Below are 56,894 nucleotides of genomic sequence, written 5' to 3' on the forward strand. Positions count from 1 at the left end.
GCTGTGCACCATGTCGTCAGCGGTGTGCTGTTCAATGCCGTGGGCGACCGTGCCTTCGACAACCGCTGGGACGAGGGGAGCGCGCAGAAAATCGCCCTGCATGCCCTGGTCGGGGGCAGCGTTGCCGAAGCCATGGGCGGCGACTTCCGCACCGGTGCCCTGGCCGCGGGGGCCAGTGAAGCGCTCGTCCATCACCTCGTCGAGGACGGTCGAGCCAACCCGGTGCTCAGCAATACCATCGCTCAACTGGTAGGCATCGTCGCGGCGGAACTCAGCGGCGGCGACGTCAACGACGGCGCCTTCATCGCCGGCCAGGTGGAGAGCTACAACCGGCAGTTGCACTCCGAAGAGCGCAAGCTGGCAAGGGACTTGGCGGATCAGAGCGAGGGGCGCTAGAGATCGAGCAGGCGATGCGGGGCATGCATAACGATGGCTTGGGTGAAGGCCGGGGCGCCAATACCATCGTTGATCTGCACGATCTTGCCGACATAGACACCAACTATTTCGACTTTGGCGGAGACTGGCGCGCCATACCCGGTCCGGACGGCACGACTCGCTACCTGTTCCAGCAGGTGCCGACTGATGCCCCGCCCGAGCTGATCGCGTATATCATCGAGCAGACCGGTGGGGAAAACTACCCCTATCGTGCTCCTGTCTACCAACTCCCGGCAGAAGAGGCTGCGCCAGGCCAACCGCGTGATCGCCTCACAGGGCGGCCGCTTGACGAAGAAGGGCGGTACACGGTCAGCTATGTCGTGGATGGAAAGATCTTCCACGTCCCGCATTTTTCATGTGGAACGGCGGAATGTAATGCTCAGGGTGCCAACGTCGATTACAGCGACCCGGGAGCTCAGGCATGGGGGAGGGCACTGGATGCCAAGGCAGTAAGTGACGCCGGTCGATTGGCAACAGCGGGTGTTGTAGTAGTTTCAGCGTCAGTTGGCTTGCCTTTATCGATGGGCTCTACTGCGCTTAGCTTACATGAAGGTTATTTGAGTGAAAATACTGCTCATTCGGCATCTAAAGCGGTGTTGATTGCTGGGTTTGAGAAATATGCTCAAGCAAGAGGGTTGCCAGCTCCTGCGGCAAGGAGGTTGGCTGCAGCAATCGATCTTACCGGAAGGTGGGATGCTATATTGAATAATGGTGAGAGCTTTGTGAGGTGAAGTGGTGAGTAATAGTGGCTCTACTTGGCTGAAGGTTAGAAACCGATATCGTATTTATGCGGTTTGGTTATTGGCGGTAGTGCCTGTAGCTTATTCCTTCTGGCATTACTGGGGAGTGTGGTCGACCTTTTTTGGGGCTTTGGCAGGTCATTGGTTATTTTGGCAAGCTATCGTTGCATATTTATATGACAAGACAATCTGGCCCGGAGGAGCTACGCCAGAAGCTGGAAATGTAGTTCGAGGAGGCGTGGTGGCATTTGCTGTGACAGGATATGTTGTAATGTTTTTTTATTTTTTTTGAATTTAATCTATGTGCTGAAGCCCGGTCTGCTGATCAAGCGCATCGACAGCACCGTAGCAAAGCACGGCGCCCACGAGAGCCGTTCCGGTCTTCTGGCCCGGGCAGCGCTGCATGAACTCGAGCGTCACGCCCAGTAAAGCCAAGTCTTCGTCACTCAGTACCGCACAAAAAAGCGGCGACCGAAGTCGCCGCCCTTTGATGAAGCCCAGCCGGCTCAACCCTGCTGCGGCTTGGCCTGTGCCGCGGCCAGTTCCTGCTCTTCGATCATGCGGTCTACCGAGGAGACGTAGTACTCCTCGTCGAACGCGCCTTCCGGCTCCTTCAGCCAGATCAGGCAGATCAGCCAGCTGAGGAAGGCGCCGCCGGCGATGATGTAGAAGAACTGAGTGGGGGTGACGAAGGTGAAGATGGTCAGGTATACCACCGCCCCCACGTTGCCGTAGGCGCCGGCCATGCCCGAGATCTGCCCGGTGATGCGGCGCTTGATCGAGGGGATGATGCCGAAGGTGGCGCCCTCCGCCCCCTGCACGAAGAAGGAGGTGAAGATGGTGATGGCGATGGCGATGATCAGCGGCCAGTTGGAGTTGAGCAGGCCCATCAGCACGAAGCCGATGCCGATGCCGAACATGTAGCTGAGCATGACGAAGCGGCGGTTGCCCATGCGGTCCGATACCAGGCCGCCCATGGGGCGCGCCACCAGGTTGACGAAGGCGAACGAGGCGGCGATCAGGCCTGCGGCGGCGGCGGTCAGCCCCCAGGTTTCCTCGAAGAACATCGGCAGCATCGAGACTACCGCCAGCTCGGCGCCGAAGTTGGCGAAGTAGGTGCTGTTGAGCGCGGCCACGCTGCTGAAGGAGTACTTGTCGTCCTCCGGCACGCCTTTCTTCAGGATCGGCACGTTCACCCGCAGGATCTGCACGATCTGGTAGACCACTACCGCGGCGATCACCACGTAGCAGATCAGCGCGCCGGTACTGGAGAGGTAGCCCATGCCTTCGATGCGCCATACCAGGATCGCCAGACAGCCCACCAGAGGAATGGTCCACAGGATCAGCTTGATCATGTCGCCCCAGGAGCTTACTTCCATGGCCAGCGCCTTGCGCGGCTTGCGGTGGGCGCGAGCGTCGGGGCCGTCGGTGATGGCGAACCAGTAGAACACGCCGTAGGCGGCCATCACGATGGCGCTCATGCCGATGGCGTAACGCCAGCCGTCGGCGCCACCGAACATGGTCAGGGCGATGGTGGGTAGCGTCATGGCGGCAGCGGCCGAGCCGAAGTTACCCCAGCCGGCGTAGAAGCCTTCGGCGAAGCCGATGTCCTTGGGCTTGAACCACAGCGCGGTCATGTGGATGCCGACCACGAAGCTGGCACCGATGGAGCTCAGCACCAGGCGCGAGATGAGCAGCTGCGACATGGTGTTGCCGAAGGCGAACACCAGCGCCGGCACGGCCATGGTGACCATCAGCACCGAGAACACCCGGCGCGGGCCGAAGCGGTCCAGCGCCATGCCGACGATGATGCGTGCCGGGATGGTCAGCGCCACGTTGACGATGGCGAACAGGCGAATGTCGTCGCGGGTCAGCCAGTCGACGCTCTTGAGCATGCTCGATGCCAAGGGCGCCATGTTGAACCACACGTAGAAGGTGATGAAGAACGCGATCCAGGTCAGGTGCAGGGCCCTGATCTCCGGACTGCGGAACTTGAAGACGGCGGACACTTTCATGGTCGTATCATCCTGAAGTGAGAACTTTTGTGGCCACGCATGACGGGATCGCCGTCACGGGCTGGGCAGGATCAAAAGAGGACACTCGACGCGTCGGGCCAGGAATGAGCTGACCTTACCGAAGGTCATGTAGTCGAGTTCGTCGACGAAGTAGCTCAGTGACTGGGCGATGATGCCGCCGTCGGGCTTGCTGCTGTGGCGCGCGATGACCAATACGTCCGGCTGGTGCTTCTGGGTGGCCTGCAGCAGCATCTTGCGGGCGTCGCCCTCGGCCAGCACCCAGTCCACTTCGAAGCCCTCCTGATGGGCGAAGTCGGCACCCTCCTTGAGCGCCGCCTTCCGCTCTTCGTACTCCTGCTGGAAGAGGTCCTCGTTGGCGTCGGTGACGTCGCGGGGGTTCTCCGCCACGCCGACCAGAATCAGCGTGGGGGCGTTGCAGCGAAACAAGCTGACGGTCTGGGCCAAGGCCAGCTTGGCGTTGCGTGAGCCGTCATAAGCGATCATGACTTTCATGACATCCCTCCGAAGAAGGCAAGGTAGTGGGGTGTGCTCCGGTCATTCACCGGAGCACGGACGACGGCATCAGGGGTTTTTGACGTAGGCGTTGGGGCGCAGGTAGAACCACCAGTTGATCACCAGGCACACGGCGTAGAAGATCGCGAAGCCGTACATGGCGAGCTCAGGGGTGCCGGCGCGGATCTGGCCGCCCATCACCACCGGGGCGATGAAGGCGCCGTAGGCGGCCACCGCGGAGGTCCAGCCCAGTACCGGACCCTTCTGCTGGGCATCGAAGATCACACCGATGCTGCGGAAGGTGGAGCCGTTACCGATGCCGCTGGCGGCGAACAGGATCACGAACAGCAGCATGAACAGGGCGAAGTAGCTGTTGGGGTCGGTGGAGTTATAGGCCAGCATCATCACGTAGCCGGTCACCGCCGAGGCCACCACCATGACCACCGAGATCACCTGGGTGACGATGGAGCCGCCCACCTTGTCGGAGATCCAGCCGCCGATGGGGCGAATCAGGGCGCCGACAAAGGGACCGATCCATGCCCAGGTCAGGGCGCTGGGACCGTTGGGGTTGACCACGCGGGCCACGCTGCCGTCAGCGGCGACTTCCATCATGTTGCCGAAGATGACGTTGATCGAGAGCGGCAGCGCCGCGGAGAAGCCGATGAACGAGCCGAAGGTCAGGATGTAGAGCACCGTCATCGACCAGGTGTGCTTGTTCGAGAAGATGGCAAACTGCTTCTGGATGTTGGGCTTGATCTCACCGGGGATCAGGCGCATCAGGGCCAGGGTCAGCAGGATGGTGACCGGCAGGGCCACCCACATGCCCAGCCACTGCAGGGTGAAGACGCCCACCACGGTGGCCACGGCACCCACGCCGTAGAGCCCCAGGATCTTGCCGAAGGCCTGCAGCGGCGTACCCGGGTTGGGCGTGATGGGGCGCAGGTTGTTCATGCCGAACCAGCCGAGGAAGGCCAGTGGCACCAGGAATACCAGCCAGACGAAGCCGGCGTTCTGGATCCAGGTCGGCGTGCCCGCTTCGATGCGGCCGATCAGCGTGCCGCTGGCGCTCTGCAGTTCCATGGAGCCGCCGGCGATGACGCCGAAGATGCCCACGGTCATCACCAGCGGGATCAGGATCTGCATGGTGGTGACGCCGAAGTTACCCAGGCCGGCGTTCATGCCCAGCGCATAGCCCTGCTGCTTCTTGGGGAAGAAGGTCGAGATGTTGCTCATCGAGGCGGCGAAGTTGCCGCCGCCGATGCCCGAGAGCAGCGCGAGGACCTGGAACACCCAGAACGGCGTGCCGGGGTTCATCAGCGCGAACCCGGTGCCGAAGGCGGGGATCATCAGCAGTGCGGTGGTCAAGAACACGGTGTTGCGCCCGCCGGCGATGCGGATCATGAACGAGGCGGGGATGCGCAGGGTGGCACCGGCAAGGCCGGCGATGGCGGTCAGCATGAAGAGCTGGTCGACGGCGAAGGGGAAGCCCAGGTTCTGCATCTGGGTGGTGATCATGCCCCACATCATCCACACCGCGAAGCCCATCAGCAGGCTGGGGATGGAGATCCACAGGTTGCGGGAGGCGATCTTCTTGCCTTCCTGCTCCCAGAACTGCTCGTCTTCTATGTCCCACTGCTCGATGTCGGCATTCTTTGGCCTGCCGGCACCGAGCTTGCCGATATCGGCGCTCGATTTAGCCATGACGTTTCCCCTTGAGTTTCGACTGATCCCGCCTTGCGACATCCGTCCTGACCGGGATCAATTCAGGTTCGGTTGAGGCAAAGATACGCCTGGGAAATGAGCGGCGAAACTGGCCGAAAACGGAGAAAAATCAGCGGAATACCCCTTGAGGGGTAGCAGTGGTATTGAAGTAACTCCTTGTTTTTTCGAGCGCTTGTAAAAGAGAGGGTAAACGAAAAGGCGCCTTGCCGGCGCCTGGGAGTCTTTGGAGGTATCCACACAGAACCGGGGGTATCCCCCGGCGTTCTACCTATCGATGCCTTCCTGCACGGCCCACACCGCCGCCTCTACCCGCGAGCGCAGATTGAGCTTCTTCAGCAGGTGCTTGACGTGAACCTTCACCGTGCCTTCGGAGATGTCGAGCTTGCGGGCGATCAGCTTGTTGGAGAGCCCGGCAGCGAGTTCGCGGAGGATCTCGCGCTCGCGCTGGGTCAGGCTGTGGATGTCCGGCGTGGCCGGCGCCGAGCGCTGGTTGCGCAGCGCCTCGGCGAGCAGGGCGGTGAGGCTTTCGCTGACCACCATGCGGCCGAGTGCCGCCTGGCGCAGCTGGCGTACCATATCCTCGGGCTCCATGTCCTTGAGCAGGTAGCCGTCGGCGCCACCGCGTAGGGCCGCCACTAGGTCCTCTTCGTGATCGGAGACGGTGAACATCACGATGCGCCCGGCATAGCCCGACTCGCGCAGCGCCTTCAGCGTCTGGATGCCGTCCATCCCCGGCATGTTGAGGTCGAGCAGGATCAGGTCCGGGTCGAGCTCGGCGGCCAGGCGCACGCCCTGCTGCGGCTCGCCGGTGTCGGCGATAAGCTGGAGGTCGTCCTCCAGCTCGAGCAGTTGGGCCACGCCGCGGCGCAGCAGCGGATGGTCGTCGATGATCAGGATACTGGCGGGGGTCTCGTTGACTGACTGGCCCATGGGTCTCAGTTTCCTTGGTCGTGAAGGGTGGATTCGGTGGTGGGCTGGCTGGTGATCAGTCGCGCCGTCTGTGGTGTGAAGACCACTTCCACGCAGGTGCCGCCCTCGGCGCGGTTGGAGAGTTTCAGCTCGCCGCTCAGGGTGTGCGCCCGGTCGCGCATGATCACCAGGCCGTAGTGCATGGGCGGCGAGTCGTCGTTCTCCAGCCCCACGCCGTCGTCCTCGATACGCAGCATGATACGCGCATCGAGGAACTTCACCGTGACCGCGGCCCAGTGCGCTTCGGCGTGCTTGTGGATGTTGCTCAGCGCTTCGCGGGCGATCTGCAGAACGTGGATCTCCTCGTTGGGGTTGAGCAGGTGGGGCGGCACGTCGTAGTGCAGCTCCACCGGTGCCCCCATGCGCTCGGAGAACTCTCCGGTGGTCTGCAGCAGGGCGGTCTGCAGGCCCGGACCTTCGAGCTTGAGGCGGAAGGTGGTGAGCAGTTCGCGCAGCTGGCGATAGGCGCTGTTGAGCCCGGTACGCAGCTCGTCGAACACCGCGGCCTGCATCTCCTTGGGAGCGTCCTTGGCCTGCATGCGTTCCAGCCGCGCCACCTGCATCTTCAGGTAGGAGAGCGACTGGGCCAGGGAGTCGTGCAGCTCGCGGGCGATGATGGTGCGTTCGTTCATCAGCGAGACCTGCTGCTCCTCCTCGATGCGCCGCTGCAGGTATACCGCCGTGGCCAGCTGGTCGGCCAGGGCGTTGAGCAGCCGGCGCACGCTGTCGGAGAGGCGCTCCTCCTTGGGATACCACACTTCCAGGGTGCCCAGCATCTCGTCTCCCACGCTCACCGGCAACAGCACGCAGTCGCCGTCCTCGGTATTGCTCAGGCGGATGGGCTGCGGGGCGATCAGGCAGGCGTGGCAGTCATGATCGCGGCAGTAGTCCGGACGGCGCGCCGCGTGGGTGGCCAGTATCGGCACCTGGCGGTCGGCGTGAGGATCGTTGAGCGACAGCCGGATCGGGCCGATCTCCAGCAGTTCGGCCACGCGGCGCAGCATGGGGGCGGCGCTGGTGCACAGGTCGTTGCCGCCGCCGTAGAGTGAGCGGCTGCCGTCATGGAGCACCTGCATGACCTGGTTGCTGCGCTCCAGCTCGGCCTTCTTGCGCGAGACCCGCTCTTCCAGCTCGGCGTAGCTGGCGCCCAGTTCCTCGGACATGGTGTCGAAGGTATGGCCGAGCATGGAGAGCTCGTCGCTGCCCTTGAGCTGGGTGCGCAGAGAGAAGTTGCGCTGGGCGACTTCGCGGGCCAGTACCATCAACTGGCGCAGCGGCGCCACCAGATTGTGGCGGATGTCGTAGAGCGCAATGGCGACCACCACCGCCGTCAGGCCCAGGAACAGGATCTGCAGGGCGCTGAGCAGGCGGATCTTGGCTTCGCTGTTCTGTTCGAGCTGCTTGACCAGGGTGTCGATGTCGGCCACCAGACCATCGAGGGTTCGATTGAGCGGCTCGATGCGCACGTACTGGCTGGCCACCGCCTCGCTCACCTGAGGGGATAGCTCGTTGTGCCAGCGCCCCAGGATCAACCGATACTGGCGGCGCATCTCGTGGGCCTCGGAAACGGGAATGGCGCCGGTCAACGCATCGCTTTGCAGCCGATCCTCGAAGCGGCGTTTGAGCACGTGGACTTCGGCCTGGTGCTCCATGGATGGGATGCGCTCGTAGCGCTGCAGGGCGGCCACGATCTGGTAGGTATTCATGCGCAGCGAGCCGGCGACGTTGATCGCCGCGGCATCGCCGCGACTGCCCCCGGCCACTGCCATGGTCACCACGATGCTGATCAAGGCCAGGGCGCTGATCGCCAGCAGCGAGGCAACGATGCGGGCCACGAGTGAGCGTTGCAGCAGTTTCATCGGCGGTGGGCGTCTCCGGCAGAAATGCGGGGCATGTCGACACTATATACCCTCGCCGACACTATACCCCATGGGGCGGTGGGGCATCCTACCGGCAGTTGCGGCAGGCTGCTACCAAAGAGGTACCTCGGATGCCCTTTTGACGCTGCGAAGGGCGGGAACGAGAATCTCTTCGACCACACCCTGAGACATACCGTTCATGCAGCCTGTACAAGCCCCCGTGCTGGGCCCGCAGGTCGACTATCGTTCGCTGGTGGTCGTGCTGCTGTCGCCGCTGGCCTTTGCCCTGGTCTTCGCCAGTTGGACCATCTTCGCCGTGCTGGGCGTTGAGCTGAAGCGCGTGCTGCTCTTCGGCGAGGTACAGTTTGCCGTGCTGCTGGCGATGCCCATGCTCACCGGCGCGCTGGCCGCACTGCCCATGGCGCTGCTGGCACGCCGCGTGGGCGGTCGGCGGGTGATGATCGGCAGCCTGCTGCTGATTTGCCCCTTGCTGTGGGCCATCGCCTATTCGGATGTCTACCTTGAATTCCTGCTGGCAGGCGCCGGCCTGGGGCTGGGTGCTGGCTCGCTGGCTGCCGGCCTGGTCTATGTGGCCTCGCTGTGCCCGCGGCGCCATGCCGGCCTGGCGCTGGGACTTTATGGCGCCGGCATGCTGGGCGCCGGACTCACCTACTTCCTGTTGCCGTTGGTCAGCCAGGCCTATGGCTGGCCCATGGCACCCAAGCTGTTTCTCTTGCCGGTACTGCTGGTGGCGCTGCTGCTATGGATCTTCGCCGAAGATGCACCGCGAATGCCCCATGCACCCCTCGACTCATTAGCAGAGCCGGATGGCGCAAGGTCAGAAAGCCCCTCGTGGTACTGGCTGCCACCCCCGGCAGTGTGCCGTCTGGCGCTCTACTACAGCTTCTTCTATGGCGCCTTCGTGGCGCTGGCGCTGTGGCTGCCGGGGTACCTCGCCGCCCAGTACGCCCTGCCACTCAAGCAGGCTGCGCTGTGGGCACTGGCTTTCACCCTGCCGGTCGGGATCGGCCAGATCGTCGGCGGCGCCTTGGCCGACCGGCGCGACTTCCGCGACCTGCGCTGGTGGGTCAGCGCCTGCGTGATGGTGTGCCTGTTCCTGCTCTCCTACCCCGACTTCACCATGCAGATTCACGGCGTGCACGGTGACATCGCGCTACGCTTCTCCATGCCGCTCGGTGGCTTCACCGCGTTGCTGGCCGTCATGGGGATGGCCATGGGCATCGGCAAGGGCAGCCTGATGTGCTTGCTGTATCGCGATCACGGTGACGACATGGCTCGCTCGGGTGGGCTGGCACTGGCCCTGGGTGGGCTGTTCGCCGCGGTTTTGCCGCTGATGTTCGTGTTGGGCAACGAATGGATCGGCATTCGCACCGCCGGCTTCATGTTCCTCTACGCCGCGCTGGCGGTGTGCATGCTGCTGATGCTGTGGGATGGTGCCCGCACTCGCTCTTCCCCCCTCACTCGCCATTCCTCCCAACCTCCCTCCCAGGCGGACTAACCCCCTTTCAGCGGGCCTTCTATCACCTTGTAGGTAGAGGGGGTGTATATGGAGGTAACCTGGCAGTAATCCGCTTTTCGATGCTCCAGAATCGCTTCAAGAACCTGCCCCGGCGGTCGTGTGGAACACGTCGCACGACACGGCAGGCGGGGTGGCCCGGGTGCCACGCAATATTTCAAGAAGCCTGGAGACGACCATGAGTCACTTCTTAGATCGGCTGAATTTCTTCCGCAAGGCGCGCGAGCCCTTCGCCAACGACCATGGCGAGACCCGCGAGGAGTCCCGTGGCTGGGAAGACGGCTACCGTCAGCGCTGGCAGCACGACAAGGTCGTGCGTTCCACCCATGGCGTGAACTGCACCGGTTCCTGCAGCTGGAAGATCTACGTCAAGAACGGCCTGGTCACCTGGGAAACCCAGCAGACCGACTATCCGCGTACCCGTCCGGACCTGCCCAACCACGAGCCGCGTGGCTGCCCGCGTGGCGCCAGCTACTCCTGGTACATGTACAGCGCCAACCGCCTCAAGTACCCGCTGATCCGCAAGCCGCTGCTCAGGCTGTGGCGCGAAGCCAAGCAGCAGCACGGCGACCCGGTCGACGCCTGGGCCTCCATCGTTTCCGACCCGGCCAAGACCAAGCAGTACAAACGCGCCCGCGGCATGGGTGGCTTCGTACGTGCCAACTGGGACGAGCTCAACGAGCTGGTCGCAGCGTCCAACGTCTACACCGCCAAGCAGTACGGCCCGGACCGCATCATCGGCTTCTCGCCGATTCCCGCCATGTCCATGGTCAGCTACGCCGCGGGCAGCCGTTACCTGTCGCTGATCGGCGGCGTGTGCATGAGTTTCTACGACTGGTACTGCGACCTGCCGCCGGCCAGCCCGCAGACCTGGGGCGAGCAGACCGACGTACCGGAATCGGCTGACTGGTACAACTCCGGCTATATCATCGCCTGGGGGTCCAACGTGCCCCAGACCCGTACCCCGGATGCCCACTTCTTCACCGAAGTGCGCTACAAGGGCACCAAGACCGTCTCCATCACCCCGGATTATGCCGAGGTCTCCAAGCTCACCGACGAGTGGCTGTCGGTCAAGCAGGGCACCGACGCCGCGCTGGGCATGGCCATGGGCCACGTCATCCTCAAGGAATTCCACCTCGAGAAGCCCAGTGCCTACTTCACCGAGTACGTGCGCAAGTACTCCGACATGCCCTTCCTGGTCGAACTCGAAGCCCGCGAAGACGGCAGCTTCGTGCCCGGCAAGCAGCTGCGCACCAGCGACTTCGAAGGCAACCTGGGCCAGGACAACAACCCCGAGTGGAAGACCGTGGCGTGGGACGAGCTGTCCGACCGCCTCGTGGTGCCGAACGGCTCCATTGGCTTCCGCTGGGGTGAGAAGGAAGAGAACCAAGGCAAGTGGAACCTCGAAGAGCGCAGCGCGGATGGCGAAGAGATCAAGCCGCTGCTGACCCTGGCCGAAAACCACGACGACGTGGCCAAGGTGGCGTTCCCCTACTTCGGCGGCATCGCCCACGAGCACTTCGACCACGTGGCGGGCAATGAGCTGCTGTTCCACAGCCTGCCGGCCAAGCGCCTGACCAAGGCCGACGGCACCGAGATCCTCGCCGTCACCGTATTCGACCTGATGTGCGCCAACTACGGCATCGACCGTGGCTTCGGCAAGGAAGGCGAGGACGACGGCGCGACTTCCTACGACCAGGTTCGCCCCTACACGCCGGCCTGGCAGGAGAAGATCACTGGCGTGCCCGCCGAGCAGGTCGCCCGCATCGCCCGTGAGTTCGCCGACAACGCCGACAAGACCCGGGGACGTTCCATGGTCATCGTGGGTGCCGCGATGAACCACTGGTACCACATGGACATGAACTACCGCGGACTGATCAACATGCTGGTCATGTGCGGCTGTATCGGCCAGAGCGGCGGCGGCTGGGCCCACTATGTCGGCCAGGAGAAGCTGCGCCCGCAGACCGGCTGGACCCCGCTGGCCTTCGGCCTCGACTGGCAGCGTCCGCCGCGCCACATGAACTCCACCTCCTTCTTCTACAACCACTCCTCCCAGTGGCGCTACGAGAAGCTCGAGATCAAGGAGATCCTGTCGCCGCTGGCCAACCCGGCCGACTACAGCGGCAGCCTGATCGACTTCAACGTGCGCTCCGAGCGCATGGGCTGGCTGCCCTCCGCGCCGCAGCTCGGTACCAACCCGCTGCGCCTGGCCAAGGCCGCCGAGGCTGCCGGCATGTCGACCAAGGACTACGCCGTCCAGCAGCTCAAGAGCGGCGAGCTGGCGTTTGCCGCCGAGGATCCGGATAGCCCGCAGAACTTCCCGCGCAACCTCTTCGTGTGGCGCTCCAACCTGCTGGGCAGCTCGGGCAAGGGTCACGAGTACATGCTCAAGTACCTGCTGGGCACCCGTCACGGTATCCAGGGCAAGGACCTGGGCGAGGCCGGTGGCCAGAAGCCGGAAGAGGTGAAGTGGCACGACGAGGCGCCGGAAGGCAAGCTCGACCTGGTGGTCACGCTGGACTTCCGCATGTCCTCTACCTGCCTCTACTCCGACGTGGTGCTGCCGACGGCCACCTGGTACGAGAAGAACGACCTCAACACCTCGGACATGCACCCGTTCATCCACCCGCTGACCGCGGCCACCGACCCGGCGTGGGAGTCGCGCAGCGATTGGGACATCTACAAGGGCATCGCCAAGGCGTTCTCCGAGGTGTGCGTAGGCCATCTGGGCGAGGAGACCGACCTGGTCACCCTGCCGCACCAGCACGACTCCCCGGCTGAGCTGGCCCAGCCCGAAGTGAAGGATTGGAAGAAGGGCGAGTGCGAGCCGATCCCCGGCAAGACCATGCCGGCGCTGATCGAGGTCAAGCGCAACTACCCGGAAACCTACGAGCGCTTCACCTCCGTGGGCCCGCTGCTCGAGACCATCGGCAACGGCGGCAAGGGCATCGCCTGGAACACTGAGTCCGAGGTCGAGCTGCTCGGCAAGCTGAACTATCGCAAGACCGAAGGGCCCGCCAAGGGCCGGCCGAAGATCGAAACCGCGATCGACGCCGCCGAGATGATCCTGACCCTGGCGCCGGAAACCAACGGTGCGGTGGCGGTCAAGGCGTGGGACGCGCTGTCCAAGATCACCGGACGCGACCACACCCACCTGGCCACGCCCAAGCACGAAGAGAAGATTCGCTTCCGCGACATCGTGGCACAGCCGCGCAAGATCATCTCGAGCCCGACCTGGTCCGGCCTGGAAGACGAGCACGTCTCCTACAACGCCGGCTACACCAACGTGCACGAGCTGATTCCGTGGCGCACCGTGAGCGGCCGCCAGCAGTTCTACCAGGATCACCCCTGGATGCGCGCCTTCGGCGAGAGCCTGCTGGTCTACCGTCCGCCGATCAACACCAAGACGATCACCGGCTTCACCATGCCGGAGGACAACGGCAACCCGACCAAGGCGCTGAACTGGATCACGCCGCACCAGAAGTGGGGTATCCACTCTACCTACAGCGACAACCTGCTGATGCTGACCCTAAACCGCGGCGGCCCGGTGGTGTGGATGTCGGAGAACGACGCCCAGGAAATCGGCATCGAGGACAACGACTGGATCGAGCTGTTCAACGCCAACGGCGCGATCACCGCGCGGGCCATCGTCAGCCAGCGGGTCAAGGACGGCATGGTGATGATGTATCACGCCCAGGAGCGCCAGGTGAACGTGCCGGGCTCCGAGGTCACCAAGACCCGCGGCGGCATGCACAACTCCGTGACCCGGGTGTGCCCGAAGCCGACCCACATGATCGGCGGCTACGCGCAGCTCTCATACAGCTTCAACTACTACGGCACCGTTGGCTCCAACCGCGATGAATTCGTCCTGATACGCAAGATGAAGAACATCGACTGGCTGGATGGCGAAGGCAACGACAGCGTGCAGGAGACCGTGAAATGAAGATTCGTTCCCAAGTAGGCATGGTCCTCAACCTCGACAAGTGCATCGGCTGTCACACCTGCTCGGTCACCTGCAAGAACGTCTGGACCAGCCGTGAAGGACTGGAGTACGCCTGGTTCAACAACGTCGAGACCAAGCCCGGTATCGGCTACCCGAAGGAGTGGGAGAACCAGGACAAGTGGAAGGGCGGCTGGATGCGCCGCAAGGATGGCAAGATCGAACCGCGTATCGGCGGCAAGTGGCGGGTGCTGGCGAACATCTTCGCCAACCCCGACCTGCCCGAGATCGACGAGTACTACGAGCCGTTCGACTTCGACTACCAGCACCTGCATACCGCCAAGCAGGGCGATCACCAGCCGGTGGCACGTCCCCGCTCGCTGATTTCCGGCGAGCGCATGAAGAAGATCGAATGGGGCCCCAACTGGGAGGAGATCCTCGGCACCGAGTTCGCCAAGCGCCGCAAGGACAAGAACTTCGAGCAGGTGCAGGCCGACATCTACGGCCAGTTCGAAAACACCTTCATGATGTACCTGCCGCGCCTGTGCGAGCACTGCTTGAATCCGGCGTGCGTGGCCTCGTGCCCCAGCGGCGCGATCTACAAGCGCGAAGAGGACGGCATCGTCCTGATCGACCAGGACAAGTGCCGCGGCTGGCGGATGTGCATCTCCGGCTGCCCGTACAAGAAGATCTACTACAACTGGAAGACCGGCAAGTCCGAGAAGTGCATCTTCTGCTACCCGCGCATCGAAGCGGGCATGCCGACCGTGTGCTCCGAGACCTGCGTGGGCCGCATCCGCTACCTCGGCGTGTTGCTGTATGACGCCGACCGTATCGAGGAAGTGGCGAGCTCGCCGGACGTGCGCGACCTCTACCACCGCCAGCGGGAGATCTTCCTCGACCCCAACGACCCCGAGGTGATCGCCCAGGCCAAGCGTGACGGTATCGCCGACAACGTGATCAAGGCCGCCCAGGAGAGCCCGGTCTACAAGATGGCCATGGATTGGGGCCTGGCGCTGCCGCTGCACCCCGAGTATCGCACCCTGCCGATGGTCTGGTACGTGCCGCCGCTGTCGCCGATCCAGTCGGCCGCCGAGGCCGGCAAGGTCGAGTACGACGGCGTGCTGCCCAAGATCGAGTCGCTGCGTATCCCGGTACGCTACCTGGCCAACATGCTCACCGCCGGTGAGGAAGAGCCCGTGGTACTGGCGCTCAAGCGGCTGATGGCGATGCGCGTCTTCATGCGCAACCGCCACGTCGAAGGCAAGCATGACACCGAGGTGCTCGATGCCGTCGGCCTGAGCGAGGCCCAGGTGGAAGAGATGTATCGCTACCTGGCCATTGCCAACTACGAGGATCGCTTCGTGATTCCCACCAGCCATCGCGAGATGGCCACCGAAGCCTTCCCCGAGCGCGGCGGCTGCGGCTTCAGCTTCGGCGACGGCTGCCACGGCGAGAGCAAGCCGAGCTTGTTCAACGGCCGCAAGCAGACCAGCGCGCTGGTCAAGCCGGTCGACGTCTTCGACCCGAAGACTGACACCAAGGAGACTCACCATGGCTGAGGCAGCGCTGAAAATGACCGACGACGCAGCACTCCAGCCCGAGTTCGGCATGCGCAGCCTGCGCGTGCTGGCCCGCCTGCTGGACTACCCCACCGAGGCACTGCAGGGTGCCGTAGGTGACCTGATCGAGGCGCTCGACGCCGAGCGCCGCCTGCCGGCGGCGCTTAGGGCCGACCTGATGAGCTGGTGCCAGCGCATCGCGGACGGTGACCTGCTCGAGCTGCAGTCCGAGTACGTGGCGCTGTTCGACAAGGGCCGTGCCCACTCGCTGCTGCTGTTCGAACACGTGCACGGCGAATCCCGCGACCGCGGCCAGGCCATGGTCGACCTGATCGACGAGTACAAGGCTGCCGGTTTCGAGCTCGACGCCCGCGAGCTGCCCGACTACCTGCCGCTGTTCCTGGAGTATCTCTCCACCCGCAGCGACGAAGAGATCGGCCGCTGGCTGGGCGAGATCCGCCACATCCTGGCGCTGCTCACCGCACGCCTCGAGGAGCGCGGCGCCGACCAGGCCCTGGTCACCCGCGCGCTGCTGGCGCTGATCGACGCCGAAGAGGATGTCGAGGCGCAGCGCCAGGCGGTGGTCAGCGAGAAGCGCGACGACACCCCCGAGGCGCTGGACGCGGTATGGGAGGAGGAGGCGGTGCGTTTTTCCGCCAAGTCTGACGAGGACTGCGCGCTGCAGTCCGCCGAAGGGCGGCGTCTGGCCGAGCGCAAGCGGCAGGTACAGGGCGAGGCGATTCGTATCCTCGACCCCGTCGATGCCGCCAAGAAACATTAACGGAGACCTGTCATGAACTACATCGATTCCCTACTGTTCGGGCTCTACCCCTACCTGGCCGGCAGCGTCTTCCTGATCGGCAGCCTGATGCGCTACGACCACGGCCAGTACACCTGGAAGACCGGCTCCAGCCAGATGCTGTCGTCGAAGAACATGCGCCTGGCCAGCAACCTGTTCCACATCGGCATCATCACCATCTTCTTCGGCCACCTGGTGGGTCTGCTGACGCCGCACTGGCTCTACGGCCCCTTCATCAGTGCCGGTACCAAGCAGGTGCTGGCGGTGGTGGTCGGCGGTATCGCCGGCGTCATGTGCCTGGTGGGCGGCGCCATGCTGTTCTACCGCCGCCTGACCAACCCGCGGGTGCGCGCCTCGTCCAGCACCATGGATACCGTGATCATCGGCCTGCTGGTGCTGCAGGTAACGCTCGGGCTGCTCACCATCCTGCCCACCCTGGGCCACCTGGACGGCAGCAAGATGCTGCAGTTCTCCGGCTGGGCGCAGTCCATCGTCTACTTCCAGGGCGGTGCCGCCGCTCATCTGGAAGGCGTGAGCTGGATCTACAAGCTGCACATCCTGATCGGTCTGACCATCGTGCTGGTGTTCCCCTTCACCCGCCTGGTTCACGTGTGGAGCGCGCCAATGGGGTATGTCACCAGGCGCTACCAGATCGTCCGTCGCCGGGCTTGAGGTACAAGCTGGCTGCGCTCGCTCGGCTTCACAACCTCGGTGTCAGCGTGAGGGGCGCCGGGGGCAGGACGAAGAGGAGGTCTTTTGCCATGGGTGAGGAGCATTGCTCCGAACGGGCTGGCCATGGATGGCCAGCCCAGGTCCTGCAAGCGGAGCAGGATGCGAGAGCGCAGCAGGGCAAAAGTAGCGCCCAGGGATGGGTTCACAGCGCCTCCTTGAAGGCCTGCCGACGGAACAGCCCCGAGCTTGTATAGCCGCTTATGCCATGTATTAGAGGATCAGCACCATGCAAATGATCGAGATCGCACAGCTGCCGGGCCGCTACGCTCCGCCGCCCATCAAGGTCGGGGCCAAGGCCATCGACGAGGACAGCATCGCCCGCGAGATGCAGTACCACCCGGCAGCGACCGCCGGCGAGGCGCAGCTTTCTGCCGCCCGCGCCCTGGTGGTTCGCGAGCTGCTGCGCCAGCGCGCCGTCGAGCTCGGTCTGGTGGCCGATACCGATGACGAAGGCGACAACGATACCGCCATCGCCACCCTGCTGGAGCAGGAGCTGGAAGTACCGGAGCCGGAGGAAGAGGCTTGCCGCCGCTACTTCGATGCCGACCCCGAGCGCTTCAGCGAGCCGACTCGCATTGCCGTGCGCCATATCCTGCTGGCTGCCGCACCCGACGACGCAGAGGCACGCGATGCCCAGTACCGCCTGGGCGAGACGCTGATCGAAGAGCTCCAGAGCATTCCCGAGCGCTTCACCGAGTTCGCCATGCGCCACTCCGCCTGCCCCTCGAAGAGCGAAGGCGGCGAGCTGGGCTGGCTGGCGCCGGGGCAGACCGTGGCCGAGCTGGACCGCGCCCTGCAGCACCTACCCGAAGGGCTGCACGACCGCCCGCTGGCCTCGCGCTACGGCTGGCACCTGGTGAGCATCGACCAGCGTAGCGGCGGGCAGCGCCTGCCATTCGAACAGGTTGCAGAGCGCGTGCGCTACACCCTGCGCGAGCAGGCCACCCGACGCGCTTTGCGCCACTATCTGCTGGCGCTGGAAGCGGAGATTGGCGTCGAAGGTATCGAGCTCGACGATGACAGCGCCAGCTCGTTGATGCAGTAAGAAATTTTTCATGTCATGGGTACCGACCCTGACGGTCGGTACCGGAGGAGCCGTCATGTCCCATGTTCACGCCAACGCCCGTTTCGTGCCGCTCGGTATCGCCGTGCTGACCGTCTCCGACACCCGCGGCTTCGACCGTGACGGCAGCGGCGACCTGCTCAGCGAACGCCTCTCCGAGGCCGGCCATGTGCTGGTCGACCGGCGTATCGTGCCCGACGACATCTATCGCATCCGCGCGGTGGTTTCCAAGTGGGTGGTGCGCGACGACGTGCAGGTCATCCTGGTCAACGGCGGTACCGGTTTCACCGCCCGCGATACCACGCCCGAGGCGCTCGCGCCGTTGTTCGATCGCTCCGTGGACGGCTACGGCGAGCTGTTCCGCCAGCTCTCCTTCGAAAGCATCGGTACGTCCACCGTTCAGTCGCGGGCGGTGGGCGGGGTGGCCAACCGTACCCTGATCTTCGCCATGCCCGGCTCGCCCAAGGCCTGTGCCACGGCGTGGGACGGCATTCTGGCCAGCCAGCTCGATGCCCGCACCCGGCCGTGCAACTTCGTCGCCATGGTCATGCCCGAGCAGCAGGAATGCGGCAGCCGCGAGTCGCCGAAAGTGCCTGATCATGGTCAAGGAGTGCACGCATGAGCTGTGCCACTCTTGCCAAGGGTTTGTTGGACCTGGAAGTGGCAAGGGCACGCATGATCGCTGCGGCCGAGCCCGTGCAGGGCGAAGAACTCGTGGCCTTGGAACGGGCCGCCGGGCGGGTGCTGGCGCGTGACGTGGTGGCGCGACTCGACATGCCTGGCATCGACAACAGCGCGATGGACGGCTATGCCTTGAGACGGGCGGAGCTCAATGATGCCGGCCTGCCCATCGTCATGCGGGTACCGGCGGGGGCCAAGGTCGAGGTGCTGGCCGAGGGTGGCTGTGCGCGTATCTTCACCGGGGCGCCGGTTCCCGAAGGGGCCGACTGCGTGGTGCCCCAGGAGCGGGTTCGCCTGGACGAGGCGGGGCGCGTGCACATCATTGGCGAAGTGAAGCCTGGGGCCAATATCCGTCGACGCGGTGAAGAATACCGCGAAGGCGACGCGCTGTTGCCGATGGGCTGGACGCTGAACGCCGCGGCATTGGCCATGCTGGCGAGCCAGGGCATTGCCGAGGTGCCGGTGCTGCCGCGCCTCAAGGTGGCGTTGATCTCTACCGGCGACGAGCTGATCGAGCCGGGCGAAGCGTTCTCGCCCGGTCTGGTGTACAACAGCAACCGGGTCATGCTGCAGGCGCTGCTCGAACAGGCCGACTGCGACGTGCTGGACCTCGGTATCATCGCCGACGACCCCGGGGCTCTGCGCGAGGCGTTCAGCGCTGCCCGCGATGGCGCCGACCTGGTGGTGTGCACCGGCGGTGTGTCGGTGGGCGAGGAGGACCATGTGCGGCCCGTGCTCGATGAGCTGGGTGGGCTCTCGTTCCATGGCGTGGCGATCAAGCCGGGCAAGCCCTTTGCTTTCGGCTACCTGGACGACGGCTCGCCCGAAGGCGTGCCGCTGATCGGTTTGCCGGGCAACCCCGTGGCCTCGCTGGTGGGCTGGCACCTGCTGGCCAGACCCTTCGTGCAGGGCTGCCAGGGCCGCACTGTCGGGCCACTACAGCAATATTGCGTTAGCGCCGGCTTCTCGCGGCGGGGCAGCCCAGGGCGGCGCGAGCTGCTGCGCGTCACGCTCGACTGGCAGGGCGGGCGTCCGGTAGCCTTGCTGGCCGGCGGACAGGGCTCCCACATGCTGCAAGCCGCCAGCCAGGCGCACGGTTATCTGATGATGGCCGCCGATACCGATGTGGAGGAAGGTCATGAATACGCCTATTTACCCGCCGGACAGTTCGTCGACTGACCTGCTGTTCAAGCCAAAGCAGCTGCGCGAGCTGGTCCATGGCGTGCCCTGGCTGGGCGAACTGGACGACGACGAGGTCACCGAGCTGCTCGAGGATACCGAGCTCAAGACGCTCAAGACTCGCGAATGGCTGTTTCGCCAGGATGCCCCGGCCCACTGGCTCTACATCGTCATCAACGGTGCGGTACGCCTGGCGCGCAGCGCCGGCGACGGTCGCCTGGCCACCATTCGCTGCGTCGAGCGTGGCGGCACCCTGGGTGAGCTGAGCATGGTCTCCAGCGCCGGCGTCTACCTCTATTCCGCCGAGGCGCTGCGCCGCACCCATGTGCTGGCGATTCCCGCCCAGCGCTGCCGCGAGATCATGGATCGCCAGCCGGCCTGCCGTGCCGAGTTCATGAGCCGCCTGGCACTGGAGCTCACCGAGCGCCTTGAGGACCTGGCGCTGCTGACCCAGGCCGATGCCATGTCGCGGCTGGTCAGCTACATCCTGCGCCAGCTGCCGGCGGGGCGTAGCAAGAGCCCGCGGGTGGTGCGCCTGTCGATCCCCAAGCGCTGGCTCGCCGCCCAACTGGCCATGACGCCGGAGACACTGTCGCGGCTGCTGGCCAAGCTTCGCGACGGCGGCGTGATCGGCATCGACCGCCAGCGCCTGACGGTGCTCGACGAACAGAAGCTGCGCGACGCCATGCTGGCGGACGACTGACGCCGCCAGCACCAGGGCGACGTGCTGCAAGGAGGGGAGGCTCCATGTCCCGAACCGCCAACAAACCTCGCACCCTGGTCTACTCCTGTTCCGGCTGCTCCGACGTGGCGCAGCTGGCCAATGACGTCGCCGTGCGGCTCGACCATACCGGTGTAGCGGAGATGTCGTGTATTTCCGGCGTGGGCGGCGGCGTGCCCGGCCTGGTACGTACCGCGCGCTCCGGCCGGCCCATCGTCGCCATCGACGGCTGCCAGATGCACTGCGTGACCCACTGCCTGGCCCGCGCCGGGGTGAGCGCCACCGAACACGTCAAGCTCTACGAGCAGGGCTTTCGCAAGCGTCGTGGCCAGAGCTACGACGAGGAGATCGTCCATGAAGTGGCCGAGCAGGTCGGCGAACTGATCGCCCGGCTGCCTATGGACGCTACGGCCCATGTCGAAGCAAGAGCCAAGGAGAACGCATGAGCCTTATCGACGGCTTCGGCCGCAGCGTGCGCTACGTGCGCCTCTCCGTCACCGACCGCTGCGACTTCCGCTGCGTCTACTGCATGGCCGAGGAGATGACCTTCCTGCCCCGGGCCAGGCTGCTGACCCTGGAAGAGATCGCCACGCTGTCGCGGGCCTTCGTCGAGCTCGGCGTGGAGAAGATCCGCCTGACCGGCGGCGAGCCGCTGGTGCGCCGCGGCATCGAGTCGCTGGTGGCCGAACTCGGTGCGCTGCCGGGCCTGCGTGACTTCGGCATGACCACCAACGGCGCCGGCCTGGTCAAGCACGCCCGTGCCCTGTATCGGGGCGGGCTCAAGCGGCTCAACGTCAGCCTCGACTCGCTCGATCCCGAGCGCTTCCACGCCCTGACCCGCACCGGCGACCTGGCCAGGGTGATCGATGGCATCCGCGCTGCTCGCGAAGCCGGGTTCGAGCGCATCAAGCTCAACGCGGTGATCCTCAAGGGGCGCAACGACGACGAGGTGCTCGATCTGGTCGAGTTCGCCCGCCAGGAGCAGGTGGACATCAGCTTCATCGAAGAGATGCCGCTGGGCCAGAACATGAGCCACGACCGCGCCGAGACCTTCTGCTCGAGCGATGACGTGCGCGCCGCCATCGAAGCGCGCCACACGCTGCTGCCCACCACCGAGAACACCCTGGGCCCTTCGCGTTACTACCGCATGGCCGACAGCGACTCGCGCATCGGCTTCATCTCGCCCCACAGCCACAACTTCTGTGCCGCCTGCAACCGCGTACGGGTCACTGCCGAGGGCCGCCTGCTGCTGTGCCTGGGCAACGAGCACTCCGTCGACCTGCGCGCCGTGATGCGCCGCCACCCCGGCGACCTCGAACGGCTCAAGGCCGCCATCGTCGCCGCCATGCAGAAGAAGCCAGAGCGGCACCACTTCACTACCGACGGCGACGTCCAAGTCGTTCGCTTCATGAACATGACCGGGGGCTGACGGCGACTGGCCCCGTCGGTTCGTTTTGCTGGCTTGACCAGCACGGGCGTCAAGGGCAATGTCGAGGTAGAGTATCGAGCCCTGCCCAAAGGTCGTTCCCCATGAACCCGGTCGCCCAGCAAGAGCCGCTCTCGGTCGGCTTCGTCCTGCTGCATCGCTTCACCCTGCTGCCTTTCGCCGCCTTCGTCGATTGCCTGCGCCTGGCGGCCGACGAGGGGGATCGCAGCCGCCAGCTGCGCTGCCACTGGACCTTCATGACCAGTACGGGCGAGCCGGCGGCCTCCAGCTGTGGGGCCTCCATCACGCCATGCCAACCTTTCCAGGACCCGCAGGAGTTCGACTACATCGTGGTGATCGGAGGCGTGCTGGACGATGCCGACCGGGCCGATACCACGGCGCTGGCCTACCTGCGCCGGGCGGCAAGCGCCCAGGTGCCGCTGGTCGGGCTGTGCACCGGGGTCTTCGCCCTGATCCAGGCCGGCCTGATGAACGGGCGGCGCTGCTGCGTCAGCTGGTACCACCATCGCGACATGATCCAGCGCTTTCCCACCATTGAGCCGGTGGCCGACCGGCTATTCGTCGATGATGGCGACCGCCTGACCTGCGCGGGCGGTTCGGCGGGTGCGGACCTGGCCGCCTATCTGGTCGAGCGGCACCTGGGCAAGGCCTGGGCGATGAAGAGCCTGCGCATCATGCTGCTCGATGAGGCCCGTATCGGCGCCCACCCCCAGCCGCAGCCGGTGGTGTTCGGCAAGATCGAGGATCGCCTGGTGCGCCGTTCCATCGCCGTGCTGGAGCAGCATCTCGGCGAGCCGATTTCCATGGAGACGCTGGCGGAGCGGGTCGGCACCTCGCGGCGTAACCTGGAGCGGCGGTTCCGCGAAACCCTGGGCGTCGGGCCGCAGAAGTTCGCGCGCGATCTGCGGCTGCGCTATGGGCTGTGGCTGCTGCACTACACCGGCAAGAGTGTCACCGAGATAGGCGAGCGCTGCGGCTTCGCCGATACGGCCCATTTCTCGCGTCATTTTCGTACGGCCTTCGGCATGCCCCCGTCGGAGATGCGCAAGCGTGCCGAGGAGCCTGGCAGCGACCGGGTCGATCCTTTCTTCCTGCATATCGAATCCCGTCCGGTGGCCTGACCGCTGCATCGCTATCTCCCGCCTCACGCGTGCTCTAGGCGTATGAGTGTCACCTGCAGGGTGGCGTTCGCCTAAAGTGGTAGGCCAACCCCGGCGGTGCCTGTCGTTCAGCAAAGCTGTCGCATTTATTCAATCTTTCTCTCTCTTGTGGGCCTTTAATCGGAGCATGAGCCGAAACTCTCCGCGCCCCCTGCGGGTAGCCAATAGATTCAACAGCCAGAACAACAGGAGCCAGTCATGAACCAAGCCGGTCTCGCATCCTTCGATTCCCAGATCGCCGCCGCCATCGCCGAAGAGGTGGCGCGCCAGGAGGCGCACGTCGAGCTGATCGCCTCCGAGAACTATGCCAGCCGCGCGGTCATGGAGGCCCAGGGCACCCAGCTGACCAACAAGTACGCCGAAGGCTACCCGGGCAAGCGCTACTATGGCGGCTGCGAGCACGTCGACGTGGTCGAGAAGCTCGCCATCGAGCGCGCCTGCGACCTGTTCGGTGCCGACTACGCCAACGTCCAGCCCCACTCCGGTGCCCAGGCCAACGCTGCCGCCTTCATGGCGCTGGTCAAGCCGGGCGACACCGTGCTCGGCATGAGCCTGGCCCACGGCGGACACCTGACCCACGGCGCCGCACCCAACTTCTCCGGCAAGCACTACAACGCCGTGCAGTACGGCCTGAATCCCGAGACCGGCGAGATCGACTACGAAGAGGTCGAGCGCCTGGCCCGCGAGCACCAGCCGAAGCTGATTATCGCCGGCTTCTCCGCCTACTCCCGCGTGGTGGACTGGCGGCGCTTCCGCAACATTGCCGACGAGGTCGGCGCCTGGCTGATGGTCGACATGGCCCACGTAGCAGGCCTGGTCGCTGCCGGCCTCTACCCGAGTCCGCTGCCGCATGCCCACGTGGTGACTACCACCACCCACAAGACGCTGCGCGGCCCGCGTGGTGGCCTGATCCTCTCCGCCCATGGCGATCAGGATCTCTACAAGAAGCTCAACGGCGCGGTCTTCCCCGGCCAGCAGGGTGGCCCGCTGATGCATGTGATCGCGGCCAAGGCGGTGGCCTTCAAGGAGGCCATGAGCCAGTCCTTCGTCCAGTATCAGCAGCGGGTGATCGACAACGCCCAGGCGATGGCTGGCGTCTTCGTGGCGCGTGGCTTCGACGTGGTCTCCGGCGGTACCGACGACCATCTGTTCCTGGTCTCGCTGATTCGTCAGGGCGTGACCGGCAAGGATGCCGACGCGGCGCTGGGTCGCTCGCACATCACCGTCAACAAGAACGCCGTGCCCAACGACCCGCAGAGCCCCTTCGTCACCTCCGGCCTGCGTATCGGCACCCCGGCGGTAACCTCGCGTGGCTTTGACGTGGCCGACTGTGAGGCGCTGGCCGGCTGGATCTGCGACATCCTCGACGTGCTGGCCGAGCAGGGCAACACCGATGCCGTGGAAGCCGAGGTGCGCGAGAAGGTCGCCGAGCTCTGCCAGCGGCATCCGGTCTACGGTGCCGCGCCGGCAGCGACGCACGAAGCCGCTACCGCCTGAACCCGTTTGATCCGGCCCTGCACGGCGGGGCCGGTCGAGGAGAGAGAACATGCAACGCTATTCAGGTTTCGGGCTGGCCAAGCACGCCCTCAGCCACCACGAGAACTGGGAACGCCAGTGGCGCAACCCCACTCCCAAGAAGCAGTACGACGTGATCATCGTCGGCGGCGGCGGCCACGGCCTGGCCACCGCCTACTACCTGGCCAAGGAGTTCGGCGTCAAGAACGTGGCGGTGATCGAGAAGGGCTGGCTGGGCGGCGGCAATACCGCGCGTAATACCACCATCGTGCGTTCCAACTACCTATGGGACGAGGCGGCGGCCCTCTACGAGCACTCCATGAAACTGTGGGAGGGGCTCTCCCAGGACCTGAACTACAACGTGATGTTCTCCCAGCGGGGGGTGCTCAACCTGGGCCACACCCTGCAGGACATGCGCGACATCCAGCGCCGGGTCAATGCCAACCGCCTGAACGGTATCGACGGCGAGGTGCTGGACGCCAAGGGCGTGCAGGAGCTGGTGCCGATCATGGACTGCTCGAAGAACGCCCGCTACCCGGTGCTCGGTGCCTCCTGGCAGCCGCGCGCCGGTGTGGCCCGCCACGACGCCGTGGCCTGGGGCTATGCCCGCGGTGCCGATGCACACGGCGTGGATATCCTCCAGCAGACCGAGGTGACCGGCTTCAAGATCCGCGACGGCCGCGTCTTCGGCGTGCACACCAACCGCGGCGACATCGAAGCCAAGACCGTCGGCTGTGTGGCTGCCGGTAACTCCGGGGTGCTGGCCAAGCTGGCCGGCTTCAAGCTGCCGCTGGAATCGCACCCGCTGCAGGCCCTGGTCTCCGAGCCCCTCAAGCCGATCCTCGACACCGTGGTGATGTCCAACCACGTGCATGGCTATATCAGCCAATCGGACAAGGGCGACCTGGTCATCGGCGCCGGTATCGACGGCTACAACGGCTATGGTCAGCGCGGCAGCTACCCCACCGTGGAGCACACCCTGCAGGCCATCGTCGAGATGTTCCCGATCTTCTCCCGGGTGCGCATGAACCGCCAATGGGGCGGCATCGTCGACACCTGCCCGGATGCCTGTCCGATCCTCTCCAAGACCCCGGTGAAAGGACTGTTCTTCAACTGTGGCTGGGGCACCGGTGGCTTCAAGGCCACCCCGGGCTCGGGCCACGTGTTCGCCGCCAGCCTGGCCAAGGGCGAGATGCATCCCATCGCCGAGCCCTTCTCCATGTTCCGCTTCCATAGCGGGGCCCTGATCGACGAGCACGGCGCCGCCGGCGTGGCCCACTGAGGAGAATTCGCCATGTTCTATATCTACTGCCCCTACTGCGGCGAACACCGCGAGGAAGAGGAGTTCCACCCCAAGGGCCAGGCGCACATCGAGCGACCCAAGAACCCCGAGGAGTGCAGCGACGAGGAGTGGGGCGACTACCTCTTCTTCCGTGACAACCCCCGTGGCGTGCACCACGAGCTGTGGGTGCATGCGGTGGGGTGTCGCAAGTTCTTCAACGTCACCCGCCACACCGTGACCTACGAGATCCTCGAGACCTACAAGATAGGCGAGCAGCCGTCGATCACCGCCGATGAGCGCGGCCAGCCCCGCGAGGCCGCCGCGGCCAGCCAAGAAGGAGTGCGCGCATGAGCCAGTCCAAGAAACAAGTGCACCGCCTGGCCAAGGGCGGTCGGATCGATCGCTCCCGCACCCTGAGCTTCACCTTCAATGGCCAGAGCTACCAGGGGCACCCGGGTGACACCCTGGCCTCGGCGCTGCTGGCCAACGGCGTGGACATCGTCAACCGCAGCTTCAAGTACTCGCGGCCCCGGGGCATCGTCGCCGCCGGCGCCGAGGAGCCCAATGCCGTCGTCCAGCTGGGCAGCACCGAGGCGGCCCAGGTGCCCAACGTGCGCGCCACCCAGCAGGCGCTGTTCGCCGGCCTGGCCGCCCGCAGCACCAACGGCTGGCCCAACGTGCAGCGCGACATGATGGGCCTGGTCGGCAAGCTGGGCGGCAAGTTCATGCCCCCGGGCTTCTACTACAAGACCTTCATGGCACCGGCCTCCATGTGGATGACCTACGAGAAGTACATCCGCAAGAGCGCCGGACTGGGGCGCAGCCCCATGGAAGCCGACCCGGACACCTATGACCACCTGCACCAGCACTGCGACGTGCTGGTGGTGGGCGGCGGGGCCGCCGGCCTGGCCGCGGCCCTCGCCGCCGCGCGCAGCGGAGCCCGTGTGATCGTCGCCGACGAGCAGGAGGAGATGGGCGGCTCGCTGCTGGATAGCCGCGAGACCCTGGACGGCAAGCCGGCGGAGCAGTGGGTGGCACAGGTGCTCGAGGAACTGGTCGGCTGCGAGAACGTCACCCTGCTGGCGCGCACCACGGCCAACGGTTATCACGACCATAACTTCGTCACCCTGCACGAGCGGCGCACCGAGCATCTCGGCGAGACCGCCCCGCTGGTGAACGGGCATCGTCCCGTCCGATCGCGCATGCACCGCGTGCGTGCCGGCCAGGTGATCCTGGCTACCGGCGCTCACGAGCGTCCGCTGGTCTATGCCGGCAACGACGTGCCGGGCAACCTGCTGGCCGGTGCGGTGTCCACCTACATTCGCCGTTACGGTGTGGTGCCGGGCAACAAGCTGGTACTCTCCACCAGCAACGACTACGGCTACCGCGCCGCCCTCGACTGGAAGGAGGCGGGGCGCGAGGTGGTGGCCATCGTCGATTCCCGTCAGGCGCCTGACGGCGATCTGGTCGAAGAGGCCCGTGCCCGTGGCATTCGCATCATCACCGGCAGCGCCGTGATCGAGGCCAAGGGCGGGAGCCGCGTCAGCGCGGCGCGGGTCGCCATCATCGACATCGACGCCTTCAAGGTTACCGGCCAAGTCGAGACGCTGGCCTGCGACACCATCGCCAGCTCCGGCGGCTACAGCCCGGTGATTCACCTGGCCTCTCATACCGGCGCCCGGCCCACCTGGCGCGACGACCTCCTCGGCTTCGTACCGAACCTGGTGAAGGGCGTGCAGGCCTGCGGGGGTGCCAATGGCACCTATGCGCTGGGCGAGGTGCTTGCCGAGGGCGTGGAGGCCGGTATCAAGGCCGCCGCCGCCACCGGCCATGCCGCCCCGGTGATCAACTTGCCCCAGACCAAGCTCCTCAAGCAGGGCCAGGCGGCACCGCTCTTCCAGGTGCCCCATGAGAAGCCGACCCTGCGCGCGCCCAAGCAGTTCGTCGACCTGCAGAACGACGTCACCGCGGCGGGCATCGAGCTGGCCACCCGCGAGGGCTTCGAGTCCATCGAGCACGTCAAGCGCTACACCGCCATGGGCTTCGGCACCGACCAGGGCAAGCTGGGCAACATCAACGGCATGGCCATTGCCGCTCGCTGCCTGGGGCGCTCCATCCCCGAGGTGGGCACCACGGTGTTCCGCCCCAACTACACCCCGGTGACCTTCGGTGCCATTGTCGGCCGTCACTGCCGCGATCTCTTCGACCCCGAGCGCTACACCCCTCTGCATCAGTGGCATGTGGAAAACGGCGCCGAGTTCGAGGACGTGGGCCAGTGGAAGCGTCCCTGGTACTACCCGCAGCGCGTCAACGGCAAGGTCGAGACCATGCACGAGGCGGTGGCCCGGGAGTGCCGCGCGGTGCGCGAGAAGATCGGCATCCTCGACGCCTCGACCCTCGGCAAGATCGATATCCAGGGCCCCGATGCCCGCGAGTTTCTGGCGCGGATCTACACCAACAAGTGGGAGAAGCTGGGGGTCGGCAAGTGCCGCTACGGCTTGATGTGCAAGGACGACGGCATGGTCACCGACGACGGCGTGACCAGCTGCCTGGCCGAAAACCACTTCCTGATGACCACCACCACCGGCGGCGCTGCGGCGATCCTCGAGTGGCTGGAGCTGTGGCACCAGACCGAGTGGCCGGAGTTGGACGTCTACTTCAGCTCGGTGACCGATCACTGGGCCACCATGACCATCACCGGCCCCGAGGCGCGCAAGCTGCTGGCCGAGATCACCGATATCGATCTCGACAAGGACGGCTTCAAGTTCATGGACTGGCGTGCCGGCAAGGTGGCGGGCGTGCCGGCGCGGGTCTATCGCATCTCCTTCACCGGCGAGTTGACCTACGAGATCAACGTCCAGGCCAACTACGCCATGCACGTGTGGCAGACCCTCTTCAAGCACGGCGAGAAGTACGGCCTGACCCCCTACGGCACCGAGACCATGCACGTCCTGCGTGCCGAGAAGGGCTTCATCATCGTCGGCCAGGACACCGATGGCTCGGTGACCCCGGAAGACCTGGGCATGCAGTGGTGCGTGGGCTACGACAAGCCCTTCTCGTGGATCGGCAAGCGGGCCCTGACCCGTTCCGACACCAAGCGCGAGAACCGCAAGCAGCTGGTGGGTCTCAAGCCCAAGGACCCCAAGGTGGTGCTGGAGGAGGGCGCGCAGATCGTCTTCGATCCCAAGCACGCCATCCCCATGCCGATGGCCGGGCACGTGACCTCCAGCTACTACAGCCCGACCCTGGATTCCGGCTTCGCCCTGGCGGTGGTCAAGGGTGGCCACAGCAAGCTGGGTGAGACCGTCTACCTGCCCATGGCTGATGGCCAGACCCATGAGGCCGAAATCGTCAGCCCGATCTTCTACGACCCCAAGGGAGAGCGCCAGAATGTCTAACGCGGCTACCTTCGATACCCGTACCGATAGCGCCATCCCGGTGGAGTCGCCGCTGGCTTACAGCTACCTCCGCAGCGGTGTTCCGGCGGCCGGCCCCCAGAGCCGTGTCATCCTGCGCGAGCGCGCCCTGCTGGGCCACCTGGTCCTGCGTGGCGGCGCCATCGTCCTCGACGAGGCGGTGCGTGAGGTGCTGGGTCTGGGCCTGCCCGGCCAGCCCCAAGGGCTGGTCCAGGACGCCAGCGGCGAACGTTCGATCCAGTGGCTCTCGCCGGACGAGTGGCTGGTGATCGTGCCCGGCGGCGAGGAGTTCGAGCTGGAAACCCGACTGCGCGAGCGCCTGGCGGACGCCCACTATGCCATCAGCGACGTCAGCGGCGGCCAGACCCTGCTGGAGCTTTCCGGCGAGGCGGCCCGTGAGCTGCTGATGAAATCGGCGATCTACGACGTCCACCCCAGCCACTTCCCGGTGGGCAAGGGCGTGACCACAGTCTTCGCCAAGGCCACCGCCATCATCCGCCGCCCCTCCGAGGAGCGCTGGGAACTGGTGATACGCCGCAGCTTTGCCGATTATCTCTATCGTTGGCTGCTGGATGCCGGTGCGGAATACGGCATTGGCGTAGTGCGCTGAGCAAGGCCGCTCTTCTGCTCATGACTTTCCCGGCAGGAGAGCGGCAACGATGTCGCTCTCGGGTTATTCAATCGGTTAATAAAGCCTTTCGACAGGAAGCATAATGTCCAACAAGATCAAGGTACTGCGTGACGCTCAGCCAGAAGTGCTGCTGAATGCCAGTTCCTGGGAAAAGCTGTCTGGTGACCCCCATACCGTCAATCTAAATGCTTACGCATCAGAAGACGGGACCAAGACGATGGGCACCTGGATCTGCACACCAGGCAAGTGGGCAGTAGACTACAAGAAGTGGGAATACTGCGATTTTCGCGAAGGATATTGTATTTTGACACCGGAGGATGGAGAGCCCATTCACCTGAGAGCTGGTGATATCTTTATCGTCGAGCCTGGTTTTAGAGGCACTTGGGAGGTTGTGGAAACCGTTCGTAAATATTTTGTCTTTGCCTGACGAATCGGCTGAGTTATTCACATCGAGTCAACGCCTGCATGCTGGTTGCCAGATGAAAAATCCGCTTGGCTTTGAGGCGAATTACAACAAGGGAGATAGCGTGATGGGCCGCAAAGAAGGAAGTTGGATTCTGACGGCACAGAGCCCCAGCCGGCTCGGCACCGTGGACGTGGTGACGCGTTTCCTCAAGGAGCAGAGCTGCTACATCACCGAGCAGAACTCCTTCGACGATGACCCGAGCGGCCGCTTCTTCATTCGCACCGAGTTCCGCCCCCTGGATGAGGACTTCGATGCCGAGGTTTTCCAGTCCGGCTTCGTCGAGCGCGCCGCCGAGTTCGAGATGAGCTTCGAGCTGACGCCGCCGGGGCGGCGCATGCCGGTGGTGATCATGGTCTCCAAGGCCGATCATTGCCTCAACGACCTGCTCTACCGCTACCGCACCGGCCAGCTACCGATCGAGATTCGCGCCATCGTCTCCAATCACCCCGATCTGGCGTCGCTGGCGGAGTGGCACGGCATTCCCTATCACCACTTCCCGATCACGCCGCAGACCAAGGCCGAGCAGGAAGCCCAGGTGCGGGAAGTAATCGACGCAAGCGGGGCGGAGCTGGTTATCCTGGCGCGCTACATGCAGGTGCTCTCGAGCGAGATGTGCACCAGGCTCTCCGGCCGCGCGATCAACATCCACCACTCGCTGCTGCCCGGCTTCAAGGGCGCGCGCCCCTACCACCAGGCCTACGAGAAAGGCGTCAAGCTGGTCGGCGCCACGGCCCACTACATCAACGACGACCTGGACGAGGGGCCGATCATCACCCAGGGCGTGGAGCCGGTGGGTCATACCGATTACCCCGAGGACTTGATCGCCAAGGGCCGCGACATCGAGTGTCTCACCCTCGCTCGTGCAGTGGCGCTACATGTGGAGCGGCGCGTCTTCCTGCATGCCAGCCGCACGGTCATCTTCGAGCGCTGACTCCTCTCCTGCGCTCGATGCCATTGAGCCCGCGGCCGGGGCAGGCTAGCTTGGTGGGCAAAACCACGCCCACCAGGAGATCCGCATGGCTGCCCCACACGACGAGCATGACCCCCATCTCTGGCTGGAAGAGGTCGAGGGCGAGCGCGCCCTGGCTTGGGTGGTAGAGCGCAACGCCGAGAGCCAGGCGCGGCTGGCCGATTCCCCCGGCTTTGCTGAGCTGTGCGATGATCTCCAGGCGATCCTCGAGGCCGACGACCGCATACCCTTCGTGGTCAAGCGCGGCGAGCACTTCTACAACTTCTGGCAGGACCGCGACCACCCCCGCGGGCTGTGGCGGCGCACTACGCTCGAGGAGTACCGCAAGGTGAGGCCCGAGTGGGAGGTGCTGATCGACCTCGACGCGCTCAACGCTGAGGAGGGTGAGAACTGGGTGTGGCACGGCGCCCACTGCCTGCGCCCTGAATCGCCCAGCGAGCCCTGGCGCCACTGCTTGGTGTCGCTCTCGCGTGGCGGTGCCGATGCCGACGTCACCCGCGAGTTCGACCTGGTGCAGAAGCGCTGGGTCGAAGCGGGCTTCTTCCGTCCAGAGGCCAAGGGCAGCTTGGGCTGGATCGACCGCGACACGGTCTACGTCCAGACCGACTTCGGCGACGGCTCGATGACCAGCTCCGGCTACCCGCGCATCGTCAAGCAGTGGCGGCGCGGTACGCCAGTGGTCGAGGCCGAGACGGTATTCGAGGGCGATCCCGACGACATGGCCGTGGGTGCCGGCCACGATTCCACGCCGGGCTTCGAACGCGACTTCGTCAGCCGCGCCCGCGCCTTCTACGACAACGAGCTCTACCTGCGCGAGGCCGACGGCAGCCTGCGCCGTATCGAGGTGCCCAACTCGGCCCACAAGCAGGTCCACCGCGAATGGCTGATGGTCGAGCTTCGGGAACCCTGGGAGGTGGATGGCACTACGCATCCCGCCGGAGCCCTGTTGATTGCCGACTTCGACACCTTCATGGCCGGCAAGCGCGACCTGCGCGTGCTGTTCACCCCCACTGAACGCACCTCGCTCTCCGATGCCACCTGGACCCGCCGCCACCTGATCCTCAACGTGCTCGACGACGTCAAGCACCGGCTCTACGTGATCACGCCGAGCGAGGGCCGGTGGCAGCCCGAGCCGCTGACGGGCGTGCCGACGCTCGGCAGCGTCAGCGTGAGCGCGGTGGACGACGAGGAGAGCGACGAGATCTTCGTGATCGTCAGCGACTACCTGACGCCCACCACGCTACTGCACGGCCGGGTCGGTGAGGCGCTGGAATCCCTCAAGCAGGCCCCGGCGCTGTTCGATGCCAAGGGCCTCGAGGTGACCCAGCACTTCGCCACCAGCCGGGACGGCACGTCGGTTCCCTACTTCCAGGTGGCGCGGCGCGACCTCGAGCCGAGCGGCGAGCATCCGACTCTGCTCTACGGCTACGGCGGCTTCGAGGTGTCGATGCTTCCCGGCTACAGCCCCGGCGTGGGGCGCGCCTGGCTCGCCCAGGGTGGCGTCTACGTGGTGGCCAACGTCCGCGGCGGCGGCGAGTACGGCCCGCGCTGGCACCAGGCGGCGCTGCGTGACAAGCGCCACAAGGCCTTCGAGGACTTTGCCGCGGTGGCCGAAGATCTGATCGAGCGCGGCGTCACCTCGCCGAAGCGGCTGGGCATCCAGGGCGGCTCCAACGGCGGCCTGCTGGTGGGCAACATGCTCACCCGCTACCCACACTTATTGGGCGCGGTAGTGTGCCAGGTGCCGCTGCTCGACATGCGCCGCTATCACCTGCTGCTGGCCGGGGCCTCATGGATGGCCGAGTACGGCGACCCCGACGGCGCCGACTGGGAGTTCCTGCGCGACGTTTCGCCCTATCACAACCTCGACCCTGTGGCCGACTACCCGCCCATGCTGCTGATGACCAGCACCCGCGACGACCGCGTTCACCCGGGCCATGCACGCAAGATGATGGCGCGCATGCACGAGCAGGGGCACCAAGTGCTCTATTACGAGAATATCGAAGGCGGCCACGGCGGCGCGGCGGATAACCGCCAGCGCGCCCACATGCAGGCGCTGGCATTCACCTTTCTCGTCCAGCAATTGATGGGCGAAGACTGAATCTTAGCCTTGAACTCATTTGTTCTAGTTGTCTTGCTCAAGGCTGAATTGGCTGCGCCATGATGATGCCGAAAGCCCCTTGTTACGCACTATGCGTGCGCAATGAGGCGGCTGGCGGTCGAGTGGTTTATCCAATTCGGGCTGCCCTTTCCCTTATTCGAATCATGCAGATGGACGGAAAGCCGTGCAGGATGGCACGCGCTCTGCAAATCAATGGGTGAAGGTAATGACCGGATAGTACAAGTACAACCCACCCTGACCGAGGTGACTGGACATGAAGAACCGGAACCGATCTATAGTCCTTTGTTTATTGGGCTCACTGCTTCTTGTGAGTGGCCACGCCCTGGCGGAGCGAATCTCCATCGGCATAGGCCACCAGAGCATGGTCACCAATACCGTGGCGGGCGGTATCGTGTTGGAAAAGCTTGGCCTCATCGAGAAGTATCTACCGACGGAAGGCGACTATGCAGACGCCGAATACGAGATCGTCTTTCGCGACTACGACTCGGGACCGCCCATCACCAACCAGATGATGGCGGGCAACCTGGAGTTCGGTGTGATGGGCGATTTCCCGCTGATCGTTAACGGTGCCAGTTTTCAGGCCACCGGCCGTAACGAGACCCGTCTCATCGCCGTGACCGGCTACAACCGGCAGGGGACCGGCAACGGCATCGTAGTGCCGGTGGCTTCCGACGTTTACTCCCTGGCAGAACTGGCCGGCAAACGCATCTCCACCCCGGTGGGCAGCGCCGCCTGGGGCATGACCCTCAAGGCGCTGCGCGATGCGGAGCTGGACGGCAAGATAGACATCGTCGACCAGAGCCCGCCCGTCGGTGTCGCCAACATCGCCGGTAACCGCATCGATGCCCATGCCGACTTCGGCCCATGGTCGGAGGTGATGGAGTTCCGTGGTACCGGGCGCAAGATCTTCGACGGCAGCGAGGCGGGCGTGCCGACCTTCCATGGCATCGTGGTGCGCAAGGACTTCGCCGACCGCTATCCCGAGGTAGTCGACGCTGTGCTGCAGGCCACGCTGGAGGCGCAGCAGTGGATCGAGGAAGACCCGATGCGTGCTGCCACCCAACTGAGCGAGTGGACCGGGGTGGCCAAGGAGGTGCTCTATCTTTATTTGGGAGAAGGGGGCATCAGCACCCTGGACGCCACCATCAAGCCCGAGTGGGTCGAAGCTTTGAAGTACGACCATGCTCTGCTGCAGGACGAACGCAACATACCCGATCTCGATTTCGAGGCCTGGATCGACGACAGCTACCTTAACCGTGCCTATGCCGCCTCCGGGCTGGATTATGCCGCCGACCTGGAGCGGATGGTCGTCCCCATCGCCTCAAACCCCGAGCTCGAGCCGGCCCAGGTGTGGTTTGCCGACAATGGTATCGTCGGGTACGACAGTGTGGCCGAGATGATAGCGGCCTTTCGAGACGCCAGTGCTGAAGGCCGGGAGATATACGCCACCTACGTCTATGACCAGTTGAGCGGCATCAAGATGTTCGGCAAGGCGGCATTTCTTACCGAAACTCCCGATGGCGAAGTGGCGGCCTTCATGAAGCGCGCCGACTCCGAAGCGTTCATTGCCGACAACGGTGGCAAGCTAATTGCCTTGGCCGCTTCCGAAGAAGAAGCGCTTGCCATGAAGTGAGACAAGTCTTCGCATTCATCTGGCTTGCAATATCGAGGGGCGCGGTATTTATCGCGCCTCTTTTTATTTATTTCTTGTTTTGCTTTCCCGCTCCTTGCTCGCCTTCGCCTGCTAATGACTTGTACTACTTGTTATAGATGCTCCGGATTTATGAGCATGAAAGTGCTTCAGTGTGATGCCGTTCAATGACGATATGCACCATGCGGGAGCGCCGATTAATACGAAAGAATTCATTCCCGGTATATTGGGAAATAAAAAATATCCTTCTGGATTAAAGTCTTGAAAAAAGACCGAGGAAGGTTGGCACGGCTGATGCAACTTACTGGGTAAATGACATGACCTGATAGTACAAGCTTCGATTTCGACAGCGCTTCCCATAACAAGACTGCCGGCAACAACGACACAACAAGCGCCGGTTTCACTACCCACAGCGTTGCACAGACAGCGCTTCCGTGACGAGAGGTGACCTCATGAGCTTGAACCCTAGTCCTCGCCCTCCGCTGTCCGAGGCCGTCCTGTCCGGCCCACTCGAAGCCGTCGAGCGACCAAAGGTCAAGAGCAGCGCTGCCGTAGCCGTTCCCTCCCGGGTGAGCCACGGTGCACCTCGGCGCCTGCTGCCCGGGAACTCGGACCGCTACCTGGTACGTACCGGCGCCCTGCTGGCGGCGGCGCTGGGCTGGCATCTCGCCTCGACCTATGGCTTCGAATTCTTCGTGCGCTTCGACAACGTGCCCGGGCCGCTGGTGGTGGGGGCGGAGTTCCTGGCCCAGGCCTCGAGCCAGCAGTTCTACCTGCATATCCTGCACAGCATGCAACGCATCGCCATCGCCTATGGCCTGGCTGTGGTGATCGGGGTGGTACTGGGGGTGATGATGGGGCGCTCGCGCTTCGCCGAGGACGTGATCCTGCCCTACATCGAGATCCTGCGGCCGATCCCGGCGGTGGCCTGGATCCCGCTGGCGATCCTGATGATGCCCAGCGAACAGTCGAGCATCGTCTTCATCACCTTCCTCGGGGCGCTGTTCCCCATCGTGATCAACACCGTGCACGGCGTCGAGCAGACCCCCAAGGTGTTGGTTCGTGCGGCGCGCAGCCTGGGCGCGAACAACACCGCCATCCTTTGGCACGTGGTGCTGCCCGGCGCGCTGCCGAGCATCGTCGCGGGGCTCGCCATCGGTATGGGCGTGGCGTGGTTCTCGCTGCTGGCCGGCGAGATCATCAGCGGCCAGTACGGCATCGGCTACTTCACCTGGTCGGCCTACACCCTGGTCGAGTACCCCAAGATCATCATCGGCATGCTGGTTATCGGTGGGCTGGGCTCGCTGTGCACTCTGCTGGTTCGCAAGGCCTGCGCGCCGCTGCTGCGCTGGCAGATCGAGGGGGCCAAGTCATGACGACCACGACCCGACTCAACCGCGCGCCCGTCGTCGATCATCCCCACAGCTATCGCCCACGTACGGCAGGGGGGAAGGGCCGGATCAGCGTGCGTGGCCTCGACATCGTCTTCGCCACCGCCAGCGGCCCCCACCGCGCGGTGGAAGACGCCAGCCTCGAGATCCAGCCGGGTGAGTTCGTCTCGCTGCTGGGCCCCTCCGGCTGCGGCAAGTCGACCCTGATGAACAGCGTGGCCGGCTTCGTCGAGCCGACCCGGGGCGAGGTGCTGCTCGATGGCCTGGCGGTGAACAAGCCCGGCCCCGACCGCGGCATGGTGTTCCAGCAGCACTCGCTGTTCCCGTGGAAGACGGTGAAGCAGAACGTCGCCTTCGGCCCGCTGATGGCGGGCGTGGGCTCGCGGGAGGCCGACAGCGTGGCCAGCACCTTCCTTTCGCTGGTGGGGTTGTCGCGCTACGCCAACGCCTATCCCACCACGCTCTCCGGCGGCATGCAGCAGCGCGTGGGCATCGCCCGGGCGCTGGCCAACTACCCCAGCGTACTGCTGATGGACGAGCCCTTCGGCGCCCTGGACGCCCAGACCCGCAGCATGATGCAGGAGAACCTGCTCGAGATCTGGAGCGAGTTCAAGAACACGGTGCTGTTCGTCACCCACGACATCGACGAGGCGGTGTTCCTCTCCGACCGCATCGTGGTCATGAGCGCAAGTCCGGGACGAATCATCGCCGATATCCCCGTGCGGCTGGCGCGTCCGCGCACCCAGGAGCTGCTGACCGCGCCCGAGTTCATGGCGCTCAAGCGCGAGTGTCTGGCCCTGATCCGCGAGCAGACCCTGCATGCCTTCGAGCAGCAGAACCAGGCGGGCTGAACCGATACCCGGCATGACCGTGCGGCTTCGAGTCGACATGACATGTCATGACAAGAGGTGACGACCATGAAGAGCCAGGAACTCAAGCTGCAGCCGGGCGACTCGCCGCAGCCGCTCTACGTGCAGATCCGCGACACCCTGCGTCGCAACATCCTCGAGGGCGGCTACTCGCCCCATGAGCGGCTGCCGTCGGAAAACGCGCTGATGAAGAGCTTTGGCGTGAGCCGCATCACCATTCGCCAGGCCCTGCGCGACCTGCACAACGAGGGGCTGGTGTTTTCTGCCCAGGGCAAGGGCACCTTTGTCAGCAAGCCCAAGGCGGTGCAGAACGTGCAGCGCCTGCAGGGCTTCGGCGAGGCAATGGCGGCGCAAGGCTATGAAGCCACCGCTCGGCTGCTGTCGATCCAGGAGTGCAAGCCGGGCAAGGCGGTGGCCGCCGCACTCGGGCTGCGCTCCGGGGACGCCGTGGTGGAGGTCAAGCGGGTGCGCTACCTCAACCGCGAGCCGGTCTCGCTGGAGAGCAGCTACTTCCCCATGGACATCGGCCGGCGGCTGTTCGGTCAGGACCTATCCGGCGACATCTTCCCGATGCTGGAGAACCGCTTCGCCATCCCGCTGGGCGCGGCGAACATCGCCATCGATTCCACCCTCTGCGACGAGGAGACCCGGCAACACCTCAACCTCGGGATGGGCGAGCCCATTCTGCGGGTCGAGCGGCTGACCTACGACCGGGCGGGTCGGCCGGTCGACTTCGAGTACCTCTGCTTCCGCGGGGACGCCTTCAAATACCAATTCCGAGTGGATCGGAAATCGGAGGAATCATGAACGCAAGCGACATTCCCGTCATCGACACCGACGTGCTGGTCATCGGCGGTGGTACCGCCGGCCCCATGGCGGCCGTGACCGCCAAGGAGCAGGACCCGAGCCTCAAGGTGATGCTGCTGGAGAAGGCCAACGTCAAGCGCAGCGGGGCCATTTCCATGGGCATGGATGGGCTCAACAACGCCATCGTGCCCGGCCACTCGACGCCCGAGCAGTACGTCAAGGAGATCACCATCGCCAACGACGGTATCGTCCACCAGCCCGCACTGATGGCCTATGCCCAGCGCTCCTTCCCGATGATCGAGAAGCTCGACTCCTGGGGCGTGCACTTCCAGAAGGACGAGACCGGCGACTACGACATGAAGAAGGTCCACCACCTCGGCACCTATGTGCTGCCGATGCCGGAGGGCCACAACGTCAAGAAGATTCTCTACCGTCGCCTGCGCCGCAACCGGGTGCAGATAGAGAACCGCTACCAGGCTACCCGCCTGCTCAAGGACGCCGATGGGCGTATCGCCGGCATGATTGGGGTGAATACACGCACCGCCGAGCCGATCATCATTCGCGCCAAGGCGGTGATCATGGCCACCGGCGCTGCCGGGCGCATCGGCCTGCCGACCTCGGGCTACCTGTTCGGCACCTACGAGAACCCGGCCAACAACGGTGACGGCCATGCCATGGCCTACCACGTGGGGGCAGACCTGGCGAACCTCGAGTGCTTCCAGATCAACCCGCTGCTCAAGGACTACAACGGTCCCGCCTGCGCCTACGTCACCGGTCCGCTCGGCGGCTTCACCGCCAACTCCCGGGGCGAGCGCTTCATCGAGTGCGACTACTGGTCGGGCCAGATGATGCTGGAGTTCTTCAAGGAGCTGGAGGGCGGCAACGGCCCGGTGTTCCTCAAGCTCGACCACCTGGCCGAGGAAACGATCCAGGAGATCGAGACCGTCCTGCACACCAACGAGCGGCCCTCGCGCGGGCGTTTCCACGACGGCCGTGAGACCGACTATCGCCAGCACATGGTGGAGATGCACATCTCCGAGGTCGGCTTCTGCTCAGGCCACTCCGCCTCGGGGGTGTGGGTCGACGAGACCGGCGCCACCACCGTGCCGGGCCTGTATGGCGCCGGTGACATGGCCTCGGTAGCCCACTCCTACATGCTCGGTGCCTTCGTCTACGGCCAGATCTGCGGCGAGAGCGCAGCCGCCTTCGCCAAGGAGCGCAGCGAGATGCCAACCCTCGACGAGGCCTTCATCGCCGCCGAGCTCGCGCGCATCCAGGCGCCGCTCAAGGTGGCCGATGGCATCCCGCCGTCACAGATGGAGTACAAGGTGCGCCGCCTGGTCAACGACTACCTGCAGCCGCCCAAAGTGACCAAGAAGATGGAGATCGGCCTGCAGCGCATCCTCGCCGTGCGCGAGGACCTGCCCCGGCTCGCGGCCGCCGACCCCCACGAGCTGCTGCGCGCGCTGGAAGTGCAGTCGATCATCGACTGCGCCGAGATGGCCGCCCGCGCCTCGCTCTATCGCACCGAATCGCGCTGGGGGCTCTACCACTATCGTGTCGATTGCCCTGAACAGAACGACGCCGACTGGTTCTGCCATACCCGCCTGTACAAGGACGACAACGGCAACATGGCCCACGGCAAGCGACCGGTGGCGCCTTATCTCGTCGAACTCGGCGAGGAGAAGGACGCTTACCAGAAGCTGCGTGTGCAGCAGGCCGCCAACGCCTGATCCCCCAGGTAAGCGACGAAAGACGCGCGAACAAGGAATCGAGGAGAGAAATCATGCCGACTGCAACGCAACGAACCAGCGTCCCGGTGATCATCGACGAGGACAAGTGCATCGCCGACAAGGGCTGCACCGTGTGCATCGACGTCTGCCCGCTCGACGTGCTGTGGATCAACCCTGACACCGGCAAGGCGCACATGCGCTACGACGAGTGCTGGTACTGCATGCCTTGCGAAGCCGACTGCCCCACGGATGCCGTGAAGGTCGAAATCCCCTATCTACTCAGCTGAGGTGCGCCCCATGAAGCATTACGACGACCCCGAGCTGCAGGAGATTGCCGAGAAGCTCGCCGACCCGGACCCCGGCATTCGCCGCGTAGCGGTGCTGGCGCTGGTCGATTCGGGCGAGCCCGAGGCCGCCGAGCTGCTGATCCAGGCACTCAAGGACGATGACGCCGCGGTGCGCCAGGAGGCGGCCAAGGTGGTCGATGAGTTCGACGCCGAGGATATCGCCGACTCGCTGCTGGCGGCATTGAGCGATGGCGACGAGGTGGTGCGCAACGCCGCCGCCCACGCCCTGGCCGACCTCAAGGATCCCAGCGTCGCACCGCCGCTGCTCGCCGCACTGGAGCGCAGCGACGATCCCTTCGTGGTGGCCGGCATCCTGCGCGCGCTCAAGCCGCTGCGTGTGCCCGCAGCGCAGACCCCGGCGCTGCAGCGCCTGAGCGATGAGGATGCCCGTGTGCGCCGCGAGGCGGTGGGCGTGCTCGGCTGGCTCAAGGCCGAGGAGAACCTGCCGGCGCTGATCGACCGCGCCAAGGGTGACGCCGATCCCGAGGTGCGCCGTGCCGCCGCTGGCGCCCTGGTCTATGCCGCGCGTGAGCGGGTAGGGCCGCCGCTGGTGGCGATCCTTGGCGATCCGCACTGGCAGGTGCGCTGCGAGGCCGCCATCGGCATCGGCAAGCTCGACTATCGCGCCGGGCTCGAGTCGCTGATCGTTGCCAGCCGCGACACCATCTGGCAGGTGCGTGAGAAGGCCGCCGAGGCCATGGGCAAGCTGCGCGTGGTGGCGGCCGTGCCGGCGCTGGGCGAATGCGCCCGGGACCCGATGAGCAATTTGCGCAAGGCAGCCATCGGCGCGCTGGGCGCCATTGCCGAGCCGGAGTGCCGCCCGTTCATCGAGCTGGCTCTCGATGACCCCGATCCGGACGTGCGCAAGCTGGCGCGCTGGGCGCTGTCGCAGCTCGACAACGCGGCTTAGCAACCCGTCTACAAGCGTCGCGCTCGCTTGTAGACGGGTTCTGTGAACGAACCCTTGCAGAGGCATACGACCATGACCTACGTCGTCACCGAAAACTGCATCCGCTGCAAATACACCGACTGCGTCGAGGTGTGCCCGGTGGACTGCTTCCACGAAGGGCCCAACTTCCTCGTCATCGACCCGGTGGAGTGCATCGACTGCTCGCTGTGCGCTCCCGAGTGCCCGGCGGATGCGATCTATGCCGACGACAAATTGCCGCCCGACCAGGCGCACTTCCTCGAGATCAACGCCGAACTCGCCCAGGTGTGGCCGGTGATCAGCGAGACCCGGCTGCCGCTGGGCGAGGCCGATCTCTGGGTCGACCAAGGCGAGAAGCTGCAGTACCTGGAGCGCTGAGGCATGCGCCAACTTGTCATGACGAGTTGCCGTGCACGCTTCGCGCTGCTGGCCGTGGTGCTGGGTGCCAGCGTCAGCGACAGCGCCCGGCCGATGGTCGACGTGGCCGTGCCCGCCCCGTTCCCGGAAGTGCCGATGCTGTGCCTACGGGACCAGCCGCCCCAAGACCCACCGATCTGACCGGAGATTGCCATGACCGTCATCGCCAATACACCGGCACATCTGCGCCATACCATCGCCCCGCCCGACGGCTTGCACCTCAACCGTCGCACGCGGGAGGTGGAGATCCGCTGGCCGGATGGCCGCACGGACACGCTCTCCTGCCTCGCGCTGCGGGCCGCCTGCGCCTGCTCCAGCTGCCTGCATGCCAAGCGCAGCGGCCGCCTGGCGCTGTACGACGCCGACATCACCGTGGTCGACGCCAAGCCCTTCGGCGTCAGCGGCTTGCAGCTGTTCTTCTCCGACGGCCACAGCCGCGGCGTCTTCCCCTGGGCCTACCTGCGCGAGCTGGGCGAGACGCCGTGATGAACGCGCCGCTCCCTCTCGCCCTGGCGCCTTCCTGGGAAAGGCTCAAGTGCTTCTACCCCGGCGTAGCGCTGTGCACGGTGCTGGCGCTGGCCGGCAGCTTCCTGGCCGAGCATTACGGTGCCCCGGCACTGCTGCTCGCGCTGCTGCTGGGCTTCGGCTTTGCCAGCCAGGCCGGTGAGGTGCGCCTGCAGGCGGGCGTCGGCTTCTGCGCCCGCCGCGTGCTGCGCGTCGGGGTGGCCCTGCTCGGCGCGCGTATCGGCCTGGACCAGTTGCTGGCCGTAGGCTGGCTGCCGCTGGTGGTGGTGCTTGTCAGCGTACCGCTGACCATTGGTGCGGCATTGTGGCTGGGCCACTGGCTGGGGCTACCGAGGCTGCACAGCCTGGTAGCCGGCGCGGCGGTAGCGATCTGCGGCGTATCGGCGGCGGTGGCGGTGGCCGCCGTGCTGCCGGCCGGGCGCTTGGAGGAGCGGCGCCTGCTCGGTGTTGTGGTGTGCGTCACCGCGCTGGGCACCGCCGCCATGCTGGGTTTGCCGCCGCTTACTGCGCTGCTCGGATACGGCGACATCGCCAGCGGCCTATTCCTCGGTGCCACCATCCACGACGTGGCCCAGGCCGCCGGGGCGGGCTATCTCGTCTCGGACGCCGCCGGCGACGTGGCCACGCTGACCAAGCTGCTGCGTGTGGCCCTGCTCGTACCGCTGGTGCTGCTGCTCGGCGTGCTGCTTCGGCGAGGAGAGAGCGGCAGCGGCGAATTTCCCTGGTTCCTGCTCGGCTTCGTGGCGCTGTTCGCTGCCAACAGCCTGGGGTTGCTGCCCCCGGGCCTACGCGAACTGCTGGTAAGTGCCTCTCAGTGGTGCCTGCTGGTGACCATTGCGGCACTGGGCATGCGCACCTCGGTGCGCGACCTGCTGACCCAGGGGTGGCGGCCACTGTCGCTGCTCTGCGTCCTTAGCGCCGGGCTGGCACTGACGGTCATGGGTCTGCTGGCGCTGCTGCCGGTGGCCTGAACTCAACGACAAGCGTTTTATCCCCGCATCGCTCGCGATGCCTGACGACTGGAGGAAAACCCATGGCTGCTGCTATCGGAACCGCCGACGTATTGAGCGTTCACCACTGGAACGACACCCTGTTCAGCTTTCGCACTACCCGCGACCAGGCGCTGCGCTTCGAGAACGGCCACTTCGTGATGATCGGCCTCGAGGTTGCGGGCAAGCCGCTGATGCGTGCCTACAGCATCGTCAGCGCCAACCACGACGACTACCTCGAGTTCCTGAGCATCAAGGTGCCCGACGGCCCGCTCACCTCGCGCCTGCAGCACCTCAAGGAGGGCGACCAGATCATGGTCAGCCGCAAGCCGGTGGGTACCCTGGTGGTCCATGACCTGACCCCGGCCAAGCATCTCTACCTGCTCAGCACCGGCACTGGCCTGGCGCCGTTCATGAGCATCATCAAGGACCCGGAGGTCTACGAGCGCTTCGACAAGGTCGTGCTGGTGCATTGCGTGCGCTACGTCAGCGAGCTGGCCTATCACGACCACATCACACGGGAGCTTCCCGAGCACGAATTTCTCGGCGAGGAGATCCGCGACAAGCTGATCTACTACCCCACGGTGACCCGCGAGCCGTTCCGCAACGAAGGGCGCATCACCACGCTGATCGAGAGCGGCAAGCTGTGCTCCGACATCGGCCTGCCGCAGCTCAACCGCGAGACCGACCGGGTGATGCTGTGCGGCAGCCCCGGCATGCTCGCCGATCTTACCGCCATGCTCGACGACCTGGGTTTCGAGGCCAGCCCGCAGCAGGGCGAGCCGGGGGATTACGTGATCGAGCGGGCCTTCGTCGAGAAGTGAATGGCAGCCAGGAGAGAACCATGAAGATCCTCGTCGCGGTCAAACGCGTCATCGACTACAACGTCAAGATCCGCGTCAAGGCGGATCACTCCGACGTCGACCTCACCAACGTCAAGATGGCCATGAACCCCTTCTGCGAAATCGCCGTGGAAGAGGCGGTGCGGCTGAAGGAGCGCGGCGTGGCCACCGAGGTGGTTGCCGTGACCGTCGGCCCCAAGGCCGCCCAGGAGCAGCTGCGTACCGCCCTGGCGTTGGGCGCCGACCGTGCCGTGCATATCGATACGTCAGCCGCAACCGACGAGCGCCTCGAATCGCTGGTCGTGGCCAAGCTGCTGGCCAAGGTGGTCGAGGAAGAGCAGCCCGGGCTGGTCATCCTCGGCAAGCAGGCCATCGATACCGACAACAACCAGACCGGCCAGATGCTGGCTGCGCTGACCGGGTTGCCCCAGGCCACCTTCGCCTCGGAAGTCGTGGTCGACGGAGACAAGCTGCAGGTGACCCGTGAGATCGACGGCGGCCTGCAGACCGTCGAACTGACCCTGCCGGCCATCGTCACCACCGACCTGCGCCTCAACGAGCCGCGCTACGCCAAGCTGCCCGACATCATGAAGGCCAAGAAGAAGCCGCTGGACGTCAAGTCGCCGGCCGACCTCGGCGTCGAGGTGGCGAGCAAGCTCACGCTGCTCAAGGTCGAATCGCCGGCCGAGCGCAAGGGCGGCATCAAGGTGGGCTCCGTCGACGAGCTCGTGGGCAAACTCAAGAACGAAGCCAAAGTACTTTGAGCGAGTTCTTTAAGACAGCGCTTTGAAGGGAGCCGATTTCATGAGCATCCTGGTTTTAGCCGAACATCATGATGGCCAGCTCGCCGGCGCCACCGCCCACGTGGTCGCCGCGGCCCAGCAAGTGAAAGAGACCATCGGTGGTGACGTCGACATCCTGGTCGCGGGCGAGAACGTCGGCGCCGTGGCCGACGCCGCCGCCAAGCTCGACGGCGTGAGCAAGGTCCGCGTGGCCGACCATGCCGTCTATGCCCACCAGCTGGCCGAGCCCATGGGCGCGCTGCTGGTCGAGCTCGCCGGCGACTATTCCCATATCCTCGCCGCCGCCTCCACCACCGGCAAGAACGTGCTGCCGCGGGTCGCCGCGCTGAAGGACGTCAGCCAGCTCTCGGAGATCGTCGAGGTGGTCGACGCCGACACCTTCAAGCGTCCCATCTACGCCGGCAATGCCATCGCCACGGTCAAGAGCGCCGACAGCCTCAAGGTCATCACCGTGCGCAGCACCGGCTTCAACGCGGTAGGCGTCTCTCTACAAGATCAGGGCAGCGCCGCCGTCGAGGCGGTGGATTTCATCGCCGAGAATAGCCAGTCCCGCTTCATCAGGCAGGAGCTGGCCGAGAGCAACCGGCCCGAGCTGGCCGCGGCCAAGGTGGTGATCTCCGGTGGGCGTGGCATGGGCAGCGGCGAGAACTTCAAGCTGCTCGACGGCATCGCCGACAAGCTGGGGGCGGCCATCGGCGCCTCCCGCGCGGCGGTGGACGCCGGCTTCGTGCCCAACGACATGCAGGTGGGGCAGACCGGCAAGATCGTCGCCCCCGAGCTCTACATCGCCGTGGGTATCTCCGGGGCGATCCAGCACCTGGCCGGCATGAAGGACTCCAAGGTGATCGTGGCGATCAACAAGGACGAGGAGGCGCCGATCTTCCAGGTTGCCGACTATGGTCTCGTCGGCGACCTGTTCGAGGTGGTGCCGGAGCTGGAGAGGAGGCTGGATCAGTGACCCGCAGTGCCTGACGCCGCTTGGGAGCCTGCCAGCGTATAGGCATGCCGGGCCTGGAAGCGCTGCAGCTCGCGGGGCTGCGGCGCCTGTCCGGTGAAGATCTCGACATAGGCGGGGATGCGCCGCATGCGTACCTCGAGCGCTTCCTGCGTCTTCATCGAGATATAGCCGATCTGAGTGAGGTAGATGGTGCGGCCGCGCACGTTGGCGGCCAGCGGCTCAAAGCCGTAGCGCTCGAACATCCGCGTCAGCGCGTCGATGCGCGTTTCGTCCGCGGCATCGATCGCCCTCGCCACCTCGTCCGACTGCAGCGCCCAGCTGCGCATCGCAAACTCCAGTTGGGAATCGAAGAGCGTCGGGTCCAGCCAGCAGTCGAAGACGTTGAGAATCGCCTCGGTAATGCTCTCGGCGTAGGCTTCGGTCTGCCGCACCAGGCCCTGGGTATTCTTCTCCCGCCAGCGCTCGACCAGGGCCTCCAGCAGCGCCTCGCGATCCTTGAAGAACCAGTAGAAGCTGGTGCGCGAGACGTCGAGCCGCTTGGCCAGCGGCAGGATTCGCACGCTATCCACACCGGAGTCGAGCAGCAGCTCGAAGGCGGCGTCGAGCCAGGCTTCGCGGGAGCCTTTCCATTTGGTATCGCGGTCGGGGGCGGTGGGCATCGAGGCACTCTCCATACATTAGATATCCTTCACCAGCCGCAGTGCATCGTAGATCGCCGCATGGGTATTGCGCGACTCGACGGCGTCGCCGATGCGGAACAGCTGGAAGCTGCCGTCCGGGTTACGGACAATCGCCTGGGGCCGGCCGACGATCAGCTCGTCGTAGTCTACCTCGCCGCCATTGCTCGAGTGCGGCTTGAGGGCGAAATAGACGTCGGCCATCGGTGTGATGCCGTAGTTGACCACTACCTGATCGATGCGCCGCTCGTGGTTGAGATCCAGATAGTCGCTGGTGATAGTGGCGAGCAGTTCGCCGCCTTCCCGCCGCACGGACTTCAGTCGGTAGGTGGGGGTGAAGGTGACGTTGGGGCGCTGCAGGGCGCGCATGTAGGGCACGAGGTTCATGGCCATGATCTCCGCCGAGAAGCTGCGATCCGGCGTCATGATCACGAGTTCGGCCCCGGTGGCGGCGATGATCTCCGCCGCCTGCATGGCGGCATGATCGCCCGCATCATCGAACAACAATACCCGGCTTCCCGGCACCACGTGCCCGGAGAGGATATCCCAGGTGTTGACCACCAGCTCGTGCCCGACCTCGGGCTGGTCCTCCATGGGATAGCCACCGGTGGCCACGATCACTACGTCCGGCTGCTCGGCGAGTACGTCCTCCACCTCGGCCCAGACGTTGTAGCGAATCTCGACGCCGAGCGCCTCGCAGCGCTCCAGGCGCCAGTCGATGATGCCCATCATCTCGCGGCGCCGCTCGCTCTGCGCCGTGAGGCGCACCTGTCCGCCGGCATCGCTGGCGGCTTCCAGCACCACTACCTGGTGGCCTCGTTCGCCGGCGACGCGGGCGGCTTCGAGCCCCGCCGGTCCAGCGCCGACGATCACCACCCGGCGCTGCTGGGCGGCCGTGGGAATGGTGTGGGGCATCGTCGTTTCGCGCCCGGTAGCGGCGTTGTGGATACAGTAGGCGGCGCCACCCTGGTAGATGCGGTCGAGGCAGTAGTTGGCGCCGACGCAGGGGCGAATCTCCTCCTCGCGACCTTCCATGATCTTGCGCACGATGTGCGGGTCGGCCATGTGGGCGCGGGTCATGCCGATCATGTCGACCTTGCCCGAGGCGATGGCATGGCGGGCGGTAGCCACGTCCTGGATCTTGGCCCCATGGAAGGTGGGGAAGTCCACCTGGCGCTTGATCTCGCCGGCGAAGTCCAGGTGCGGGGCGCTGGGCATGCCCTGGATGGGGATCACGTCGGTGAGCCCGGCGTCGGTATCGATATGCCCGCGCACCACGTTGAGGAAATCGACCAGGCCACTCTCCTTCAGGCGCCGCGAGATCGCCATGCCGTCGCTGGCCGTCAGCCCGCCCGGCAACATCTCGTCGCCGGTATAGCGCACGCCGACGATGAACGCCTCGCCCACCCGCCGGCGAATGGCCCGCAGCACGTCGAAGGTGAAGCGCAGCCGGTTGTCGAGATCGCCCCCGTAAGGCCCTTCGAGGGTATTGGTCAGCGGCGACCAGAACTGGTCCATCAGGTGGCCGTAGGCCTGCAGCTCGATGCCGTCGAGGCCGGCTGCGTGCATGCGCTCGGCGGCATCGGCATAGTCGCGGATCAGGCGCTCGATATCCCACTCCTCGACCTGCTTGGGAAAGGCGCGGTGGGAGGCTTCACGACGATGCGAGGCTGACACCGCCGGCAGCCAGTCGCCCTTGTCCCAGCGGGTGCGGCGGCCCAGATGCGTCAGTTGGATCATCACCGCGGTGCCGTGCTCATGGCAAGCATCGGTGAGCTCACGCATCCACGGCACCACCTCGTCCTTGTAGGCCAGAATGTTGTTGAACACCGGGGGGCTGTCCTTGGCTACCGCCGCCGACCCGGCGGTCATGGTCAGGCCCAGGCCGGCCCGAGCCCGCTCGACGTGATACTCGCGATAGAGCGCCTTGGGCATGCCATCCTCGGGGTAGGCGGGCTCGTGAGACGTCATCATCAGCCGGTTCTTCAGCGTGAGATGCTTGAGCTGGAAGGGCTGCAGCAGCGGGTCGTTGGCCATGATCGGGGCTCGCTCTTGTTATGAGTTCGTCAAAGTCAGCCATGTATGTACATGATGGTCATCTCAATGTACAAGAGTGTACATAAATAGCAAAGTTTTCCGATGCGAGGCTGGTCAGGACCCTCCACGGCGAGGCGTCGGCCTGACAAGAGGAGATGGAAACATGTCGCAATACGCCGTGATCGGCATCATCGGCGGGCAGGGGTGGATGGGGCGTGCGCTCGGCATGGCTCTGCTGGAGCAGGGTATCGTGCCCGCCAGCCAATTGGTCATCTCCTCGCGCTCCGGAAGCCACCAGGCTTACCGCGACTGGCCCGACGTCCGTTGCGTCAAGGACAGCCGTGAACTGGTCACCTTGGCGGACGTCATCGTGCTTTCCGTGCGCCCTGAGGATCTCGCCGGCCTCGATATAGAAGCGGACGGCAAGCTGGTTGTTTCGCTGTTGGCGACGACTTCCTTGCAGAAGGTTGCAAGTCAGGTGGGCAGCCGCCGGGTGGTGCGTGCCATGCCGAACGCTGCGGCGGAGATCCGCCGGGCCTATTTTCCATGGTTTGCCTCACCGCAGGTCACCGAGTCCGAAAAACGGCTCGTTCAGGTGTTGCTGGCAAGCTGTGGCACGGCCCGGGAGCTTTCCGCCGAGCTCGATCTCGACTATCTGACGGCCCTGAGCGGAGCCGGCCCCGCCTACCCAGCGTTGCTGGCCCAATCGATGCTGGAGCACGCCAGGCAGATGGGGCTCTCCGACGATATCGCCCGCGAGGCGGTCATGCAGACCCTGGTGGGTGGCAGCTTGCTGCTGGAGAAGTTGGGCACCGACCCTGGTGACATGGTGGAACGGATGATTGCCTATAACGGCACCACGGCCAAGGGACTGAGAACCATGATGGACGAGGGCATCGGCCAGGCGATTCATCGCGGGCTCGATGCGGCTCACCGCGCAGCAAGCGGCTCACGGTAGGGAGCGCGGAATACCGATACGCCGGCCGGCAGCCTGGGGCCAGTCGCCTTCTTCTGCGTGCGGTAGGGCGTCGATGGCCTCGACCACGGCAGGCGGGAATGGGGCAGGGCGATGGCCTTGCGTATCGATGCCCATCAGCATCTGCTCGCTGGTGGCGAGTAGCTCGCCGGCCTCATCGCGCATCGTGAAGAAGACATGCAGCCGCTTGGCGTCGCGGTCGAGCAGCAGCACCTCGACGGCCAGCGCCTGCCCCTGGTGGGCCTCGCGCCGGTAGCAGAGATGGGTCTCCAGGGTGAAGAGGGTATGGCTCAACTGCTTGCGGCCGTCCGCATCGAGCCCGATTCGCTCCATCAGCGTATCCACCGCCAGCGAGAAGACCCTGGCGTATTCGGCATCGTTCATATGGCCGTTGTAGTCGACCCACTCCGGGGCGACCCGGGTCGTCAGCAGTGTCATGGGCGTCTTTCCCCTTGATTCGGTATTTGCGTCTATTGTCGACGAAACGAAACCGGCCGAGCGGTTTCCCAAAAATCGGTCTCGATACCATAAATGCAACTGCCAATAGTCGAAATAGCGCTGAAAAGCATTCCTGAGGTAATTCTGGCTTTCTTGGCTAAGGTATGGGAGAAACCTCTCCAGGGCGAATGCCCATCAAACGCTTGATTGAGGACATAACAAGATGCTACCCAAGAAGACCCTTCTGGCCACCGCCGTGATCGGCGCCATGCTGGCCACCGCCGCGAATGCCGAAACCCTGCGCTGGACCCGCTCCGCGGACAGCCTGACCATGGACCCCCACTCCCAGAACGAGGGGCCGACACACTCCGTCAACCACCAGATCTTCGATACCCTCGTCTACCAGGACATGGACGTCGAGTACCAGCCGGGCCTGGCCACCGAATGGCACGTGAAGGAAGACGAGCCTACCGTATGGGTGTTCAAGATCCGTGAGGGGGTGACCTTCCACGAAGGCCAGTCGCTGACCGCCGACGATGTCGCCTTCTCCATCGACCGTGCGCGCCGCGAGCCGGCCGACATGCGCGGCCTGCTCACCTCGATTTCCGAGGTGCGTGCCGTCGACGACTACACCGTCGAGATCGAGACCCACGAGCCCAACCCGCTGCTGCCGAACAACTTCACCAACCTGTTCATCATGAGCCGCGAGTGGGCGGAGGAGCACGGGGTGGAAGAGGCGCAGAACTATTCTGCCGGCGAGGAAACCTACGCCGTGCGTAATGCCAACGGCACTGGCCCGTTCCGCGTCGAAAGCCGCGAGCCCGACGTGCGGACCGTGTTCGTGCGCAACGACGATTACTGGGGCATCGACCATTACCCTATGGAGATCTCCCGCCTGGTGTTCACTCCCATCGAGTCGGCCTCCACCCGCGTGGCGGCGCTGCTCTCCGGTGAGGTCGATTTCTTGCAGGAGACCCCGGTCCAGGACATCGAGCGCCTGGCCAACGCCGACGGCATCAAGAACGAGCAGGGCGCCGAGAACCGCACCATCTTCCTCGGCATGGACATGGCCTCGGCCCAGCTGCGCACCGCCGATACCGACGACAACCCTTTCGCTGACCGCCGCGTGCGCGAGGCGATCAACCTGGCGGTGGACGCCAACACCATCCAGCGTGCGGTAATGCGCGGCAACTCCCAGCCCGCCGGCATGATCGCGCCGCCCTTCGTCAACGGCTACAGCGAGGAGATGGACGAGGTGCTGCCGGCCGACGTCGATCGGGCCCGTGAATTGATGGAGGAGGCCGGCTATGGCGACGGTTTCCGCGTCACCCTGCACTGCCCCAACGACCGCTACGTCAACGACGAGCAGATCTGCCAGGCGGTGGTCACCATGCTGGCGCGTATCGGTATCACCGTAGACCTGGTGGCCCAGACCCGTTCGCTGCACTTCGCCGAACTGCCGCGCGGTGAGTATGACTTCTACCTGCTGGGCTGGGGCGTGCCCACCATGGATTCGGAGTACGTCTTCAATTACCTCTACCACACCAGGGACGGCAATCACGGTACCTGGAACTTCACCGGCTTCTCCGACGAGCGGGTGGACGAGCTGATCGTGGCCATGGGCCAGGAGACGGACGAGGATGCGCGCAACGAGATGATCGCCGAGGCGTGGCAGATCGTGCACGACGAGATCATCTATATCCCGATTCACCACCAGATGCTGACTTGGTCGATGCGTGACAACATCGATTTCAAGGTGCAGAGCGAGAATACGCCGCACTTCAAGTATCTGCGTTTCAACAACTAAGCGTCTTGAGGCTCTACCCCCGGCTGCCACAAGTGGTCGGGGGTATCGTCGTTATTTGGTGATCCCATGCTAGCGTTTCTGATCCAGCGCGTGCTGCAGGCCATCTTCGTGATGTTCGTGGTCGCGCTCATTTCCTTCTCGCTGTTCCACTACGTCGGCGACCCGGTGCTCAACATGCTCGGGCAGGAGGCCACCGAGGCCGATCGCGCCGCGCTGCGGGCCCAGTTGGGTCTCGACCAGCCGGTGGTGGTGCAGTTCTGGAATTTCATCGTCAATGCCGCCCAGTTCGAGTTCGGCATCTCCTATCGTTCGGCCCGCCCGGTGACCGCCCTGATCATGGAGCGGCTGCCCGCTACCCTGGAGCTGGCCATCATCTCGGCGATCTTCGCAGTGGTCATGGGCATTGTGCTGGGCATCTATACCGCCCTGCGCCGGCGCAGTTGGCTGGCCAATTTCATCATGACCGCCTCGCTGATTGGCGTGTCGCTGCCCACCTTCCTGATCGGGGTGCTGCTGATCTATCTGTTTGCCGTGGAGCTGGGCGTGCTGCCGGCATTCGGACGCGGCGAGACAGTACGCATCGGCAACTGGTGGACCACCGGCCTGCTGACGACCAGTGGACTGCGTTCGCTGATATTGCCGGCCATTACCCTGGGGCTGTTCCAACTCACGCTGATCATGCGCCTGGTGCGCGCCGAGATGCTGGAGGTACTGAGCACCGACTACATCAAGTTCGCCCGGGCGCGGGGGCTGTCGAAGCGGGTGGTGCACCTGCGCCATGCGCTGAAGAACACCATGATCCCGGTCATCACCATCATCGGTCTGCAGCTCGGCACCATCATCGCCTTCGCCATCATCACCGAGACGGTGTTCCAGTGGCCCGGCGTCGGAGCGCTGTTCATCACCGCGGTGCGCTTCGTCGACGTGCCGGTGATGGCCGCCTACCTGATGATGATTGCGCTGGTGTTCGTGGTCATCAACCTGGTGGTGGATCTGCTCTACTATGCCGTCGACCCGCGGCTGCGCGCGCAGGGAGGTGGCAAATGAGCCAGGATATTCAGACCCGGGAGAGCACCGCGCCCGTGGTGCCGCCCAAGCCGAGCAGGTGGCGCACCTTCCTCGAGAGCGACATCGTCTACTCGTGGAAGCGTCAGCCGGTGGTGATCATCGCCACCCTGGTCACGCTGATCATGTTCGCCGCAGCGCTGTTCGCCCCGTGGATTGCGCCGCAGAATCCCTTCGATCCGCGTCAGCTCGAGTTGATCGACGCCTTCACGCCGCCGATGACGACCTCGGACTTTACCGGCAACTTCTATTTGCTGGGCAGCGACAGCCAGGGCCGCGACGTCTTCTCGGCGATTCTCTACGGCTCGCGCATCTCGCTGCTGGTGGGCTTCGCCGCGGTGATCTTCGCTCTGGTGATGGGCACCGCCCTGGGCCTGCTGGCGGGCTTCCGCGGCGGCTGGCGCGACGCGCTGATCATGCGTATCGCCGACGTGCAGCTGACGTTCCCGTCGATCCTGATGGCGCTGCTGATCTTCGGCGTGATTCGCGGCTTCCTGCCGCGCTCGATGCACGCCGAGGTGGCCATCATCGTGTTGATCATCGCCATCGGCCTCTCCGACTGGGTGCAGTACGCCCGTGCGGTGCGCGGTGCCACCATGGTGGAAAAGAGCAAGGAGTACGTGCAGGCAGCGCGGGTGATCGGCCTGCCGGCAGGCAAGATCCTGTTCCAGCACATCCTGCCCAACGTGCTGCGACCGGTGCTCGTCATCGGCACCATCGGCCTGGCTCTCGCCATCATCGCCGAGGCCACGCTGTCGTTCCTGGGTGTCGGCATGCCGGCCACCCAGCCGAGCCTGGGCACCCTTATCCGGGTGGGCCAGGACTACATGTTCTCGGGAGAGTGGTGGATCCTGCTCTTCCCCGGGGTGGCGCTGCTGATACTGGCGCTCTCCGTCAATCTACTGGGAGACTGGTTGCGTGATGTCCTCAACCCCAAGCTCCGATAACAAGAGCTCCGATAACAAGGGCTCCGTTAACGACGGTGTCGGCCATGAGTCCACAGCCGCGGCACAGGAACCCGTGCTCTCCGTGCGCCACCTGCGAGTGGAATTCCCCACCCGCCATGGCACCCTGGTGGCGTTGGACGACGTCTCCTTCGATATCGCCCCTGGCGAGGTGCTGGGTGTGGTGGGCGAGTCCGGTGCCGGCAAGTCGATGACCGGCAACGCCGTGATTCAACTGCTGGAACCGCCCGGACGCATCGCCGCGGGGGAGGTGCACCTCTCGGGCAAGCGCATCGACGACCTGCCGGAAGAGCGCTTCGTGCCGTTGCGTGGCCGCCATATCGGCATGATCTTCCAGGACCCGTTGACCAGCCTCAACCCGCTGTTCTCGATTGGTGACCAGCTGATCGAGACGATCCGCGCGCATCTGCCGATGAACGAGCGCGAGGCCCGCGAGGAGGCGCTCAAGCTGCTGCGCGAGGTGGGCATTCCAGCCCCGGAGAACCGCCTCGACAGCTACCCGCACCAGTTCTCCGGCGGTATGCGCCAGCGCGTGGTGATCGCCCTGGCACTCGCCGCGCGGCCCGAGTTCATCATCGCCGATGAGCCCACCACGGCGCTGGACGTCTCGGTGCAGGCGCAGATACTGGCCCTGCTCAAGCGCCTGTGTGCCGACAACGGCACCGCGGTGATGCTGGTGACCCACGATATGGGGGTGATCGCCGAGACCGCCGATCGGGTGGCAGTTATGTACGCCGGCAGGCTGATCGAGATCGGCCCGGTCAACGAGGTGGTGCGCAATCCGCAGCACCCCTATACCAAGGGCCTGATGGCTTCGATTCCGGGGATCACGAAGAAACTCGAGCGGCTCTACCAGATCGAAGGCGCGATGCCGCGGCTGGCGGCGATTCCCTCGGGCTGTGCCTTCAACCCGCGCTGCCCTCATGCTCAGCAGCGCTGTCGTGATGAAAGGCCGGACCTGCTGCCGGCCGGAGGCAGCCGTGCGGCTTGCTGGCTGCACGATCCCGTCGATCCGCTGCCGCCAAGGCAAGACATAGAGGGACAGGAGGTGAGCCATGTGCGCTGATACGGCCCTGAAAAAGACCGGCCCGGCCACTGCCGGGCAGGGCGATATCCTGCTGGAAGCGCACGACCTGGCGCGCTACTTCGACGTTTCCAAGCCTTGGCTCAACCGCGTGATCGAGCGCAGCGAGCGGCTCACGCTCAAGGCGGTAGACGGCGTGGGCTTCTCCATCCGCCGCGGCGAGACGCTCTCGCTGGTGGGCGAATCCGGCTGCGGCAAGTCCACGGTGGCTCGGCTGGTGGTGGGGCTCTATGGCCTCACCCGCGGCAAGCTGGTGTTCGACGGCGAAGACATCAGCAACCTGGCGAGCCGTACCGGACGCCAGGCGGCCAGCGTGCGCAAGCGCTTCCAGATGATCTTCCAGGACCCCTACGCCAGCCTCAACCCGCTGTGGCGGGTGGGCACCATCATCGGCGAACCGCTGCGCTTCTTTCGCCCCGAGATGAGCAGCACCGACCGTCGCCGCCGGGTGGGTGAGCTGCTCGAGCAGGTGGGCATGTCGGCGGCCGACGGCAACCGCTACCCGCACGAGTTCTCCGGCGGCCAGCGTCAGCGTATCTCCATCGCGCGGGCACTGGCCAACGAGCCGGAGTTCATGATCTGCGACGAGCCCACCTCGGCACTGGACGTCTCGGTACAGGCGCAGATCCTCAACCTGATGCGCGACCTGCAGGACGAGTACGGGCTGACCTATCTCTTCATCAGCCACGACATGGCGGTGGTCAAGCACATGTCGGACCGCATCGCGGTGATGTACCTGGGGCGCATCGCCGAGATCGCCCCGGCCGACCAGCTCTTCGAGAACCCGCACCATCCCTACTCGAAGATGCTGCTGGCCGCGGTGCCGTCGCTCGAGGGGGTAGGCAAGGAGCGCACGGTGATCCAGGGCGAGGTGCCCAACCCTGTGCACCCGCCCTCGGGCTGCGCCTTCCACCCGCGCTGCCCTCATGCCAATGAGCGCTGCAAGGCGGAGGTGCCGAAGCTGATCGCGCGCAGCGACGGCAGCGAGGTGGCGTGTCACGGCGTCGAGGAGGGCAGGCTGTCGTGAGGCGTCCGGCCTGATGCTGGAGCTGCTCTCGCCGCTGTCGGCCGGGGTCAACCTGGTGCTGGTGCTGCTCTCGGTAGTGACTTCGGCGCTCTCGGCGGCGGCGGGCATCGGCGGGGGCACGCTACTGATCATTGCCATGGCCCAGGTGATGCCGGCCACGGCGCTGATCCCGGTGCACGGCATGGTGCAGCTCGGCTCCAACGGCGGCCGCGCGGTGATGACTTGGCGCCACATCCGCCGCGACATCGTCGCCGCTTTCCTGCCCGGGGTCGTCGTCGGTGCCCTGGTGGCGGCCTGGCTGTTGATCCGCCTGCCCTACGGCGTGCTGGAACTGTGCATCGCCGCCTTCGTGCTCTACTCCTGCTGGGGGCCGGGCCTGCCCCAGCGGGCGGTGGGGCGCATCGGCACCGTGATCGCCGGTGCGGTCACCACGCTGCTCTCCAGTTTGGTGGGAGCCAGCGGCCCCATGGTGGCATCGTTCATCAAGCTAAGCATGAGCGAGCGGTTGCCGCGGGTGGCCACCTTCGCTACCTGCATGACGCTGCAGCATGCCACCAAGGCGTTCATCTTCGGTTTTGCCGGTTTCGTCTTTCGCGACTGGCTGGGGCTGATGCTGGTCATGGTGGCGGCGGGCTTCATCGGTACCTGGCTGGGCCTGCGCCTGTTGCACCGGGTCACCGACCACCGCTTCGACTTCCTGTTCAAGTGGGTGCTGACGCTGCTGGCGCTGCGCCTGATCTGGCTGGGCGCAGAGCGCCTGTTGGGGTTAGGCTGAGTATGTAAGGGTTGGCTTATGCGGAAAGGAGTCTGTCATGAAACGCTTCGTGTCCTCTCTCTCATTGATGCTGCTGCTGTCATTGACCGGCTGTGCCGGAACATGGGACCCACTGGATAGCGCCACCGAGCTGGTGCCCGGTCGATCCTACGAGGTCATGTCGGCAGGGCACCGCTATTTCACCTTCACCCTGGACGCGCCCGCCCGTGTGGTGCTGGAGAGCCACACCTTCCCTGGGGATACGGGGCTGGTGGAGCCGGCCGGGCAACTGCTCGATGCCAACGGTCGGGTGGTGGAGCGCGACTGG

The 56,894-nt window shown here is 65.1% G+C and carries 54 protein-coding genes (1 of these 54 running past the window's edge); 46 read left to right on the forward strand and 8 right to left on the reverse strand.

What is annotated here, in order from left to right:
• The 4 genes from SPH52_RS21255 to SPH52_RS21270 form a co-directional block, all read left to right on the forward strand.
• On the forward strand, positions 1–396 hold a 396-nt coding region (locus SPH52_RS21255), incomplete at its 5' end, for a hypothetical protein (RefSeq protein WP_411797044.1).
• Positions 397–419: 23 nt separating this feature from the next.
• Positions 420–1,166 carry a hypothetical protein gene (locus SPH52_RS21260; protein WP_411797045.1) on the forward strand — a complete coding sequence of 249 codons (747 nt, stop codon included), beginning with the start codon at positions 420–422 and terminating at the stop codon, positions 1,164–1,166.
• A 4-nt stretch (positions 1,167–1,170) separates the two neighbouring features.
• Positions 1,171–1,467, forward strand: a complete 297-nt coding sequence (locus SPH52_RS21265) for a hypothetical protein (RefSeq protein WP_411797046.1) — start codon at positions 1,171–1,173, stop codon at positions 1,465–1,467.
• A gap of 11 nt (positions 1,468–1,478) precedes the next feature.
• Positions 1,479–1,604, forward strand: a complete 126-nt coding sequence (locus SPH52_RS21270) for a hypothetical protein (RefSeq protein ID WP_411797047.1) — start codon at positions 1,479–1,481, stop codon at positions 1,602–1,604.
• Between the two features lie 77 nt (positions 1,605–1,681).
• Here the strand turns inward: SPH52_RS21270 and SPH52_RS21275 are convergent, their stop codons facing one another.
• The 5 genes from SPH52_RS21275 to SPH52_RS21295 all read right to left on the reverse strand — a co-directional run bounded on the left by SPH52_RS21275 (position 1,682) and on the right by SPH52_RS21295 (position 8,253).
• On the reverse strand, positions 1,682–3,190 hold the full coding sequence (locus SPH52_RS21275; RefSeq protein ID WP_411797048.1) for an MFS transporter: 1,509 nt from the start codon (positions 3,188–3,190) through the stop codon (positions 1,682–1,684).
• 54 nt (positions 3,191–3,244) lie between these two features.
• Positions 3,245–3,703, reverse strand: a complete 459-nt coding sequence (locus SPH52_RS21280) for a universal stress protein (RefSeq protein ID WP_411797049.1) — start codon at positions 3,701–3,703, stop codon at positions 3,245–3,247.
• A gap of 69 nt (positions 3,704–3,772) precedes the next feature.
• Positions 3,773–5,404: an antiporter gene (locus tag SPH52_RS21285; protein WP_411797050.1), complete on the reverse strand. Its 1,632-nt coding sequence runs from the start codon at positions 5,402–5,404 to the stop codon at positions 3,773–3,775.
• A gap of 285 nt (positions 5,405–5,689) precedes the next feature.
• Complete coding sequence (gene narL, locus SPH52_RS21290; RefSeq protein ID WP_411797051.1) at positions 5,690–6,355, reverse strand: two-component system response regulator NarL; 666 nt, start codon at positions 6,353–6,355, stop codon at positions 5,690–5,692.
• Between the two features lie 5 nt (positions 6,356–6,360).
• Positions 6,361–8,253: a histidine kinase gene (locus tag SPH52_RS21295; RefSeq protein WP_411797052.1), complete on the reverse strand. Its 1,893-nt coding sequence runs from the start codon at positions 8,251–8,253 to the stop codon at positions 6,361–6,363.
• A 199-nt stretch (positions 8,254–8,452) separates the two neighbouring features.
• Between SPH52_RS21295 and SPH52_RS21300 the strand changes: the two genes are divergently transcribed.
• The 34 genes from SPH52_RS21300 (at position 8,453) to SPH52_RS21465 (ending at position 45,736) form a co-directional block, all read left to right on the forward strand.
• On the forward strand, positions 8,453–9,772 hold the full coding sequence (locus SPH52_RS21300) for an MFS transporter (RefSeq protein ID WP_411797053.1): 1,320 nt from the start codon (positions 8,453–8,455) through the stop codon (positions 9,770–9,772).
• A gap of 196 nt (positions 9,773–9,968) precedes the next feature.
• Entirely contained in the window at positions 9,969–13,733 is a 3,765-nt protein-coding gene (locus SPH52_RS21305) for a nitrate reductase subunit alpha (protein WP_411797054.1), read from the forward strand.
• A complete protein-coding gene (gene narH, locus SPH52_RS21310) occupies positions 13,730–15,292 on the forward strand; it encodes a nitrate reductase subunit beta (protein WP_411797055.1) in 1,563 nt (520 codons plus the stop codon). The genes SPH52_RS21305 and narH overlap by 4 nt, the downstream gene beginning before the upstream one ends.
• Positions 15,285–16,073 (forward strand): nitrate reductase molybdenum cofactor assembly chaperone, encoded by a 789-nt coding sequence (narJ, locus tag SPH52_RS21315; protein ID WP_411797056.1) that lies wholly within the window; start codon positions 15,285–15,287, stop codon positions 16,071–16,073. The genes narH and narJ overlap by 8 nt, the downstream gene beginning before the upstream one ends.
• A 12-nt stretch (positions 16,074–16,085) precedes the next feature.
• Positions 16,086–16,763, forward strand: a complete 678-nt coding sequence (narI, locus tag SPH52_RS21320; protein ID WP_411797057.1) for a respiratory nitrate reductase subunit gamma — start codon at positions 16,086–16,088, stop codon at positions 16,761–16,763.
• A 286-nt stretch (positions 16,764–17,049) separates the two neighbouring features.
• Entirely contained in the window at positions 17,050–17,868 is an 819-nt protein-coding gene (locus SPH52_RS21325) for a peptidylprolyl isomerase (RefSeq protein WP_411797058.1), read from the forward strand.
• A gap of 55 nt (positions 17,869–17,923) precedes the next feature.
• Positions 17,924–18,508: a molybdenum cofactor biosynthesis protein B gene (moaB, locus tag SPH52_RS21330; RefSeq protein ID WP_411797059.1), complete on the forward strand. Its 585-nt coding sequence runs from the start codon at positions 17,924–17,926 to the stop codon at positions 18,506–18,508.
• Positions 18,505–19,746: a gephyrin-like molybdotransferase Glp gene (gene glp / locus SPH52_RS21335; protein ID WP_411797060.1), complete on the forward strand. Its 1,242-nt coding sequence runs from the start codon at positions 18,505–18,507 to the stop codon at positions 19,744–19,746. The genes moaB and glp overlap by 4 nt, the downstream gene beginning before the upstream one ends.
• Positions 19,706–20,449, forward strand: a complete 744-nt coding sequence (locus SPH52_RS21340) for a Crp/Fnr family transcriptional regulator (RefSeq protein WP_411797061.1) — start codon at positions 19,706–19,708, stop codon at positions 20,447–20,449. The genes glp and SPH52_RS21340 overlap by 41 nt, the downstream gene beginning before the upstream one ends.
• A gap of 44 nt (positions 20,450–20,493) precedes the next feature.
• On the forward strand, positions 20,494–20,913 hold the full coding sequence (locus tag SPH52_RS21345; RefSeq protein WP_411797062.1) for a putative zinc-binding protein: 420 nt from the start codon (positions 20,494–20,496) through the stop codon (positions 20,911–20,913).
• Positions 20,910–21,896, forward strand: a complete 987-nt coding sequence (gene moaA, locus SPH52_RS21350; protein ID WP_411797063.1) for a GTP 3',8-cyclase MoaA — start codon at positions 20,910–20,912, stop codon at positions 21,894–21,896. The genes SPH52_RS21345 and moaA overlap by 4 nt, the downstream gene beginning before the upstream one ends.
• 101 nt (positions 21,897–21,997) lie before the next feature.
• Positions 21,998–23,035, forward strand: coding sequence for a GlxA family transcriptional regulator (locus SPH52_RS21355; RefSeq protein ID WP_411797064.1), 1,038 nt, complete (start codon positions 21,998–22,000; stop codon positions 23,033–23,035).
• 237 nt (positions 23,036–23,272) lie between these two features.
• The gene (glyA, locus tag SPH52_RS21360) at positions 23,273–24,571 is read left to right on the forward strand and encodes a serine hydroxymethyltransferase (protein WP_411797065.1); all 1,299 of its coding nucleotides are present in this window, start codon (positions 23,273–23,275) and stop codon (positions 24,569–24,571) included.
• A 49-nt stretch (positions 24,572–24,620) separates the two neighbouring features.
• On the forward strand, positions 24,621–25,871 hold the full coding sequence (locus tag SPH52_RS21365; protein ID WP_411797066.1) for a sarcosine oxidase subunit beta family protein: 1,251 nt from the start codon (positions 24,621–24,623) through the stop codon (positions 25,869–25,871).
• 12 nt (positions 25,872–25,883) lie between these two features.
• Entirely contained in the window at positions 25,884–26,222 is a 339-nt protein-coding gene (locus tag SPH52_RS21370) for a sarcosine oxidase subunit delta (RefSeq protein ID WP_411797067.1), read from the forward strand.
• Complete coding sequence (locus SPH52_RS21375; RefSeq protein ID WP_411797068.1) at positions 26,219–29,269, forward strand: sarcosine oxidase subunit alpha family protein; 3,051 nt, start codon at positions 26,219–26,221, stop codon at positions 29,267–29,269. Before SPH52_RS21370 ends, SPH52_RS21375 begins: the two co-directional genes overlap by 4 nt.
• Positions 29,262–29,897, forward strand: a complete 636-nt coding sequence (locus SPH52_RS21380) for a sarcosine oxidase subunit gamma (protein WP_411797069.1) — start codon at positions 29,262–29,264, stop codon at positions 29,895–29,897. Before SPH52_RS21375 ends, SPH52_RS21380 begins: the two co-directional genes overlap by 8 nt.
• A gap of 103 nt (positions 29,898–30,000) precedes the next feature.
• Positions 30,001–30,345 carry a cupin domain-containing protein gene (locus tag SPH52_RS21385; RefSeq protein ID WP_411797070.1) on the forward strand — a complete coding sequence of 115 codons (345 nt, stop codon included), beginning with the start codon at positions 30,001–30,003 and terminating at the stop codon, positions 30,343–30,345.
• A 103-nt stretch (positions 30,346–30,448) separates the two neighbouring features.
• Positions 30,449–31,315: a formyltetrahydrofolate deformylase gene (gene purU, locus SPH52_RS21390; RefSeq protein ID WP_411797102.1), complete on the forward strand. Its 867-nt coding sequence runs from the start codon at positions 30,449–30,451 to the stop codon at positions 31,313–31,315.
• Between the two features lie 85 nt (positions 31,316–31,400).
• A complete protein-coding gene (locus SPH52_RS21395) occupies positions 31,401–33,455 on the forward strand; it encodes a prolyl oligopeptidase family serine peptidase (protein WP_411797071.1) in 2,055 nt (684 codons plus the stop codon).
• A 328-nt stretch (positions 33,456–33,783) separates the two neighbouring features.
• Complete coding sequence (locus SPH52_RS21400) at positions 33,784–35,109, forward strand: ABC transporter substrate-binding protein (RefSeq protein ID WP_411797072.1); 1,326 nt, start codon at positions 33,784–33,786, stop codon at positions 35,107–35,109.
• Positions 35,110–35,579: 470 nt separating this feature from the next.
• Entirely contained in the window at positions 35,580–36,503 is a 924-nt protein-coding gene (locus SPH52_RS21405) for an ABC transporter permease (RefSeq protein ID WP_411797073.1), read from the forward strand.
• The gene (locus SPH52_RS21410) at positions 36,500–37,369 is read left to right on the forward strand and encodes an ABC transporter ATP-binding protein (RefSeq protein ID WP_411797074.1); all 870 of its coding nucleotides are present in this window, start codon (positions 36,500–36,502) and stop codon (positions 37,367–37,369) included. Before SPH52_RS21405 ends, SPH52_RS21410 begins: the two co-directional genes overlap by 4 nt.
• Positions 37,370–37,435: 66 nt before the next feature.
• The gene (locus SPH52_RS21415) at positions 37,436–38,194 is read left to right on the forward strand and encodes a GntR family transcriptional regulator (RefSeq protein WP_411797075.1); all 759 of its coding nucleotides are present in this window, start codon (positions 37,436–37,438) and stop codon (positions 38,192–38,194) included.
• Entirely contained in the window at positions 38,191–39,927 is a 1,737-nt protein-coding gene (locus SPH52_RS21420) for a fumarate reductase/succinate dehydrogenase flavoprotein subunit (RefSeq protein WP_411797076.1), read from the forward strand. Before SPH52_RS21415 ends, SPH52_RS21420 begins: the two co-directional genes overlap by 4 nt.
• Positions 39,928–39,980: 53 nt before the next feature.
• The gene (locus SPH52_RS21425) at positions 39,981–40,214 is read left to right on the forward strand and encodes a ferredoxin family protein (RefSeq protein WP_411797077.1); all 234 of its coding nucleotides are present in this window, start codon (positions 39,981–39,983) and stop codon (positions 40,212–40,214) included.
• Between the two features lie 10 nt (positions 40,215–40,224).
• Complete coding sequence (locus SPH52_RS21430) at positions 40,225–41,184, forward strand: HEAT repeat domain-containing protein (RefSeq protein ID WP_411797078.1); 960 nt, start codon at positions 40,225–40,227, stop codon at positions 41,182–41,184.
• A 72-nt stretch (positions 41,185–41,256) separates the two neighbouring features.
• Complete coding sequence (fdxA, locus tag SPH52_RS21435) at positions 41,257–41,580, forward strand: ferredoxin FdxA (RefSeq protein ID WP_411797079.1); 324 nt, start codon at positions 41,257–41,259, stop codon at positions 41,578–41,580.
• 3 nt (positions 41,581–41,583) lie between these two features.
• On the forward strand, positions 41,584–41,760 hold the full coding sequence (locus SPH52_RS21440; RefSeq protein WP_411797080.1) for a hypothetical protein: 177 nt from the start codon (positions 41,584–41,586) through the stop codon (positions 41,758–41,760).
• 12 nt (positions 41,761–41,772) lie between these two features.
• On the forward strand, positions 41,773–42,105 hold the full coding sequence (locus tag SPH52_RS21445) for a DUF971 domain-containing protein (RefSeq protein WP_411797081.1): 333 nt from the start codon (positions 41,773–41,775) through the stop codon (positions 42,103–42,105).
• Complete coding sequence (locus SPH52_RS21450; protein ID WP_411797082.1) at positions 42,105–43,115, forward strand: YeiH family protein; 1,011 nt, start codon at positions 42,105–42,107, stop codon at positions 43,113–43,115. Before SPH52_RS21445 ends, SPH52_RS21450 begins: the two co-directional genes overlap by 1 nt.
• 62 nt (positions 43,116–43,177) lie before the next feature.
• Positions 43,178–43,957 (forward strand): ferredoxin--NADP reductase, encoded by a 780-nt coding sequence (locus SPH52_RS21455; RefSeq protein WP_411797083.1) that lies wholly within the window; start codon positions 43,178–43,180, stop codon positions 43,955–43,957.
• Positions 43,958–43,977: 20 nt separating this feature from the next.
• Entirely contained in the window at positions 43,978–44,739 is a 762-nt protein-coding gene (locus tag SPH52_RS21460; RefSeq protein WP_411797084.1) for an electron transfer flavoprotein subunit beta/FixA family protein, read from the forward strand.
• 40 nt (positions 44,740–44,779) lie between these two features.
• A complete protein-coding gene (locus SPH52_RS21465; protein ID WP_411797085.1) occupies positions 44,780–45,736 on the forward strand; it encodes an electron transfer flavoprotein subunit alpha/FixB family protein in 957 nt (318 codons plus the stop codon).
• On the opposite strand, the gene SPH52_RS21470 is transcribed toward SPH52_RS21465, so the two are convergent.
• Positions 45,730–46,395 carry a TetR/AcrR family transcriptional regulator gene (locus SPH52_RS21470; protein ID WP_411797086.1) on the reverse strand — a complete coding sequence of 222 codons (666 nt, stop codon included), beginning with the start codon at positions 46,393–46,395 and terminating at the stop codon, positions 45,730–45,732. The genes SPH52_RS21465 and SPH52_RS21470 overlap by 7 nt on opposite strands.
• Before the next feature lie 18 nt (positions 46,396–46,413).
• The gene (locus SPH52_RS21475; protein WP_411797087.1) at positions 46,414–48,450 is read right to left on the reverse strand and encodes an FAD-dependent oxidoreductase; all 2,037 of its coding nucleotides are present in this window, start codon (positions 48,448–48,450) and stop codon (positions 46,414–46,416) included.
• Between the two features lie 163 nt (positions 48,451–48,613).
• Here SPH52_RS21475 and SPH52_RS21480 point away from each other — a divergent pair, with 163 nt between their 5' ends.
• A complete protein-coding gene (locus tag SPH52_RS21480; RefSeq protein ID WP_411797088.1) occupies positions 48,614–49,408 on the forward strand; it encodes a pyrroline-5-carboxylate reductase family protein in 795 nt (264 codons plus the stop codon).
• On the opposite strand, the gene SPH52_RS21485 is transcribed toward SPH52_RS21480, so the two are convergent.
• Positions 49,400–49,864 carry a thioesterase family protein gene (locus SPH52_RS21485; protein WP_411797089.1) on the reverse strand — a complete coding sequence of 155 codons (465 nt, stop codon included), beginning with the start codon at positions 49,862–49,864 and terminating at the stop codon, positions 49,400–49,402. The genes SPH52_RS21480 and SPH52_RS21485 overlap by 9 nt on opposite strands.
• Before the next feature lie 223 nt (positions 49,865–50,087).
• Here SPH52_RS21485 and SPH52_RS21490 point away from each other — a divergent pair, with 223 nt between their 5' ends.
• The 7 genes from SPH52_RS21490 to SPH52_RS21520 all read left to right on the forward strand — a co-directional run.
• A complete protein-coding gene (locus SPH52_RS21490; RefSeq protein WP_411797090.1) occupies positions 50,088–51,671 on the forward strand; it encodes an ABC transporter substrate-binding protein in 1,584 nt (527 codons plus the stop codon).
• A gap of 66 nt (positions 51,672–51,737) precedes the next feature.
• Positions 51,738–52,718, forward strand: a complete 981-nt coding sequence (locus SPH52_RS21495) for an ABC transporter permease (RefSeq protein WP_411797091.1) — start codon at positions 51,738–51,740, stop codon at positions 52,716–52,718.
• A complete protein-coding gene (locus SPH52_RS21500) occupies positions 52,715–53,683 on the forward strand; it encodes an ABC transporter permease (protein ID WP_411797092.1) in 969 nt (322 codons plus the stop codon). Before SPH52_RS21495 ends, SPH52_RS21500 begins: the two co-directional genes overlap by 4 nt.
• On the forward strand, positions 53,658–54,767 hold the full coding sequence (locus tag SPH52_RS21505; RefSeq protein ID WP_411797094.1) for an ABC transporter ATP-binding protein: 1,110 nt from the start codon (positions 53,658–53,660) through the stop codon (positions 54,765–54,767). Before SPH52_RS21500 ends, SPH52_RS21505 begins: the two co-directional genes overlap by 26 nt.
• Positions 54,757–55,812, forward strand: coding sequence for an ABC transporter ATP-binding protein (locus SPH52_RS21510; protein ID WP_411797095.1), 1,056 nt, complete (start codon positions 54,757–54,759; stop codon positions 55,810–55,812). The genes SPH52_RS21505 and SPH52_RS21510 overlap by 11 nt, the downstream gene beginning before the upstream one ends.
• 13 nt (positions 55,813–55,825) lie before the next feature.
• Positions 55,826–56,587 (forward strand): sulfite exporter TauE/SafE family protein, encoded by a 762-nt coding sequence (locus SPH52_RS21515; RefSeq protein WP_411797096.1) that lies wholly within the window; start codon positions 55,826–55,828, stop codon positions 56,585–56,587.
• 37 nt (positions 56,588–56,624) lie between these two features.
• On the forward strand, positions 56,625–56,894 hold the 5' portion of the coding sequence (locus SPH52_RS21520; RefSeq protein ID WP_411797097.1) for a PPC domain-containing protein. Its footprint extends 159 nt past the window's final position; 270 of the gene's 429 nt are visible here — the first part of the coding sequence; its start codon is at positions 56,625–56,627; its stop codon lies off the right edge, out of view.

Source organism: Halomonas sp. A29, assembly GCF_046723295.1.
Classification (GTDB): domain Bacteria; phylum Pseudomonadota; class Gammaproteobacteria; order Pseudomonadales; family Halomonadaceae; genus Halomonas.

Bases quoted from the DNA above. Each gene is read 5' to 3' on its own strand.
- narH (WP_411797055.1), top strand. From the start codon at position 13,730: ATGAAGATTCGTTCCCAAGTAGGCATGGTCCTCAACCTCGACAAGTGC.
- SPH52_RS21480 (WP_411797088.1), top strand. From the start codon at position 48,614: ATGTCGCAATACGCCGTGATCGGCATCATCGGCGGGCAGGGGTGGATG.
- SPH52_RS21500 (WP_411797092.1), top strand. From the start codon at position 52,715: ATGAGCCAGGATATTCAGACCCGGGAGAGCACCGCGCCCGTGGTGCCG.
- SPH52_RS21375 (WP_411797068.1), top strand. From the start codon at position 26,219: ATGAGCCAGTCCAAGAAACAAGTGCACCGCCTGGCCAAGGGCGGTCGG.
- SPH52_RS21410 (WP_411797074.1), top strand. From the start codon at position 36,500: ATGACGACCACGACCCGACTCAACCGCGCGCCCGTCGTCGATCATCCC.
- SPH52_RS21355 (WP_411797064.1), top strand. From the start codon at position 21,998: ATGAACCCGGTCGCCCAGCAAGAGCCGCTCTCGGTCGGCTTCGTCCTG.
- SPH52_RS21450 (WP_411797082.1), top strand. From the start codon at position 42,105: ATGAACGCGCCGCTCCCTCTCGCCCTGGCGCCTTCCTGGGAAAGGCTC.
- SPH52_RS21455 (WP_411797083.1), top strand. From the start codon at position 43,178: ATGGCTGCTGCTATCGGAACCGCCGACGTATTGAGCGTTCACCACTGG.
- SPH52_RS21305 (WP_411797054.1), top strand. From the start codon at position 9,969: ATGAGTCACTTCTTAGATCGGCTGAATTTCTTCCGCAAGGCGCGCGAG.
- SPH52_RS21430 (WP_411797078.1), top strand. From the start codon at position 40,225: ATGAAGCATTACGACGACCCCGAGCTGCAGGAGATTGCCGAGAAGCTC.
- SPH52_RS21510 (WP_411797095.1), top strand. From the start codon at position 54,757: ATGTGCGCTGATACGGCCCTGAAAAAGACCGGCCCGGCCACTGCCGGG.
- fdxA (WP_411797079.1), top strand. From the start codon at position 41,257: ATGACCTACGTCGTCACCGAAAACTGCATCCGCTGCAAATACACCGAC.
- glp (WP_411797060.1), top strand. From the start codon at position 18,505: ATGAGCTGTGCCACTCTTGCCAAGGGTTTGTTGGACCTGGAAGTGGCA.
- SPH52_RS21485 (WP_411797089.1), bottom strand. From the start codon at position 49,864: ATGACACTGCTGACGACCCGGGTCGCCCCGGAGTGGGTCGACTACAAC.
- SPH52_RS21365 (WP_411797066.1), top strand. From the start codon at position 24,621: ATGCAACGCTATTCAGGTTTCGGGCTGGCCAAGCACGCCCTCAGCCAC.
- purU (WP_411797102.1), top strand. From the start codon at position 30,449: ATGGGCCGCAAAGAAGGAAGTTGGATTCTGACGGCACAGAGCCCCAGC.
- narI (WP_411797057.1), top strand. From the start codon at position 16,086: ATGAACTACATCGATTCCCTACTGTTCGGGCTCTACCCCTACCTGGCC.
- SPH52_RS21280 (WP_411797049.1), bottom strand. From the start codon at position 3,703: ATGAAAGTCATGATCGCTTATGACGGCTCACGCAACGCCAAGCTGGCC.
- SPH52_RS21370 (WP_411797067.1), top strand. From the start codon at position 25,884: ATGTTCTATATCTACTGCCCCTACTGCGGCGAACACCGCGAGGAAGAG.
- SPH52_RS21300 (WP_411797053.1), top strand. From the start codon at position 8,453: ATGCAGCCTGTACAAGCCCCCGTGCTGGGCCCGCAGGTCGACTATCGT.
- SPH52_RS21470 (WP_411797086.1), bottom strand. From the start codon at position 46,395: ATGCCCACCGCCCCCGACCGCGATACCAAATGGAAAGGCTCCCGCGAA.
- SPH52_RS21295 (WP_411797052.1), bottom strand. From the start codon at position 8,253: ATGAAACTGCTGCAACGCTCACTCGTGGCCCGCATCGTTGCCTCGCTG.
- SPH52_RS21460 (WP_411797084.1), top strand. From the start codon at position 43,978: ATGAAGATCCTCGTCGCGGTCAAACGCGTCATCGACTACAACGTCAAG.
- SPH52_RS21475 (WP_411797087.1), bottom strand. From the start codon at position 48,450: ATGGCCAACGACCCGCTGCTGCAGCCCTTCCAGCTCAAGCATCTCACG.
- SPH52_RS21275 (WP_411797048.1), bottom strand. From the start codon at position 3,190: ATGAAAGTGTCCGCCGTCTTCAAGTTCCGCAGTCCGGAGATCAGGGCC.
- SPH52_RS21420 (WP_411797076.1), top strand. From the start codon at position 38,191: ATGAACGCAAGCGACATTCCCGTCATCGACACCGACGTGCTGGTCATC.
- SPH52_RS21260 (WP_411797045.1), top strand. From the start codon at position 420: ATGCATAACGATGGCTTGGGTGAAGGCCGGGGCGCCAATACCATCGTT.
- SPH52_RS21385 (WP_411797070.1), top strand. From the start codon at position 30,001: ATGTCCAACAAGATCAAGGTACTGCGTGACGCTCAGCCAGAAGTGCTG.
- SPH52_RS21515 (WP_411797096.1), top strand. From the start codon at position 55,826: ATGCTGGAGCTGCTCTCGCCGCTGTCGGCCGGGGTCAACCTGGTGCTG.
- SPH52_RS21405 (WP_411797073.1), top strand. From the start codon at position 35,580: ATGAGCTTGAACCCTAGTCCTCGCCCTCCGCTGTCCGAGGCCGTCCTG.
- SPH52_RS21380 (WP_411797069.1), top strand. From the start codon at position 29,262: ATGTCTAACGCGGCTACCTTCGATACCCGTACCGATAGCGCCATCCCG.
- SPH52_RS21425 (WP_411797077.1), top strand. From the start codon at position 39,981: ATGCCGACTGCAACGCAACGAACCAGCGTCCCGGTGATCATCGACGAG.
- glyA (WP_411797065.1), top strand. From the start codon at position 23,273: ATGAACCAAGCCGGTCTCGCATCCTTCGATTCCCAGATCGCCGCCGCC.
- SPH52_RS21495 (WP_411797091.1), top strand. From the start codon at position 51,738: ATGCTAGCGTTTCTGATCCAGCGCGTGCTGCAGGCCATCTTCGTGATG.
- narJ (WP_411797056.1), top strand. From the start codon at position 15,285: ATGGCTGAGGCAGCGCTGAAAATGACCGACGACGCAGCACTCCAGCCC.
- SPH52_RS21445 (WP_411797081.1), top strand. From the start codon at position 41,773: ATGACCGTCATCGCCAATACACCGGCACATCTGCGCCATACCATCGCC.
- moaA (WP_411797063.1), top strand. From the start codon at position 20,910: ATGAGCCTTATCGACGGCTTCGGCCGCAGCGTGCGCTACGTGCGCCTC.
- SPH52_RS21440 (WP_411797080.1), top strand. From the start codon at position 41,584: ATGCGCCAACTTGTCATGACGAGTTGCCGTGCACGCTTCGCGCTGCTG.
- SPH52_RS21415 (WP_411797075.1), top strand. From the start codon at position 37,436: ATGAAGAGCCAGGAACTCAAGCTGCAGCCGGGCGACTCGCCGCAGCCG.
- SPH52_RS21505 (WP_411797094.1), top strand. From the start codon at position 53,658: ATGTCCTCAACCCCAAGCTCCGATAACAAGAGCTCCGATAACAAGGGC.
- narL (WP_411797051.1), bottom strand. From the start codon at position 6,355: ATGGGCCAGTCAGTCAACGAGACCCCCGCCAGTATCCTGATCATCGAC.
- SPH52_RS21325 (WP_411797058.1), top strand. From the start codon at position 17,050: ATGCAAATGATCGAGATCGCACAGCTGCCGGGCCGCTACGCTCCGCCG.
- SPH52_RS21285 (WP_411797050.1), bottom strand. From the start codon at position 5,404: ATGGCTAAATCGAGCGCCGATATCGGCAAGCTCGGTGCCGGCAGGCCA.
- SPH52_RS21340 (WP_411797061.1), top strand. From the start codon at position 19,706: ATGAATACGCCTATTTACCCGCCGGACAGTTCGTCGACTGACCTGCTG.
- SPH52_RS21345 (WP_411797062.1), top strand. From the start codon at position 20,494: ATGTCCCGAACCGCCAACAAACCTCGCACCCTGGTCTACTCCTGTTCC.
- moaB (WP_411797059.1), top strand. From the start codon at position 17,924: ATGTCCCATGTTCACGCCAACGCCCGTTTCGTGCCGCTCGGTATCGCC.
- SPH52_RS21395 (WP_411797071.1), top strand. From the start codon at position 31,401: ATGGCTGCCCCACACGACGAGCATGACCCCCATCTCTGGCTGGAAGAG.
- SPH52_RS21465 (WP_411797085.1), top strand. From the start codon at position 44,780: ATGAGCATCCTGGTTTTAGCCGAACATCATGATGGCCAGCTCGCCGGC.
- SPH52_RS21490 (WP_411797090.1), top strand. From the start codon at position 50,088: ATGCTACCCAAGAAGACCCTTCTGGCCACCGCCGTGATCGGCGCCATG.